This is a genomic window from Gemmobacter sp. 24YEA27, from assembly GCF_030052995.1.
GTDB lineage: Bacteria > Pseudomonadota > Alphaproteobacteria > Rhodobacterales > Rhodobacteraceae > Pseudogemmobacter.
In genome coordinates, this window is record NZ_JASJPW010000001.1 from 1,225,286 (window position 1) to 1,279,172 (window position 53,887).

The 53,887-nt window shown below is 63.8% G+C and carries 59 protein-coding genes and 4 pseudogenes (2 of these 63 cut by a window edge); 25 read left to right on the plus strand and 38 right to left on the minus strand.

Going from position 1 to position 53,887, the window contains the following annotated elements:
• From QNO18_RS06065 to QNO18_RS06080, 4 genes are all read left to right on the plus strand, one after another.
• Positions 1-806, plus strand: partial view of a F0F1 ATP synthase subunit gamma gene (locus QNO18_RS06065; RefSeq protein ID WP_283176965.1) — the 3' portion only. Its footprint begins 67 nt before the window's first position; the window shows 806 of its 873 coding nt (coding positions 68-873); its start codon lies beyond the left edge, outside the window; its stop codon occupies positions 804-806.
• Positions 807-827: 21 nt separating this feature from the next.
• Positions 828-2,267 carry a F0F1 ATP synthase subunit beta gene (gene atpD / locus QNO18_RS06070; RefSeq protein ID WP_283176966.1) on the plus strand — a complete coding sequence of 480 codons (1,440 nt, stop codon included), beginning with the start codon at positions 828-830 and terminating at the stop codon, positions 2,265-2,267.
• A 9-nt stretch (positions 2,268-2,276) separates the two neighbouring features.
• Entirely contained in the window at positions 2,277-2,678 is a 402-nt protein-coding gene (locus tag QNO18_RS06075; RefSeq protein WP_283176967.1) for a F0F1 ATP synthase subunit epsilon, read from the plus strand.
• Positions 2,679-2,800: 122 nt separating this feature from the next.
• Positions 2,801-3,148 (plus strand): H-type lectin domain-containing protein, encoded by a 348-nt coding sequence (locus QNO18_RS06080; RefSeq protein ID WP_283176968.1) that lies wholly within the window; start codon positions 2,801-2,803, stop codon positions 3,146-3,148.
• Positions 3,149-3,153: 5 nt separating this feature from the next.
• On the opposite strand, the gene QNO18_RS06085 is transcribed toward QNO18_RS06080, so the two are convergent.
• Positions 3,154-4,230, minus strand: a complete 1,077-nt coding sequence (locus QNO18_RS06085; protein ID WP_283176969.1) for a phosphatase PAP2 family protein — start codon at positions 4,228-4,230, stop codon at positions 3,154-3,156.
• Positions 4,231-4,350: 120 nt separating this feature from the next.
• Positions 4,351-5,370, minus strand: coding sequence for a ribose-phosphate pyrophosphokinase (locus QNO18_RS06090; protein ID WP_092895332.1), 1,020 nt, complete (start codon positions 5,368-5,370; stop codon positions 4,351-4,353).
• A 179-nt stretch (positions 5,371-5,549) separates the two neighbouring features.
• Here QNO18_RS06090 and QNO18_RS06095 point away from each other — a divergent pair, with 179 nt between their 5' ends.
• Positions 5,550-6,380 carry an alpha/beta hydrolase gene (locus QNO18_RS06095; RefSeq protein ID WP_283176970.1) on the plus strand — a complete coding sequence of 277 codons (831 nt, stop codon included), beginning with the start codon at positions 5,550-5,552 and terminating at the stop codon, positions 6,378-6,380.
• Positions 6,381-6,395: 15 nt separating this feature from the next.
• Here QNO18_RS06095 and QNO18_RS06100 read toward each other — a convergent pair whose 3' ends face one another.
• From QNO18_RS06100 to QNO18_RS06120, 5 genes are all read right to left on the minus strand, one after another.
• Complete coding sequence (locus tag QNO18_RS06100) at positions 6,396-7,418, minus strand: low specificity L-threonine aldolase (protein WP_283176971.1); 1,023 nt, start codon at positions 7,416-7,418, stop codon at positions 6,396-6,398.
• Complete coding sequence (locus QNO18_RS06105; protein ID WP_283176972.1) at positions 7,418-7,870, minus strand: YcgN family cysteine cluster protein; 453 nt, start codon at positions 7,868-7,870, stop codon at positions 7,418-7,420. Before QNO18_RS06105 ends, QNO18_RS06100 begins: the two co-directional genes overlap by 1 nt.
• A 93-nt stretch (positions 7,871-7,963) precedes the next feature.
• Positions 7,964-8,887 (minus strand): bifunctional riboflavin kinase/FAD synthetase, encoded by a 924-nt coding sequence (locus tag QNO18_RS06110; RefSeq protein WP_283176973.1) that lies wholly within the window; start codon positions 8,885-8,887, stop codon positions 7,964-7,966.
• A 68-nt stretch (positions 8,888-8,955) separates the two neighbouring features.
• The gene (locus tag QNO18_RS06115; RefSeq protein ID WP_092895342.1) at positions 8,956-9,411 is read right to left on the minus strand and encodes a MaoC family dehydratase; all 456 of its coding nucleotides are present in this window, start codon (positions 9,409-9,411) and stop codon (positions 8,956-8,958) included.
• Between the two features lie 142 nt (positions 9,412-9,553).
• Positions 9,554-10,459 carry a TIGR01459 family HAD-type hydrolase gene (locus QNO18_RS06120; protein WP_283176974.1) on the minus strand — a complete coding sequence of 302 codons (906 nt, stop codon included), beginning with the start codon at positions 10,457-10,459 and terminating at the stop codon, positions 9,554-9,556.
• A 254-nt stretch (positions 10,460-10,713) separates the two neighbouring features.
• Between QNO18_RS06120 and purE the strand changes: the two are divergent.
• Both purE and QNO18_RS06130 read left to right on the plus strand, forming a co-directional pair.
• Positions 10,714-11,145: pseudogene (purE, locus tag QNO18_RS06125) on the plus strand (5-(carboxyamino)imidazole ribonucleotide mutase); the annotation flags it as partial.
• Between the two features lie 21 nt (positions 11,146-11,166).
• Complete coding sequence (locus QNO18_RS06130; RefSeq protein WP_283178753.1) at positions 11,167-12,243, plus strand: 5-(carboxyamino)imidazole ribonucleotide synthase; 1,077 nt, start codon at positions 11,167-11,169, stop codon at positions 12,241-12,243.
• A gap of 27 nt (positions 12,244-12,270) precedes the next feature.
• On the opposite strand, the gene QNO18_RS25615 is transcribed toward QNO18_RS06130, so the two are convergent.
• The 3 genes from QNO18_RS25615 to QNO18_RS06140 are packed head-to-tail and all read right to left on the minus strand — an operon-like array spanning position 12,271 to position 13,408.
• Positions 12,271-12,681, minus strand: coding sequence for a hypothetical protein (locus QNO18_RS25615; protein ID WP_349293837.1), 411 nt, complete (start codon positions 12,679-12,681; stop codon positions 12,271-12,273).
• The gene (locus tag QNO18_RS25620) at positions 12,681-13,016 is read right to left on the minus strand and encodes a hypothetical protein (RefSeq protein WP_349293838.1); all 336 of its coding nucleotides are present in this window, start codon (positions 13,014-13,016) and stop codon (positions 12,681-12,683) included. The genes QNO18_RS25615 and QNO18_RS25620 overlap by 1 nt, the downstream gene beginning before the upstream one ends.
• Positions 13,010-13,408, minus strand: coding sequence for a low affinity iron permease family protein (locus QNO18_RS06140; RefSeq protein ID WP_283176975.1), 399 nt, complete (start codon positions 13,406-13,408; stop codon positions 13,010-13,012). The genes QNO18_RS25620 and QNO18_RS06140 overlap by 7 nt, the downstream gene beginning before the upstream one ends.
• 108 nt (positions 13,409-13,516) lie before the next feature.
• Between QNO18_RS06140 and QNO18_RS06145 the strand changes: the two genes are divergently transcribed.
• Positions 13,517-14,020, plus strand: coding sequence for a GreA/GreB family elongation factor (locus QNO18_RS06145; protein WP_283176976.1), 504 nt, complete (start codon positions 13,517-13,519; stop codon positions 14,018-14,020).
• A gap of 110 nt (positions 14,021-14,130) precedes the next feature.
• On the opposite strand, the gene groL is transcribed toward QNO18_RS06145, so the two are convergent.
• Together groL and QNO18_RS06155 are read right to left on the minus strand one after the other, a co-directional pair.
• The gene (gene groL / locus QNO18_RS06150) at positions 14,131-15,768 is read right to left on the minus strand and encodes a chaperonin GroEL (protein ID WP_198835957.1); all 1,638 of its coding nucleotides are present in this window, start codon (positions 15,766-15,768) and stop codon (positions 14,131-14,133) included.
• A 75-nt stretch (positions 15,769-15,843) separates the two neighbouring features.
• Positions 15,844-16,131 (minus strand): co-chaperone GroES, encoded by a 288-nt coding sequence (locus QNO18_RS06155; protein WP_198835956.1) that lies wholly within the window; start codon positions 16,129-16,131, stop codon positions 15,844-15,846.
• Positions 16,132-16,447: 316 nt separating this feature from the next.
• On the opposite strand from QNO18_RS06155, the gene QNO18_RS06160 reads away from it, so the two are divergent.
• The 4 genes from QNO18_RS06160 to QNO18_RS06175 all read left to right on the plus strand — a co-directional run bounded on the left by QNO18_RS06160 (position 16,448) and on the right by QNO18_RS06175 (position 20,613).
• Positions 16,448-17,458, plus strand: coding sequence for a TraB/GumN family protein (locus tag QNO18_RS06160; RefSeq protein WP_283176977.1), 1,011 nt, complete (start codon positions 16,448-16,450; stop codon positions 17,456-17,458).
• 205 nt (positions 17,459-17,663) lie between these two features.
• A complete protein-coding gene (locus tag QNO18_RS06165) occupies positions 17,664-19,100 on the plus strand; it encodes an NAD-dependent succinate-semialdehyde dehydrogenase (protein WP_283176978.1) in 1,437 nt (478 codons plus the stop codon).
• 124 nt (positions 19,101-19,224) lie between these two features.
• The gene (locus QNO18_RS06170; protein ID WP_092895364.1) at positions 19,225-19,473 is read left to right on the plus strand and encodes a hypothetical protein; all 249 of its coding nucleotides are present in this window, start codon (positions 19,225-19,227) and stop codon (positions 19,471-19,473) included.
• 219 nt (positions 19,474-19,692) lie between these two features.
• Positions 19,693-20,613: a manganese-dependent inorganic pyrophosphatase gene (locus QNO18_RS06175; protein ID WP_283176979.1), complete on the plus strand. Its 921-nt coding sequence runs from the start codon at positions 19,693-19,695 to the stop codon at positions 20,611-20,613.
• A gap of 54 nt (positions 20,614-20,667) precedes the next feature.
• Here QNO18_RS06175 and QNO18_RS06180 read toward each other — a convergent pair whose 3' ends face one another.
• Both QNO18_RS06180 and QNO18_RS06185 read right to left on the minus strand, forming a co-directional pair.
• Positions 20,668-21,909, minus strand: a complete 1,242-nt coding sequence (locus tag QNO18_RS06180; protein ID WP_283176980.1) for an Hsp70 family protein — start codon at positions 21,907-21,909, stop codon at positions 20,668-20,670.
• Positions 21,910-22,001: 92 nt separating this feature from the next.
• A complete protein-coding gene (locus QNO18_RS06185; RefSeq protein WP_092901202.1) occupies positions 22,002-22,220 on the minus strand; it encodes a DUF465 domain-containing protein in 219 nt (72 codons plus the stop codon).
• A gap of 224 nt (positions 22,221-22,444) precedes the next feature.
• Between QNO18_RS06185 and QNO18_RS06190 the strand changes: the two genes are divergently transcribed.
• Positions 22,445-22,867: an Hsp20 family protein gene (locus QNO18_RS06190; protein ID WP_092895369.1), complete on the plus strand. Its 423-nt coding sequence runs from the start codon at positions 22,445-22,447 to the stop codon at positions 22,865-22,867.
• A gap of 4 nt (positions 22,868-22,871) precedes the next feature.
• Entirely contained in the window at positions 22,872-23,099 is a 228-nt protein-coding gene (locus tag QNO18_RS06195) for a DUF1150 family protein (protein WP_092895371.1), read from the plus strand.
• Between the two features lie 259 nt (positions 23,100-23,358).
• On the opposite strand, the pseudogene QNO18_RS06200 reads toward QNO18_RS06195, so the two are convergent.
• The 3 genes and pseudogenes from QNO18_RS06200 to trxB form a co-directional block, all read right to left on the minus strand.
• A pseudogene (locus tag QNO18_RS06200) lies at positions 23,359-24,081 on the minus strand (adenylyl-sulfate kinase); the annotation flags it as partial.
• A 14-nt stretch (positions 24,082-24,095) separates the two neighbouring features.
• The gene (locus tag QNO18_RS06205; RefSeq protein WP_283176981.1) at positions 24,096-25,202 is read right to left on the minus strand and encodes a 2OG-Fe(II) oxygenase; all 1,107 of its coding nucleotides are present in this window, start codon (positions 25,200-25,202) and stop codon (positions 24,096-24,098) included.
• A gap of 181 nt (positions 25,203-25,383) precedes the next feature.
• Positions 25,384-26,325, minus strand: coding sequence for a thioredoxin-disulfide reductase (trxB, locus tag QNO18_RS06210; RefSeq protein WP_283176982.1), 942 nt, complete (start codon positions 26,323-26,325; stop codon positions 25,384-25,386).
• Between the two features lie 254 nt (positions 26,326-26,579).
• Between trxB and QNO18_RS06215 the strand changes: the two genes are divergently transcribed.
• Entirely contained in the window at positions 26,580-27,080 is a 501-nt protein-coding gene (locus QNO18_RS06215; protein WP_092895375.1) for an Lrp/AsnC family transcriptional regulator, read from the plus strand.
• A gap of 1,129 nt (positions 27,081-28,209) precedes the next feature.
• Here the strand turns inward: QNO18_RS06215 and pgeF are convergent.
• Genes pgeF through lgt form a run of 3 tightly spaced genes read right to left on the minus strand, consistent with a single transcriptional unit; the run spans position 28,210 to position 30,969 of the window.
• Complete coding sequence (gene pgeF / locus QNO18_RS06220; protein ID WP_283176983.1) at positions 28,210-28,968, minus strand: peptidoglycan editing factor PgeF; 759 nt, start codon at positions 28,966-28,968, stop codon at positions 28,210-28,212.
• Complete coding sequence (locus QNO18_RS06225) at positions 28,961-30,067, minus strand: SAM-dependent methyltransferase (protein ID WP_283176984.1); 1,107 nt, start codon at positions 30,065-30,067, stop codon at positions 28,961-28,963. Before QNO18_RS06225 ends, pgeF begins: the two co-directional genes overlap by 8 nt.
• The gene (lgt, locus tag QNO18_RS06230) at positions 30,064-30,969 is read right to left on the minus strand and encodes a prolipoprotein diacylglyceryl transferase (RefSeq protein WP_283176985.1); all 906 of its coding nucleotides are present in this window, start codon (positions 30,967-30,969) and stop codon (positions 30,064-30,066) included. The genes QNO18_RS06225 and lgt overlap by 4 nt, the downstream gene beginning before the upstream one ends.
• 220 nt (positions 30,970-31,189) lie before the next feature.
• Between lgt and QNO18_RS06235 the strand changes: the two genes are divergently transcribed.
• Positions 31,190-31,450, plus strand: a complete 261-nt coding sequence (locus QNO18_RS06235) for an accessory factor UbiK family protein (RefSeq protein WP_283176986.1) — start codon at positions 31,190-31,192, stop codon at positions 31,448-31,450.
• Positions 31,451-31,548: 98 nt separating this feature from the next.
• On the opposite strand, the gene QNO18_RS06240 is transcribed toward QNO18_RS06235, so the two are convergent.
• Entirely contained in the window at positions 31,549-32,010 is a 462-nt protein-coding gene (locus QNO18_RS06240) for a hypothetical protein (RefSeq protein ID WP_283176987.1), read from the minus strand.
• Positions 32,011-32,223: 213 nt separating this feature from the next.
• Here QNO18_RS06240 and QNO18_RS06245 point away from each other — a divergent pair, with 213 nt between their 5' ends.
• Positions 32,224-32,709, plus strand: a complete 486-nt coding sequence (locus QNO18_RS06245) for a VOC family protein (RefSeq protein ID WP_283176988.1) — start codon at positions 32,224-32,226, stop codon at positions 32,707-32,709.
• A 3-nt stretch (positions 32,710-32,712) separates the two neighbouring features.
• Here the strand turns inward: QNO18_RS06245 and QNO18_RS06250 are convergent, their stop codons facing one another.
• The 11 genes and pseudogenes from QNO18_RS06250 to QNO18_RS06300 all read right to left on the minus strand — a co-directional run bounded on the left by QNO18_RS06250 (position 32,713) and on the right by QNO18_RS06300 (position 40,913).
• Positions 32,713-33,564, minus strand: coding sequence for a TIGR02186 family protein (locus QNO18_RS06250; protein WP_283176989.1), 852 nt, complete (start codon positions 33,562-33,564; stop codon positions 32,713-32,715).
• Complete coding sequence (locus tag QNO18_RS06255) at positions 33,561-34,481, minus strand: sulfite exporter TauE/SafE family protein (RefSeq protein ID WP_092895389.1); 921 nt, start codon at positions 34,479-34,481, stop codon at positions 33,561-33,563. The genes QNO18_RS06250 and QNO18_RS06255 overlap by 4 nt, the downstream gene beginning before the upstream one ends.
• Positions 34,482-34,567: 86 nt before the next feature.
• A pseudogene (locus tag QNO18_RS06260) lies at positions 34,568-35,042 on the minus strand (purine-nucleoside phosphorylase); the annotation flags it as partial.
• Positions 35,043-35,322: 280 nt separating this feature from the next.
• On the minus strand, positions 35,323-35,763 hold the full coding sequence (locus QNO18_RS25625) for a hypothetical protein (protein WP_349293839.1): 441 nt from the start codon (positions 35,761-35,763) through the stop codon (positions 35,323-35,325).
• A gap of 843 nt (positions 35,764-36,606) precedes the next feature.
• Positions 36,607-36,945 carry a hypothetical protein gene (locus tag QNO18_RS06270; RefSeq protein ID WP_283176990.1) on the minus strand — a complete coding sequence of 113 codons (339 nt, stop codon included), beginning with the start codon at positions 36,943-36,945 and terminating at the stop codon, positions 36,607-36,609.
• Between the two features lie 139 nt (positions 36,946-37,084).
• Positions 37,085-38,102 (minus strand): annotated as a pseudogene (locus tag QNO18_RS06275) (BMP family ABC transporter substrate-binding protein).
• 157 nt (positions 38,103-38,259) lie between these two features.
• A complete protein-coding gene (gene rimI, locus QNO18_RS06280; RefSeq protein ID WP_283176991.1) occupies positions 38,260-38,694 on the minus strand; it encodes a ribosomal protein S18-alanine N-acetyltransferase in 435 nt (144 codons plus the stop codon).
• Positions 38,695-38,710: 16 nt separating this feature from the next.
• Complete coding sequence (tsaB, locus tag QNO18_RS06285; RefSeq protein ID WP_283176992.1) at positions 38,711-39,445, minus strand: tRNA (adenosine(37)-N6)-threonylcarbamoyltransferase complex dimerization subunit type 1 TsaB; 735 nt, start codon at positions 39,443-39,445, stop codon at positions 38,711-38,713.
• A gap of 21 nt (positions 39,446-39,466) precedes the next feature.
• Entirely contained in the window at positions 39,467-40,030 is a 564-nt protein-coding gene (locus QNO18_RS06290; RefSeq protein ID WP_198836880.1) for a NifU family protein, read from the minus strand.
• Between the two features lie 145 nt (positions 40,031-40,175).
• Positions 40,176-40,340, minus strand: coding sequence for a hypothetical protein (locus QNO18_RS06295; RefSeq protein ID WP_283176993.1), 165 nt, complete (start codon positions 40,338-40,340; stop codon positions 40,176-40,178).
• Positions 40,341-40,490: 150 nt separating this feature from the next.
• On the minus strand, positions 40,491-40,913 hold the full coding sequence (locus QNO18_RS06300) for a diacylglycerol kinase (RefSeq protein ID WP_283176994.1): 423 nt from the start codon (positions 40,911-40,913) through the stop codon (positions 40,491-40,493).
• 453 nt (positions 40,914-41,366) lie between these two features.
• Between QNO18_RS06300 and QNO18_RS06305 the strand changes: the two genes are divergently transcribed.
• On the plus strand, positions 41,367-41,825 hold the full coding sequence (locus tag QNO18_RS06305) for a manganese efflux pump MntP family protein (protein ID WP_283176995.1): 459 nt from the start codon (positions 41,367-41,369) through the stop codon (positions 41,823-41,825).
• A gap of 91 nt (positions 41,826-41,916) precedes the next feature.
• On the opposite strand, the gene QNO18_RS06310 is transcribed toward QNO18_RS06305, so the two are convergent.
• From QNO18_RS06310 to QNO18_RS06325, 4 genes are all read right to left on the minus strand, one after another.
• Entirely contained in the window at positions 41,917-43,788 is a 1,872-nt protein-coding gene (locus QNO18_RS06310; RefSeq protein ID WP_283176996.1) for a trypsin-like peptidase domain-containing protein, read from the minus strand.
• Positions 43,789-43,965: 177 nt separating this feature from the next.
• Positions 43,966-44,421 (minus strand): universal stress protein, encoded by a 456-nt coding sequence (locus tag QNO18_RS06315; protein WP_092895413.1) that lies wholly within the window; start codon positions 44,419-44,421, stop codon positions 43,966-43,968.
• Positions 44,422-44,529: 108 nt separating this feature from the next.
• The gene (locus tag QNO18_RS06320; RefSeq protein ID WP_283176997.1) at positions 44,530-44,979 is read right to left on the minus strand and encodes a PaaI family thioesterase; all 450 of its coding nucleotides are present in this window, start codon (positions 44,977-44,979) and stop codon (positions 44,530-44,532) included.
• Positions 44,976-45,413: a PaaI family thioesterase gene (locus QNO18_RS06325; protein ID WP_283178754.1), complete on the minus strand. Its 438-nt coding sequence runs from the start codon at positions 45,411-45,413 to the stop codon at positions 44,976-44,978. Before QNO18_RS06325 ends, QNO18_RS06320 begins: the two co-directional genes overlap by 4 nt.
• Positions 45,414-45,621: 208 nt before the next feature.
• On the opposite strand from QNO18_RS06325, the gene QNO18_RS06330 reads away from it, so the two are divergent.
• Positions 45,622-46,020: a MerR family DNA-binding transcriptional regulator gene (locus tag QNO18_RS06330; protein ID WP_283176998.1), complete on the plus strand. Its 399-nt coding sequence runs from the start codon at positions 45,622-45,624 to the stop codon at positions 46,018-46,020.
• 37 nt (positions 46,021-46,057) lie between these two features.
• Here QNO18_RS06330 and QNO18_RS06335 read toward each other — a convergent pair whose 3' ends face one another.
• Positions 46,058-46,912, minus strand: coding sequence for an alpha/beta hydrolase fold domain-containing protein (locus QNO18_RS06335; RefSeq protein WP_283176999.1), 855 nt, complete (start codon positions 46,910-46,912; stop codon positions 46,058-46,060).
• A gap of 411 nt (positions 46,913-47,323) precedes the next feature.
• Here QNO18_RS06335 and QNO18_RS06340 point away from each other — a divergent pair, with 411 nt between their 5' ends.
• The 6 genes from QNO18_RS06340 to QNO18_RS06365 all read left to right on the plus strand — a co-directional run bounded on the left by QNO18_RS06340 (position 47,324) and on the right by QNO18_RS06365 (position 53,772).
• Positions 47,324-48,829, plus strand: a complete 1,506-nt coding sequence (locus QNO18_RS06340; protein WP_283177000.1) for a di-heme oxidoredictase family protein — start codon at positions 47,324-47,326, stop codon at positions 48,827-48,829.
• Positions 48,829-49,839 (plus strand): imelysin family protein, encoded by a 1,011-nt coding sequence (locus tag QNO18_RS06345; RefSeq protein ID WP_283177001.1) that lies wholly within the window; start codon positions 48,829-48,831, stop codon positions 49,837-49,839. Before QNO18_RS06340 ends, QNO18_RS06345 begins: the two co-directional genes overlap by 1 nt.
• Positions 49,840-49,844: 5 nt before the next feature.
• Positions 49,845-50,903, plus strand: a complete 1,059-nt coding sequence (locus QNO18_RS06350; RefSeq protein ID WP_283177002.1) for a DUF1513 domain-containing protein — start codon at positions 49,845-49,847, stop codon at positions 50,901-50,903.
• A gap of 488 nt (positions 50,904-51,391) precedes the next feature.
• Entirely contained in the window at positions 51,392-52,450 is a 1,059-nt protein-coding gene (gene exbB / locus QNO18_RS06355; protein ID WP_283177003.1) for a tonB-system energizer ExbB, read from the plus strand.
• A gap of 3 nt (positions 52,451-52,453) precedes the next feature.
• Positions 52,454-52,909: a TonB system transport protein ExbD gene (gene exbD, locus QNO18_RS06360; protein WP_283177004.1), complete on the plus strand. Its 456-nt coding sequence runs from the start codon at positions 52,454-52,456 to the stop codon at positions 52,907-52,909.
• Positions 52,906-53,772 (plus strand): TonB family protein, encoded by an 867-nt coding sequence (locus tag QNO18_RS06365; RefSeq protein ID WP_283177005.1) that lies wholly within the window; start codon positions 52,906-52,908, stop codon positions 53,770-53,772. Before exbD ends, QNO18_RS06365 begins: the two co-directional genes overlap by 4 nt.
• Before the next feature lie 65 nt (positions 53,773-53,837).
• On the opposite strand, the gene QNO18_RS06370 is transcribed toward QNO18_RS06365, so the two are convergent.
• Positions 53,838-53,887, minus strand: partial view of a PaaI family thioesterase gene (locus QNO18_RS06370; RefSeq protein ID WP_283177006.1) — the 3' portion only. The gene runs 367 nt beyond the window's last position; only the last 50 of its 417 coding nucleotides appear in the window; its start codon lies off the right edge, out of view; the stop codon is at positions 53,838-53,840.

Genomic DNA, 53,887 nt, shown 5'->3' on the forward strand with positions numbered 1-53,887 from the left:
CGATGCAAATGGTCGCCGCTGCCAAACTGCGCCGTGCGCAGGAGGCAGCGGAAGCCGGTCGCCCCTATGCCGAACGGATGAACGCGGTCATGACCTCGCTCGCCGGCGGCGTGGCCGGATCGGAAGGCGCACCGCGCCTTCTGGCCGGCTCTGGCAAAGACCAGACCCACCTTCTGGTGGTGATGACGGCAGAGCGCGGGCTGTGCGGCGGGTTTAACTCGTCCATCGCCAAACTGGCGCGGACCCATGCCCAGGAGCTGACCGCTCAGGGCAAGACGGTGAAGATCCTCACTGTCGGCAAAAAGGGCCGCGAACAGCTCAAGCGCGACTGGGCGCATGCCTTTGTCGGCCATATCGACCTGTCGGATGTCAAACGCGTGGGCTATGCCAATGCGGCGGATATCGCGCGTCAGGCGACGGCTTATTTCGACAATGGCGAAGCCGATGTGGTCACGGTGTTCTTCTCGCGCTTCCAGTCGGTGATCAGCCAGATCCCGACCGCGCAGCAGATCATCCCGGCGAAGTTCGAAAGCGCGGAAGGGGCGGCATCGTCGCTCTATGATTACGAGCCTTCGGAAGAGACCATTCTCGCCGACCTGCTGCCGCGCAACATCGCGACCCAGATCTTCACCGCTCTCCTTGAAAACGGCGCCTCCGAGCAGGGCGCGCGGATGTCCGCAATGGACAACGCGACCCGCAACGCCGGCGACATGATCAACAAGCTGACCATCCAGTTCAACCGGAGCCGTCAGGCAGCGATCACCAAGGAACTCATCGAAATCATCTCGGGCGCTGAGGCGCTCTGACGAACCCGGAGTATTTGAACAATGGCTAAAGCACCGAAAGCTGCCGCCACGGGTAAGGTTACCCAGGTCATCGGCGCAGTTGTGGACGTTCAGTTCGAGGGCGCTCTGCCCGCCATTCTGAACGCGATCGAAACCGAGAATAACGGCAAGCCCCTGGTTCTCGAAGTGGCTCAGCACCTTGGCGAGAACACCGTTCGCGCCGTGGCTATGGACGCGACCGAAGGTCTGGTTCGTGGCGCCCCGGTGAAAGACCTCGGCGCGCCGATCTCGGTGCCCGTTGGCACCGCGACGCTCGGCCGCATCCTGAACGTCATCGGCGAGCCGGTCGACGAAAAGGGTCCGGTCAATACCGAGACCCGCCGCGCGATCCACGCCCCGGCCCCGGATTTTGCACAGCAATCGACCGCGACCGAGATCCTCGTGACCGGCATCAAGGTCATCGACCTGCTGGCGCCTTACACCAAAGGCGGCAAGATCGGCCTCTTCGGCGGTGCCGGCGTGGGCAAGACCGTTCTGATCATGGAACTGATCAACAACATCGCGAAAGTGCACTCGGGTGTGTCCGTGTTCGCAGGCGTTGGCGAACGGACCCGTGAAGGCAACGACCTTTACCACGAGATGATCGAATCGGGCGTTATCGTTCCGGACGATTTGGAAAAGTCGAAAATCGCCCTTGTTTACGGCCAGATGAACGAGCCCCCGGGCGCGCGTATGCGGATCGCTCTGTCGGGTCTGACCATTGCGGAACAGTTCCGCGACGAGACCGGCGCAGACGTTCTGTTCTTCGTCGACAACATCTTCCGCTTTACCCAGGCCGGTTCGGAAGTGTCCGCACTTCTGGGTCGTATCCCGTCCGCTGTGGGCTACCAGCCGACGCTGGCGACCGATATGGGCGCGATGCAGGAACGCATCACCTCGACCAAGAACGGCTCGATCACCTCGGTTCAGGCCGTTTACGTTCCGGCCGATGACCTTACCGACCCGGCCCCTGCAACCTCGTTCGCCCACCTTGACGCGACCACGGTTCTTGACCGTTCGATCTCGGAAAAAGGCATCTACCCGGCTGTGGACCCGCTGGGTTCCACCTCGCGTCTGCTCGACCCGCTGGTCATCGGCGAAGAGCATTACAACGTCGCAACGAGCGTCCAGCGCGTTCTGCAGAAGTACAAGTCGCTGCAGGACATCATCGCCATCCTCGGCATGGACGAACTCAGCGAAGACGACAAGCTGACGGTGGCCCGCGCCCGTAAGATCGAGCGTTTCCTGTCGCAGCCCTTCGACGTGGCAAAGGTCTTCACCGGCGCAGACGGCAAGCAGGTTCCGCTGGAAGACACCATCGCCTCGTTCAAGGCAGTTGTGGCCGGTGAATATGACCACCTGCCGGAAGCGGCCTTCTACATGGTCGGCGGCATCGAAGAAGTGAAAGCCAAGGCTGCCAAACTCGCTGCGGCAGCGGCATAAGGGGGCGACATGGCAGGCAATCTGCAATTCGACCTTGTAAGCCCCGAACGGCGTCTCGCTTCGGTCTCTGCTACCGAAGTGCAGATCCCCGGCGCTGACGGCGATATGACGGCGATGGAGGGGCACAGCCCCACCATCACCACGCTCCGCCCCGGCATCCTGCGCGCGGTGACCTCGGAGGGCGTGAAGTCCTACATCGTCACCGGCGGCTTCGCGGATATCTCGCCCACCGGCGTGACCGTGCTGGCCGAGCGGGCGATCCCGGCGGAAGAAGCCAGCAGCACGATCCTCGACGAGATCCTCGCCGAGGCGCGTTCGCTGGCCGATGCCGCGCTGCCCGAAGACAAGGCCCAGGCCGAGAAGAACGTCTCGGATGTGGCAGCCTTGCGCGACGCGGTGCAAAAGCACTGAGACCCCTGCTGTCCCGGGGCAGTGGAAAAAACAGCAAAAGGCTCCTTCTGCGGAAGGAGCCTTTTCTTTTTCACCGGGGTTTCGCTTATAGTCCGGGCAGCTAATTCTACTTTCGGCAGATCATGAAACGCTTCAACACACCTATAGGGGTTCAGCAGGGATCAAAGATCCTGTTCTCGGATTTTGCCGATGGCGGACAGATGTGGGTCGGCGAGGGCGAGCGGGAGACCCGCCAACAGATCACCTTTGCCCATCCCTATCTGGCGGTGCCGGTGGTGATGGTCGGGCTGTCGATGTGGGATATGGACAACCGCACCAACCTGCGCTGCGATCTCTCGACCGCGAACATTACCGGAAACGGTTTTCTGATCGTGTTCCGGACATGGGGAGACAGCCGCATTGCCCGCGTCAGGGCGGACTGGACCGCGATGGGCCAGATCCGCGATGACGAGCAATGGGACGTGGAATAGCGCGTTCAGCGCTGCTCCTGCGGCACCCAGCGGGGGAAGCGGCGCATCAGCGCGCCCGCCGCCCACCAGGAGGCGATTGCGATGACGGCCCCCGCATAGCCGTCCACGGCATAATGCCAGGCCAGAAGCACCGATCCGATCATGATCACCACCGAGAATCCGGTCATGATGCGCCCCAGCAGGCGGCTGTACTGATAGGCGTAAAGCGTCATCAGCACGGTCGAGGCCACATGCATCGAAGGGAAGGCCGAGATCCCGTTCAGACCAACTGGCCCGCTATAGAGCCACCACAGCGTGTCCTGCGGCTCCAGAGCCGAGATCGGTTGTGTTTTAGCATGCTCCGCCAAAAGCTGCATCAGCGGCACGAAATCATCGCCAAAACCGAACCGCTCGTAATAGACGGGGCCGACCGAGGAGAAGAGCGTGGCGATCAGATTGCCGCCAAATCCCCAGCAAAACACGAAGGCAATGAAATAACGGATCCGTGCGCGGGGCCGGGCGAGGCTGAAACAGGTGAAAACCAGGCTGAAATACAGCAGGAACATCCAGTAATTATAGGCGCCGGTGAACAGCGTCACGACCCAGGGATGCCCGAAAACCGTATGCAGCGCGACGCCGGGATCCATGCCGAAATGCAGGAAACGGTCAAGATCGGCCAGAGACGGATCCCAGGAGAAGGGATTGAGGATCGGGATGATCTTCTTCAGCTGCGCGAAGGACGCCATGATGGCGATGGCGATCACAAGACCGATCCCCGCAGTCACGATACGCTGAGGATCTGAAATTGCCTGCCGGATGTCGGCTTTGAACCAGGCCATCTGGTCGGCGGGCCGGACAACATAGCGCATATGCAGAAAGCGCCACATCAGCACAAGATAGACCATCCCCGGCACATGGTCGATAAACTTCCAGAACAGGGTCAAGCCTACCTGTGTATCCAAAGCTGGTGCATAGATTTCGGACAGACCGAGCGCGATCAAGACATAGACTGACACAAGGGCGATCAACAGCCCATGTTCGCGCAGGGTGGGTAAAACCAGCGGAGCGAATTTTCCTTCAGAATAAATTCTTGTATGTTGCATAATCGGCCTGCTGTGAGGTGAACAATCAAGTACCTCACATGCCTTTGTGTCGTGAAAAGGGCGAAAACGGGGTAAGCCGTTTCCGCCCTTCTGCTTCGGTCCCCGGGGGGCGTTCGCCTCTCAGCTGCGCGGATAAAGACCCTCATAGATCGGAACCAGGGTCTCGGTCTCGAACAGGGACGAGACCGACATGCCGCCCCAGATGTTCAGCACGGCCTGGGCAAACATCGGCGCGGTCGGCACGATGCGGATGTTCGGGCAGTTCAGCACTGCATCGGTCGGCGCGATGGAATCGGTGATCACCAGCGATTTCATCACCGACTTCGTCACCCGTTCGACCGCCGGGCCCGAGAGGACGCCATGGGTGATATAGGCATGAACCTCGGTCGCCCCGGCATTAATCAGCGTCTCGGCCGCTTTGCACAGGGTGCCGGCGGTGTCGCAGATGTCATCAACGATGATACATTTCTTGCCGCTGACATTGCCGATCACCGTCATCTCAGCGACTTCACCGGCCTTTTCCCGGCGCTTATCGACAATGGCGAGCGGTGCATTGATGCGCTTTGCGATCTCACGCGCGCGGGCCACGCCGCCGACATCGGGCGAGATGATCATCACATCATCCAGCTGTCCCTTGAAGTGATGCTCGATGTCGAGCGAGAAAATCGGGCTGGCATAGAGATTGTCGACGGGGATGTCGAAAAAGCCCTGGATCTGGGCGGCATGCAGATCAAGCGTCAGCACGCGGTCGACGCCGGCGGTCTGGATCAGGTTCGAGACCAGCTTGGCCGAGATCGGCGTGCGCGCTTTGGTACGGCGGTCCTGGCGGGCATAGCCGAAATAGGGGATCACGGCGGTGATCCGCGCCGCCGAGGACCGGCGCAGCGCATCAACCATGATCAGAAGTTCCATCAGGTTGTCATTCGCCGGGTTCGAGGTCGGCTGGATAACATACATATCCTCGCCGCGCACATTGTCGAACACCTCGACAAAGATCTCCTGGTCATTGAAGCGCTCGACCCTGGCGTCTACCAGGCTGATCGACATGCCGCGATGCATAGACATGCGGCGCGCGATGGATTTCGCGAGCGGAAGGTTGGCATTACCGGAAATAAGTTTCGGCTCGTTGATGGCGGCCATGATCTGGGGCTCCGTGTGGGCAGCGGAATCGGATGCGGGCGGGATAGCACCGAGGGAGGGCCGGGCAAAGGGGCGCGGCGTGCAATCCGGGGCTGCATATGGCCATGCCGTCACGAAAATGCCAAATGACGCATGTTCGCAACTGCGAATGTCCCTTTTGAGACCGCAATGAGGATCCCATGACCCCGTCTGACCAGCGCGCTGACCCCATCCTGCACAGAATCGCTGGCCATGAAACAGCGGTGCGGAGGTTCGGATCTGGCGCACGCCCCCTCCTGGCGCTGCATTGCAGCCTCGCGCATGGCGGGGCCTGGGCGGGTCTGGCACAGCTGTTGCCTGAGGTGACGGTTACGGCGCCCGACCTGCCGGGGCATGGGCAAAGCGCGCCGCCCGATGCGGATCTGCACGGGCTCGCAACCGCGATCGCGGCAGAGCTTGCGGCAGAGATCGGGGGCGGGGCGCCGGTCGATCTGATCGGCCATAGTTTCGGGGGCACTGTGGCGCTGCGTCTCACGCTGGAGCGCCCGGACCTCGTGCGCAGTCTGACCCTCGCCGAGCCGGTGCTCTTTGCCGCGGCAGAGGGGACGCAGGCTTTCGCTGAGAATTTTACGGCGCATGGGCGGGTGACTGATCTCGGCGCGCAGGACATTGACGCGGCGGCTGCATTGTTTCACAGGGCCTGGGGCGGTGGCATCCCCTTTGCCGCGCTGCCCGAGCGCCAGCGCCGCTATATGGCTGATCGCATGTATCTGGTGTTCAATCTGAACCCGATCCTGATGGAGGATGCGGCGGGGATGCTCGCGCCGGGCCGGCTCGAAGCCTTGCACATCCCGGTCCTCCTCGCCGAGGGCAGCGAAAGCCCGGCCATTGTGCCGGCAATCCTGGATACGCTGGCGGCGCGTATCCCGGGCGCGCGGCGGATCCGGGTCGCGGGGGCCGGCCATATGCTGCCGCTGACCCATCCCGAGCCGATCGCGCGCGCAATGCGAGAGCTGCTGGCCGGCGGCTGAGGGCCGGCCGGCGCTTCAGATCAGGGCGAGAAACCGGTCCACATCGTCAGGCGTAGTGGACCAGCCTGTGACGAGCCGCGCGCCCTCGTAACCGGCGCCATCCTCAGAGTAATAGCTCGCCCCGGCAGTGCGGAGCCGGTCGTGCAGACCGCTCTCCCAGGTCGTGAACATCAGATTGGCCTCGACGGGGCCCCGCAGCGAGACGCCGGGCTTTGCAGTAAGCCCTGCGGCAAGCCGCGCTGCCATGCGATTGGCATGCGCTGCAAGGTCGAGCCAGAGCCCATTCTCAAGCCAGGCCGACATCTGGGCCGCCAGAAAGCGGTGTTTCGACACCAGATGCCCGCTGCGCTTGCGTCTGAGCTGGAATTCCCAGGCGCGCGACGGATCGAACAGCACCACCGCCTCGACCCCCATACAGCCGTTCTTGGTGCCGCCGAGAGAAAGGATATCAACGCCCGCGCGCCAGCTCAGATCGGCCGGTGAGGCACCTGTCGCCACCACCGCATTGGCAAAGCGCGCGCCATCGAGATGCACCGGCAACCCGAACTCACGCGCCACGGCACAAAGCGCCGCGGTCTCGGCAGCGGTATAAACCGTACCGGCCTCGGTGACGTTGGTCAGCGAGACCGCGCCGCGCTGAACGCTGTGCACGCCACCCGTGCCATGGGCCGCGATCACGGCCCGCAGCGCGTCGGGTGACATGCGGCCATGCGCGCCGGGCACCGGCACCAGCTTGGCGCCATGGGTGAAAAACTCGGGCGCGCCGCATTCGTCCCGGGTGATATGGGCCAGCTCATGCGCGAAAATCGCGCTCCAGGGCGCGGTAAGCACCGCCAGGGACAGCGCATTGGCGGCGGTGCCGGTCGGGACCAGGGCGATTTCGGCCTCGGGCGCGTCGAACACCTCGCGGATCTGCGCGGTCAGCCGCGATGTCAGCGGGTCATTGCCGTATCCGGGCGCCTGGCCCTCATTGGCGCGCATCAGCGCGGTCATGATCTGCGGCGCCACGCCGGAGCAATTGTCAGAGGCGAAATGCATCACTCTTCCTCATCGAGAAGATAATCTTCCCAGTCTTCTTCGGGGACGGTCAGCTCGGATACGGTGTGGCCACGGATCGTCGGGCCGAGCGTATGGGTGCTGTCCGGGTCGCCGGTGAGCAGCGGGTGCCAGTCGGGAAGCGGCTCGTTGTAGTAAAGGCGCTTATAGGCGCAGGTTTCGGGCATCCAATACGCGGATTTCGCGAGCGTCTTCGGCGTCAGGAAAACGCATTCCGGCACATGTTTCTTGCGGTTGGGGTAATCCGAGCACAGGCAGCTCGCATTGTCGAACAGGCGGCAGGCGACGCGGGTGAAGACCAGCTCGCCCGTATCCTCGAATTCCAGCTTGTTCAGGCAGCATTTGCCGCAGCCGTCACAAAGCGCCTCCCATTCGGCAGGCGTCATCTTGGTGAGCGGGACGGTTTCCCAGAAACGGGGGCGCAGGCTGGACATAGGCGCTATTTGATCCCGCGCACCGCGAATGGAAAGGGGGGCCCAAAAATCTTTGCAGATTTTTGGACCGGTTTCTGTACAGAAACCGCGGCGTCAGCCTGCAGCGAGCACCGCCCGCGCCTGATCGCAGTCCTCGTTCATCTGAGTGATCAGGGCCGGCAAGCCGTCGAATTTCAGCTCTGGCCTCAGGAATTCCACGAGCGCCACCGAAAGGTGGCGGCCATAGAGATCCCCCTTGAAATCCAGCAGATAGGTTTCAAGATTCGGCGCCACGCCGTTGAACATCGGCCGTACACCAAGGCTCGCGGCCCCCATATAGCTGCCTTCCTGTGGGCCCGAAAGCACATCGACCCTGACCGCATAGACCCCGAAACGTGGCAGATGCAGACCGGTCAGATCCATATTCGCGGTCGGGAAGCCCAGCTCTCGGCCGCGTTTCTCGCCATGGATCACCGCGCCCTCGATCCGGTGCAGGTGCCCCAGCATCGCCGCTGCATCGCCAGGTCGCCCCTCGCTCAGCGCATCGCGGATCGCGGTCGAAGAAATGCCGATCCCGCCTTGTTTCAGCAAAGGCGCGATGGTGGTGGTAAAGCCATATTTCTCGCCCAGCCGCTTCATGTCTTCGGCGCGGCCGGCGCGGCCCTTCCCGAAACAGAAATCCTCGCCGATCACCACATGGCTGATGCCAAGGCCCTCGGCCAGCACCTTATGCGCGAATTCCTCGGGCGTCAGTGCCGCAAGGCCTGCATTGAAGGGCAGCTGGAACAGATGTTCGACCCCGAGCTTTGCCAGCCGGTTCGCCCGCGCCTCGGCATTCATCAGCCGGAACGGGCCCGCATCGCGCTGGAAGAACTGGCGGGGATGCGGCTCGAAGGTCACGATCCCCAGCGGCGCCGGCCCCCGGGCCAGGTCGATCACCGCCTGATGCCCAAGATGCACGCCATCGAAATTGCCAAGGGCGCAGGAGGTTCCACGGCCCGCAGCGTCAAGCCAGTGCCAGTCCTGATGAATCTGCATTCTTCCCCGCAGGCGTTTCGGCCACGGCGCAGATCATCTGGCCTCAGATTGTCCTGCGTCAGGCCCGGTCAGTCGAATTTACGGCTTGGCGCCAGAACGACGGCCTCACCCTTCAGGACCGTTGTTTTACCGACAGATGCGGTGGTTTCAAGGGTAACCCGCCGTTTCGCGTGATCAATCGCCAGGACCGTTACTTCCGCGGTCACCATATCGCCCGGGCGGACGGGGGCCATGAACTTCAGGCTCTGGCCCAGATAGACGGTGCCATGGCCAGGAAGCTGTTCGCCGATCACCGCCGAGATGAGACCCGCCGTCAGCATGCCATGCGCGATGCGACCCTGGAAAATCGTGTCCCGGGCATACGAATCATCCAGATGCACCGGGTTGCGGTCGGTCGAGACCTCGGCAAACAGTTCGATATCGCGGTCGGTGATCTGTTTCGTCAGGCTGCGGCGCATCCCGATTTCGAGATCCTCGATACAGATCGTGCCGCGCGGCTGATTATGGCTGTGGTCGAACATCATGGCTGATCCTGTGGGGACGAATCCTTTCCGTCAGCCACAGGAGTAGCAGCTGCTGCGACGCAGAGCAATCTGCGGCGCAAGTAATTTACGATTGGTGGCTGTAAAACGGAATTAAATTACTGCCTCGATTCCTTGCGCGGGCTCAGGCCAATGCGGGAATCGAAAAAAGCGGCGCCTGTTGCTGCTCTGCGAGCCAGGCGTTCAGCCGCGCAGGGTCGGGATGCTGCGCATCGGTGCCGAATTCTTCGGCATGGATTCCGCCGGTGATGAACAGCGCGTCCAGATCCTCGGCCCCGGCGCCCCGGATATCGGTCGGCAGCCCGTCGCCGATGCAGAGGATGCGCATGTCATCGCGCCCGGTCAGCGCGGCCAGCCGGCGGCGCGCCAGATCATAGATCGGCGGATGCGGCTTACCGAAATACAGCGTCTCGCCGCCCATTTCCTCATAGGCCTGGGCCAGTGCACCGGCGCAATAGATCCGCCGGTCTCCCCAGTCGACAATGATATCGGGATTGGCACAGAGCATTTTGAGCCCGTTGGTCTTCGCCAGCAGCAGCTCGGCCCGATAATTGGCGGGTGTCTCGGTCAGGTCATCCCTGAGACCGGTGCAGACGATGCCCTCGGCCTCGGCCAGCGGCACGAGGGTAATCGGGGCCTCAACCGCCGCCAGTCCGGCAAGATCGGCGGCAAAGGTGGTGAAGAAGGACATGTCCTTTTCCGCGCCAATATGAAACACGCGCCGCCCGACCGCGCCGGTCAGGAGCCCGAACTGCGCCGAATCGCCCGAGGTGGCAATCTCGTCCCAGGCATCGCGCGGCACGCCGATCCGGTCGAGCTGCGCGATCACCGCTTCTTTGGGGCGCGGCGAATTGGTCAGAAGCAGCACCGTCACCCCGCTGGCCCGCGCGGCCTGCAGGGCTGCGACTGCGGCCGGGAAGGCCACTTCGCCATTATGCACACAGCCCCAGAGATCGCAAAACAGCGCGTCGTAACTGCCGCTCACTTCGGCAAGAGACGGGATCAGGGTGGTCCGGGGCGGCAGAGACATGGAGCGCATCCTTTCAAAAGGCAGGTCAAGGCATAGGCGAGCCAGGCCGGAATGGCAAAGGCCACAATGCTGCCCGCAGCATCGTTGAGGTCGGGAGCGGCGGCTTACGCTTGCTCCTGTCGGAACATGCGCTATAGGACCGAAAGACACCGGCAGAGGGCCGGCTACCACGGGGCCGGCACCCACAGGGTCGGATCCCACAGGGCTGAAACGGGGGCGTCATGCCGGAAGACACCGTAACTGTCGGCATCATTATGGGGTCTCAGTCCGACTGGGCCACGATGAAAGAGGCCGCGCTGATCCTTGATGAGCTGGGGATCCCCTATGAGGCGAAGATCGTCTCGGCCCATCGCACGCCGGACCGGCTCTGGGAGTATGGCAAGTCGGCCGTGTCGCGCGGGCTGAAGGTGATCATCGCGGGGGCGGGTGGTGCGGCGCATCTGCCGGGGATGATGGCGTCCAAGACCCGGGTGCCGGTGATCGGTGTGCCGGTACAGACGAAAGCGCTTTCGGGGGTCGACAGCCTTTATTCGATCCTCCAGATGCCGAAGGGCTTTCCGGTCGCGACCATGGCAATAGGTGCAGCAGGCGCGGCCAATGCCGGGCTGATGGCGGCGGGGATCCTTGCCGTGTCAGATGCGGGCATTGCGGCGCGGCTTGACGCCTGGCGGGCGGAGCTTTCCGCCTCTATCCCGAGGAGCCGAAAGATGACTGACGCGTTGAAGCCGCTGGAGCCCGGCGCGGTGATCGGCATTCTGGGCGGTGGCCAGTTGGGGCGGATGCTTTCGGTTGCGGCGAGCCGGCTGGGCTATGTCACCCATATCTTTGAGCCGGGCGCGGCACCTGCGGGGCATGTGGCGGCCCGCGTCACCACGGCGCCCTATGAGGATCTCGATGCGCTGCGGGCTTTCGCCGAAAGCGTCGATGTCGTCACCTATGAATTCGAGAATGTGCCGACCGCCGCGCTGGATGCGATCGAAGAGGTGCGCCCGATCCGCCCCAATCGCCGGACGCTGGCGATCAGTCAGGACCGGATCACCGAAAAGCAGTTTCTGACCGGCCTTGGCCTGAAAACCGCGCCTTTTGCGCAGGTCGACAGCCATGCGGATCTGGTTGCGGCCGTCGCGCGCCTTGGTGTGCCTTCGATCCTCAAGACCACACGCTTCGGTTATGACGGCAAGGGTCAGCTGCGGCTGGCCCCGGAGACCGACCTCGCCGCCGCCTGGGCGGGCATGGCGGGGGCGCCTTCGGTGCTGGAAGGTTTTGTGTCCTTCGAGCGCGAGATTTCGGTGATCGCGGCCAGGGGCGCGGATGGTCAGGTTGCGGCCTTTGACCCGGGCGAGAATGTGCACAGTGAAGGCATCCTGCGGACCACGACGGTTCCGGCCCGGATCTCTCCGGCCCTGCGCAGCGATGCGGTGCTGATCGCGGCGCGGATCCTCAATGCGCTGGATTATGTCGGCGTAATGGGGGTGGAGCTGTTTGTCACCCGTGAAGGGCTGCTGGTGAACGAGATCGCGCCAAGGGTGCATAATTCCGGCCACTGGACACAGCAGGGCTGTGTGGTGGATCAGTTCGAACAGCATATCCGCGCGGTGGCCGGTCTCCCCCTCGGGGATGGCACCCGCTACAGCGATGTGGTGATGGAGAACCTGATCGGCGCCGATGTCGAACGCTTGCCGGAGCTTTTGCGCGAAAGCGGCGTGGCGGTGCATCTTTACGGCAAGGGCGCCTGGCGCGCGGGGCGCAAGATGGGCCATGTAAACCGGGTCGTGAAGGCCTGACGGTTCCGGCCGGGGCGCATACAGGACTCATGGCGGGCCTACCGCGGGCGCATTCACGTCAGGAGGAAGCGGCTCCGTTTCGCGCGCGAACCGGCCCTGGGCGAGGAAATGCAGGGTCTGGCGGATGACGCCGGGCGCGAACATCATCCAGGTATGGCTGACGGGAAGGGTGATATGATCGCTCATGCCCGCGAGCCTGGTGCTGGCGACGCTGACCTTTCCATCATCTTCGCCCGGGATCAGCGATGAGAACCAGGGGCTGACAGAGCGGCTTCCGGCGATAATCCCCAGCGGGTAATCGGCAGGCGGCAGCCGGTTCGGCCAGCTGTCAGGGGCGGTGCCAAGCGAAAGCCCCGCCGGCCCGTTCACCCAGCGAAACGGTGCGAGCGCGCCGAGCCGGTCGACGATTTCCGATCCGTGATTGGGCGGCGCCAGCATCACGACGCGGCCGGGCGGCGGCAGCGTATTGCGGCTGAGCCAGTCGCGCAGCAGGATCCCCCCATCGAATGCGTCACCGCATGAAGCGGCCGCCCCATCTCCAGCGCCGCGCCCAACTGGCGGTCCAGAAGCGCGGGCAGCGCGGCAACCGCCATCCTGGTCGAGGGATAGGCGATATTCACCACCTCATATCCGGCTGCCTTCAGCCGCAGCGCGATGGGCAGCAGCGAGCGCTGCGATCTGGCAAGGCCATGGATCAGCGCGACGGTCTCATGGCGCGCGCGGCCGGGGGCAGGCCGCAAAGCGGGCCGGGGCAGGCTGCCTTGCCTCAGCATTCAGGCGACCCCGTATCGCCCTCGCCCCGCGCCTGGCCGTCGCGCGCCGCTCGGGCAAGCGCAATAAAGCGGCGGCGGAATTCGGCGATCTCGCGTTCGTCCAGCTCTTCCAGATCCATCAGCGCGTTATGGGCGCCCTGGGTTGCCCGGATCAGCTCGTCCAGCTTCAGCTGGATGGCGGCTGTGTCATGGTCCTGGCTGTTCTGGATCAGGAAGACCATCAGGAAGGTGATGATGCTGGTGGCGGTATTGGCGACCAGTTGCCAGGTGTCTGACCAGCCGAAAAACGGCCCGGTGATGCCCCAGGTCAGCACGAAACCGGCGGCCATCAGCAGCGTTGCGGGGCGACCACAGGTCCGGGCGCAGCTTCGGGCGACGGTGGCATAGCTCATGACGATCATTCCCCGGGCAACTGGTGATCGGGTCAATCTGGGGCAGAGGAAGGCTCTGGACAAGATGCGTATTCCGGACGAGCCTTGCCCGGTTGGTGAGGGGGCAGAATGAGCCGGGCATTTGTAAATGAAGACGCCGGAGCGGACCGGCCCGATCTGCCGGAACTGCCGCTCTCAAAGCATCCGAATTATGTCACCCTGCGCGGGCTGGCGGATCTGGAGGCGCGGCTGACGGCGCGGCTGCGCGACCTTGCGGCCTTGCGGGCGCGGGCAGATCGGCTCGACAAGCTGCCCGAAGCGGCGGCTGAGCGCGATATCCGCTGGCTCGAGGCGCGGCTCGCTTCGGCGATCCCGGTCGATCCCGCCGCCCAAAGCACCGAAGAGATGGCCTTCGGTCTCCAGGCGCTGGTGGCGGATGAAACCGGCACTGAGACACTTTATGAGATCACCGGGGAAGATGAGGCGGATCCGGGCCAGGGCCGTATAGCACCACATTCCCCGCTTGCCCGCGCGCTGATCGGCGCGCGGCCCGGCGATGAGGTGACCTGGAAACGCCCCGCAGGCGATCTGACCCTTGAAATCCTGGCAATCCGCCGCCCGGCCGCGCCCTGACTTCCTCCTGACCTAAATACTCCCCCGCCGGAGGCGCCTGCCGCGACAGCGGCAAAGAAAAAGGGCGGCTCTGATGAGCCGCCCTTTCCAAAAGTCCCATGAGGGATGGATCAGAAATCCATGCCGCCCATGCCGCCGCCCGGCATTGCCGGAGCAGCACCTTTGTCGGCCGGCTTGTCAGCGATCATGGCTTCCGTGGTGATCAGGAGCGATGCGACCGAAGCAGCATTCTCCAGAGCGGTACGGGTCACTTTCGCCGGGTCGATCACGCCGAACGAGAACATGTCGCCATATTCTTCGGTCTGAGCGTTGAAGCCGAACGAGGTCGAGGAGGATTCGCGGATCTTGCCGGCAACAACCGCACCGTCAACGCCCGAGTTTTCCGAGATCTGACGCAGCGGCGCTTCCAGCGCGCGGCGGATGATCTGGATGCCAACGTCCTGGTCGGAATTGCCGCCCTTGAGGCCTTCAAGAACCTTGCCGGCCTGAACCAGAGCCACGCCACCGCCGACGATCACGCCTTCCTGCACCGCAGCGCGGGTTGCGTTCAGAGCGTCATCAACGCGGTCTTTGCGCTCTTTGACTTCGACTTCGGTCATGCCGCCGACGCGGATCACTGCAACGCCGCCAGCCAGTTTGGCCACGCGCTCTTGCAGCTTTTCTTTGTCGTAATCCGAGGTGGTTTCCTCGATCTGGGTACGGATCTGGGCCACGCGGGCTTCGATCTCGGCTTTCTCGCCAGCACCGTCAACGATGGTGGTGTTGTCTTTGTTGATCGAGACTTTCTTGGCGCGGCCGAGCATGTCGATGCCGACATTCTCGAGTTTCATGCCCAGATCGTCCGAGATCACCTGGCCACCGGTCAGGATCGCGATGTCCTGCAGCATCGCCTTGCGGCGATCGCCGAAGCCCGGAGCTTTGACAGCAGCGATTTTCAGGCCGCCGCGCAGTTTGTTGACGACGAGGGTCGCCAGAGCTTCGCCTTCGACGTCTTCTGCGATGATGATCAGCGGCTTTTGCGACTGGATCACAGCCTCCAGCAGCGGGACCATCGGCTGCAGCGACGAGAGTTTTTTCTCGTGCAGCAGGATGTATGCGTCTTCGAGATCCGCAATCATCTTGTCAGCGTTGGTGACGAAGTAGGGCGAGAGGTAGCCGCGGTCGAACTGCATGCCTTCGACAACCTCAACCGAGGTTTCCAGGCCCTTGTTCTCTTCAACGGTGATCACGCCTTCGTTGCCGACTTTCTGCATCGCGTCAGCGATGAAGCGGCCGATGGTGGCCTCGCCGTTGGCCGAGATGGTGCCGACCTGTGCAACTTCGTCCGAGTCTTTGACCGGGCGCGACGCCGCGCGGATTGCTTCGACGACCTTGGTGGTCGCGAGGTCGATGCCGCGCTTCAGGTCCATCGGGTTCAGGCCGGCTGCGACCGAGCGCAGGCCTTCCTTGATGATGGCTTGTGCCAGAACGGTAGCGGTGGTGGTGCCGTCGCCTGCTTCGTCATTGGTGCGCTGAGCGACTTCCTTGACGAGCTGAGCGCCCATGTTTTCGAACTTGTCCGAAAGTTCGATCTCTTTGGCAACCGACACGCCGTCCTTGGTGATGCGCGGAGCACCGAACGACTTTTCGATCACGACGTTACGGCCTTTCGGGCCCAGCGTCACTTTGACCGCGTCAGCGAGAACATTGACGCCGCGCAGCATGCGGTCACGAGCGTCGGTGGTGAATTTAACGTCCTTGGCAGCCATTATGCTGTCTCCTTGGATGTAAGTTTCAGGAAAAAGAAAGCGCGGCTCACGGCAAAAGCCGGAGCCAGCCCGTCATCACGAAATGATGCCGAGGATGTCGCTTTCTTTCATGATGAGCAGTTCTTCACCTTCGACGGTGACTTCGGTGCCCGACCATTTGCCGAACAGCACGCGGTCGCCAGCCTTGACGCTCGGAGCGATCAGCTCGCCCGAATCTTTGCGCGCGCCTTCGCCGGTCGAAACGATTTCGCCCTCAGCGGGCTTTTCTTTCGCGGTATCCGGGATGATCAGCCCGCCCTTGGTTTTTTCCTCGGACTGGACGCGGCGGACCAGCACGCGGTCATGCAGCGGTTTGAATGCCATCTGGTAACACTCCCTTAGGTTCCAGGTTGAATGCGATCAGCACTCACCCTGGGGGAGTGCTAACGGGACAACAGGTAGGTAAAGCCCTCTGGCCTGTCAACCGCTTCTTCCGGCTTTTTGTCTGCATTCTCGCCGCCGGTTCCGGCGTCTGATCCGGAGGCGCTGGAAAGCACGCGCGGAGACGTCAGCCGGGACATTCATGGGCGGCCTGCGTCTTGCCTTGGTCTTGCCGCGCTGAAATGTCAGTCTGGCCAGGGAACAGCGCCGCGCCGCGCGGCCTGTGCCCGTTCTGCCGCCCATTTTGCCGGAGCCCGTCATGAAGCATCTCGCCGTCGCAGCCTTTGCGCTTTTCGGGCTTGTCTCGCAGGCTGCGGCCTATTGTGCCGGGACCAATCTGGTCGACCAGATGCTGCCCGGCGATCTGAAAGAGATTCGCGCCCGCGCCGATGCCGTCCCCTTTGCACGCGGTAATTTCTGGACGGCTGAAAAAGAGGGTCGCGCGATGACCATCGTGGGCACTTATCATATTGATGATCCACGTCATATGTCGGTCATGGCCGCGCTGACCGGGCGTATCGCCGAGGCAACCGGGCTTCTGGTCGAGGCCGGTCCGGATGAGGAAGACGCGCTGATGCAGGCGATGGGTAAAAACCCGTCGCTCATGTTCATCACCGAAGGGCCGAGCCTGCTGGAACGCCTGCCGCGCGATACCTGGCGGCGGCTTTCCGAGGCGCTGGAGGCCCGCGGCATCCCGGGGGTTTTCGCGGCCAAGTTTCAGCCCTGGTATGCCACGGTCGTGCTGGCGATTCCGTCCTGCATGATCGCCGAACCCGATCTGAAAAACGGGCTCGACGCGCAGCTGATCGAGGCGGCCGGCGCGGCCGATGTACCGGTCCGGGCGCTGGAACCCTATGACACCCTGTTCACGATGTTCGGCGCCCTGAGCGAGGAACAGTCGATTGCCATGGTCGAGGCCTCGCTGGCGATGGAGGGGCAGTCTGAGGATATGGCGGTGACGATGGCAGATCTTTATTTCGAAGCAGATTCGCGGATGATCTGGGAGCTGAACCGGCTCTTCGCCTATAAGCAGCCCGGCTATACCAAAGACCAGGTCGATGCCGAGATGGCTGTGATGGAGGATGTGATGATGATCCGCCGCAACCGCGCCTGGATCCCGGTGATCGAGGCGGCGGCGGCAAAAGGGCCGCTGGTCGTGGCCTTTGGCGCGCTGCACCTCTCGGGCGAGGAAGGTGTGCTGAACCTGCTGGCCGAAAATGGCTGGATGATTTCCGAACTCGACCTGGCGGGGGGCGTATCGCCACCCTGATCGGCCGCTACTGTGCCGGCGCAGGCAGCATATAAGGGCAGGTCGTAAAGATATCCTGCTTAATCCGGCATTGTCCGGTCGACGCCGGGCAGTCACGGCGCTATTTCTTGCTCCGGGCCCACTGGCTGCCGCCGGGAGAAAACCGCGCCGCGGTCAGGCCATAGTCCCGGACCGGGCGGGATGATCAGATCCGAAGGATGTCGCCATGACGCGCAATACCGAAACGCTCCTTTTCATCGACGGCCAGTGGCGCGCGGGAACCGGGGGGAGGGCGATTCCCGTGATCAACCCGGCAACCGGCCGCCAGATCGGCACCGTGGCCCATGCCGCGCGCGAAGATCTTGACGCGGCGCTGGCGGCGGCAGAGCGCGGCTTCCGGATATGGAAAAACACCGCCGCCTTTGAACGTGGCAAGCTCATGCGCAAGGCGGCAAACCTTCTGCGCGACCGCGCCGATGATATCGCCGTGCTGATGACGCTGGAAAACGGCAAGCCGCTGGCGCAGTCAAAGGTCGAGATCGCCGGCGCCGCCGATGTGATCGACTGGTTCGCGGGCGAGGGCCAGCGCAGCTATGGCCAGGTGATTCCGTCGCGCGCCCCCGATGTGCTGCAATTCACAGTGAAACAGCCGGTTGGCCCTGTCGCGGCGTTTACCCCCTGGAACTTTCCGATCAACCAGATCGTGCGCAAACTCTCGGCCGCGCTTGCGGCGGGCTGTTCGTTCATCGTGAAGGCGCCCGAGGAGACCCCGGCCTCGCCGGCGGAACTGATCCGGGCCTTCCAGGATGCCGGTGTGCCGGCGGGGGTCGTGAACCTCGTTTTCGGTATTCCGGCCGAAATTTCCGAATATCTGATTCCGCATCCGGTGATCCGGAAAATCAGCTTCACCGGCTCGACCCCGATCGGCAAGCAGCTGGCGGCCCTGGCCGGGCTGCATATGAAGCGCGCGACGATGGAGCTTGGCGGCCATGCGCCGGTGATCGTGGCGGGCGATGCCGATCTCGACCTCGCGGTGTCGCAGATCGCGATGCATAAGTTCCGCAATGCGGGCCAGGTCTGCGTCTCGCCGACCCGCTTCCTCGTGCATGATGACCTCCACGCCGCCTTTACCGAAAAGTTCACCGATTATGCGGCAAAGCTGAAGGTGGGCGACGGCATGGATCCGGCCACCGAAATGGGGCCCTTGTCGAATGAACGCCGCATTCCTGCGCTGGAGGCACTGATCAATGATGCAGTTGAAAAGGGCGCACGCCTGACCACCGGCGGGCGCCGGATCGGCAATGAGGGCTGGTTCTTCGAGCCGACCGTGCTGGCCGATGCCCCCCTGTCGGCGCGGATCATGAGCGAAGAACCCTTCGGCCCAGTGGCGGTGATCAACCGCTTCTCGACCATCGACGAGGCGATTGCCGAGGCGAACCGGCTGCCCTTCGGTCTGGCCTCCTATGCCTATACCTCGGACACGGCGACCGCGACGCGGCTCGGGAATGAGATCGAGGCGGGGATGCTGACGATCAACCATCTCGGCCTCGCGCTGCCGGAAACCCCCTTTGGCGGCATGAAGGACAGCGGCTACGGCACCGAGGGTGGATCAGAGGCGATTGAGGCCTATCTCGAAACCCGTTTCGTGACCCGCAAAGGCTGACGCGGTCGGGGCCGCAGGTGCCGGATTTTGCTTTCCGTCGCTGCGGTCTCTGGAGCCTCTCTCAGTCATATGGCAAAGCTGCCTGCGGCGGCGGATGCCGCAGGAATGAGAGAGGTAATTACAAGTGAAACGGTTTTTGACGATCCTGGTCGTGGCAGTTTTCGCGGCCGTCGCAATGGTTGGCTATAGGTATGTGTCCTGGGTGAAAAACTGGACCGGCGCGGACACGCCTTTCGATGAGGTCGGGATCGATCTGCACAAATATATGCCGGGTTTCGTTCAGGACTGGGGCTGCGCCCGCCTCTTTGACGAATTCGGAGATAAAACCCTGCCGCCACATGGCTGTCGCGGCAAAGGCGGCTGGCCGTCGTAAGAAAGGGCGGGGGCTCTGCCCCCGCACCCCCGGGATATTTAAGGACAGATGAGGAAAGCGCTTTCATCTGTCCTTAAATATCCCCGCCGGAGGCTTTCGCATCCTGTCAGAGACGCGCGGGTTCGATGTCGTCGCAGGAGCAGAGGCCTCAGGTGACAAAAGTCTTCACCTTGCCTATAAGGCGCGGCGAAACTGAGCTCCTCCCGCAAGGAATCTGACATGACGATCAAGGTTTTTGGCCACAAATCTCCCGATACCGATTCCACCGGTTCGCCGATCATCTGGGCCTGGTATCTCTCGGAGATCAAAGGTGCCCCGGCGAAACCGTATCTGCTGGGCGAGCCGAATACCGAAGCCGCTTTCGTGCTGAAGCACTGGGATCTGGCGAAACCCGAGATCATCGCGGATGTGGCGGCGGGTGATGAGGTTGTGATCGTCGACACCAATAACCCGGCCGAGCTGCCGCCTTCGGTCAATGAGGCCTCGATCATCGGCATCATCGACCACCATATGCTGGTCGGCGGGCTGAAGACCAAAGCGCCGATCGACATCACCATCCGCCCGCTCGCCTGCACCGCCACGCTGATGCATGACCTGATCGGCGCAGATCTGGCCCGCGCGCCGAAAGCGATCAGGGGCGCGATGCTGTCCTGCATCCTGTCGGACACGCTGGAATTCCGCTCGCCGACCACCACGCCGCATGACAGGGCTGTGGCTGAGAAACTCGCCGCCGATCTCGGCATCTCGATCCCCGAATATGCCAGCCAGTTGTTCGAGGCGAAATCGGATGTCTCCGAATTCTCGGATGAGGTTTTGCTGCGGATGGACAGCAAGGAATACAATATCGGCGGCAAAGAGTTGCGGGTCTCGGTGCTGGAAACCACCGCGCCCAAAGTGCTGCTGGACCGTAAAGCCAGCCTGATGGCCTCGATGCCGGCGGTGGCAGAGGCCGATGGCGCCGATCAGGTTCTGTTGTTCATCATCGACATTCTGAAAGAGGAAGCCACGCTTCTGGTGCCGAATGATCTGGTGAAGACCATTGCCGAAGCCTCGTTCGGTGCGAAAGTCGAGGGCGACACGGTCGTACTGCCCGGGATCATGAGCCGCAAAAAGCAGATCCTGCCGTCGCTGAAGGTCTGAGCCGGGGCGTCCTGGCAAAGGAAAGGGCGGCCCTTCGGGTCGCCCTTTTCGCATTCACGCGGCGGCGGCCAGCGCAAGGCCATCGACCACCGCGGTAAAGGCCTCGGATCGGTGGATACGGGCCTCGGGCAGGATCTCTGTCGCGAGGTCGCTCACCAGCCGCATCAGGCTTGAGCCGCCGACAAGGATCACCGCGCCGATCTGATCCGCCCCGAGCCCGGACAGGCGCAGCGTCTCGCGGATCGCCTGGTCCAGCGCCATACGGTAATCGCGCAGCGCCAGATCCAGCGAGCCAAAGGAGATCGGTGCCGAAAGGCCCGGCTCGACAAACTCCATCGCGATGCGGGTCTTTGCCTCGCCACTATTGGCCGCGATCTTGCCACGCTCGACCGCGAAGGCCAGTTCATGGCCGAGTTCTTCGCTCAGCACGGTGGCGAGCCGTTCAAGCCGTTTGCGATCCACCGCAAGGCGCAGCATCGAGGCGACTTCGCGTCTGGTTTCCGGCGTGTAGAGGAAGGGGATCCGCGCCCATGTGGCAAGGTCGGAATAGATCGCATTCGGCACCGGCAAAAGCCCCGGCCCCATTTCGCGCTTCAGCTCGCCCCCCTGGCCAAGGCGCGGCATGACATGGGCGAGCGCGACGGAGTGGTCGAAATCGGTGCCGCCCAGCCGGATACCATGGCTGGCGAGGATATCGACCTTGCCGCCTGCCGCGCGGAAGACGGTGAAATCCGAGGTGCCGCCGCCGATATCAATGATCAGACCGGTCTGATCGCCGATCTCTTGCTGGCAGGCCCAGGCGGCGGCTTCGGGTTCGGCCAGGAAGTCAACATCGGTGAAGCCGGCGGCGAGGTAACAGGCGCGCAGATCGGCAAGGGCCTGGGCGTCGCGACCAGGGTCATTGCTGTGGAAATGCACCGGGCGACCAGACAGAACACGGTCGGGGCAGGCGCCGAGGCTTTGCGTCACCCGGGCGCGCAGTTCGACCAGAAAAGCGGTGATGATGGCCGCGAGGCTTTGCCTTTTGCCGCCGATCATCCTGGTCTCATGCAGCAAGGGGGTTCCGAGCACCGATTTCAGCGCCCGCATATAGCGGCCCTCATCCCCCGCAATCAGCGCCTCGCCTGCCGCACGACCGATGCGCATCGCGCCGCCTCCGGGTGGGAAGAAGACGGCGGTGGGAAGGGTGTCGCTGCCCTCTTCGATGGCGATGCGCTGCACCTGGCCATCGGGTCCGGTTACAGCAACCGCCGTATTCGAGGTGCCGAAATCAACTGCGAGAACCTCTGCCTGCATCATCGCCGCCCGTCATGAAAGGGATTGGGGCGCGCGACCTAGCCTAAACCCCGGACCGCCGCAAGCGTGGGGAGAGCAAACGGCTGGGTGGCTCAGGCGATGATATCCGGGATCAGCCGATCTTCGATCGTGGCGATCTGGTCCTTCAGCGACAGCTTTTGCTTTTTCAGCCGACGGATCGTCAGGATATCCGGACGCCCGTTCTGTTCCAGCGCATAGATCGCCTCGTCGAGATCACGATGTTCCCGGCGCAGAACCCCGAGTTTCACGCGCAGCATCTCATCAAAGCTCATTTCAGAGGGGGCATTCATGGCTGGACGCGGGTCTTTGCTGAAGGTTCTGATCAAATCATAGAGCCGATTGATGATTCGGAGAAGCACCGCCCTGCGGAATGCAGAAATTTTCCCGTATTGGCGGTGATTTGCCGGCCTTGCAGCCGGACAGGCTGCGCCCCATATTCCACAATACCGGGGCAGGTCGCCGATGATGGGGCCCGCCGCCGCGAATTGTCGCTTTGTAAAAGGACAGTCCGGGAATGACGAAACTCAGCTTCGGGGCACACCCGTTCCTTCTTGGGTTTGAACAGCTTGAACGGCTGGTCGAACGCACTGCCAAAAGCGGTGAAGGATATCCCCCCTATAATATCGAGGCCGTGACCGAGAACGCTTACCGTATCACGCTGGCGGTGGCCGGATTTCGGGAGGAAGACCTCGCGATCACGGTCGAGGACCGGCAGCTGGTGATCCGCGGCCGGGTCTCGGATGGCGAGAACGGGCAGGAACGTGTTTTCCTGCATCGCGGCATCGCATCGCGCGCCTTCCAGCGCAGTTTCGTGCTGGCGGATGGGGTGGAAGTGGCGGGGGCGCATATGGAGCATGGGCTCTTGCATGTCGATCTCAGGCGCCAGGTGCCGGAGACCGTCGTGCAGACGATCAGGATCGGGCAGAGAAAGGGGTAAGAAGATGAATACGCCGTTTGAAGGATTTCCCGAGGGCAAGAGCCGCATCGTCTATGTCAGGCCGGTGGCGGTGGAAGATCTGCCCGAGGAAGTGCGCGAACAAGTCGGCGATGCCGGCGTGATCTATTCCGTCCATGCGGTGGACGGCCAGCGCCTTGCACTGGTGGCGGATCGCGCTTTGGCGTTCAACCTGGCGCGCGCGCATGATTTCGCACCGATGTCGGTGCATTGAGGCGTTGATTGCCTCACTGACCGGGCAGGCGCTGTCGCACCAAAGGGAGCGTAGTGTCAGCCCTGAAAGATCATCCCGACCGGGCGTGCAGGCTGAAATGCCGATTGGGGGAGCAGGACCGGATATCGGTCGCGCAATGGAACTGGCCGGAAAAGGGGCGCCCTTTCCGGCCGTTTCTGTTTCTGGGGGCGGTACCTCAGGCCTCGATCATCTCGCGCAGCGCGCGGCGGGTCGAGGTATCGGGCGCGATGGGCGCTCAGATCGCGATGCCGCCATTCCTGGTGATTTCCCGAGCGACATAGCCGATGCGCCTGATATTGATGTCGCGATGCTCTTTCGAGAAGCGGAGCCCGGTCGAGAGATGCTTGCGCACCGCATCGCCGTCCAGCGGCGTCAGCGGGCGCCCGCCCATCTCCATCAGCTTGACCATCAGCGCATTGGCGATGGCCGATTTGCCCGCGCCGGAACAGTGGGTGAAGAACAGCGTGAAGCCCTGTTTCGAGCGTGACGGCCAGCTGCGGCGCAGTTCCTTGACCACTTCGGGGAAGGAGAACCAGATCAGGGATCTCCAGCCCTTCGCGCAACCGGCGGGCAGCTCGGTGCCGGAGATATCGAGGACAATCACACCTTCCTGGTCGCGCAGCACGATGTCCTGGCCCGGCCTGACCCCTTCGGCTAACTTTTCGGACACATCCGGCGTGATCGGCATCGGGAAAAGCGTGCCATCGGCGGTGCGCGTCGTCTCGACCACGCCGTCATAATCGGCCTGGCACATATGGCCTTTCAGCGGGTAGAATCCGCCATTCATCAGAAGCTTGAGGTCACGGGTCTGGCGCGGGCTCAGATCTCAGAAGATCAGCGCCGTCGCCGCATGCTTCAGCTTTTGCGCAGAATAGTAAGAGACGCAAAGCTCGGGGATCGGGGTAAGGTTGGGGGCGACATCGGGACCCGTCTTTCCCTGACGATCTGCGGGCGCGGACAGCCTGTCGCGCCGTTTTACCCCTGCGCCTGGGATGGGGCGATGCTCGCCATATTGGCTTCGCGGATTTTGGCGGCCTCGTCATCATAGACGAAGGGCAGGAACGCGTAGCGCCGCCCGCGTGTGACCGGCGAGACCTGGTGCAAAAGCGAGCAGGAAAACACCACCGCGCCCCCGGGCGGCGCCTTCAGCCCGTCCGGACCATATTCGGGAAAGCTGACCTCGCCGCCGTCGAAATCGGAATTGAGATTGATCGAGACCGCAAACCGCCGATGTGCCGTGCCCAGAGTGGTGTTGTCGCGATGCGGGCTGAAATGCCCGCCCTCGGCTGCATCATAGCAAGAGACGATATAGCGCTCCATCCGGGTGGCGATGAATTGATGCGCCTTGCGGATCTCGGGAAGAACGCGGCGGCGGATCGCCGTCTGAATGCGCCCGATCATCGCCTGATCGGTAATGTCGCAATCGCGGCGGCTTTTGAATTTCAGGTCATTGACGCCAACGGTTCTGTCGCCGACCTGGCGCATGGTGCCCGAAAGCTCGCCGCCCCTTGCCTCATAAGTGGCGATCAGGCTCTCGCAGAGATCGGGTTCAAACACCCTGGGCAGGCACAGGACGGGGGCCTGGAGCCGCATACCGGCAAATCGGTCGGGGGCGGGCTGGCTTTCCAGGATGCCAAGGATGCGCGCGATATCAGATCCGTCCTGTTCAAAAGGCACGGTCGCAATCATCCGCATCGTGGGATCCATCAGCGCCCAGAGCGGGCGCAGCCCGGTGCCGGGCGGGACCGTCTCACGCGGGGCAGCACCGTAAAGCCTGGCGGCGGTCAGATCGGTGTCCCACAGAAAGCGGCAGCCGGGCAGGCGGTTTTGCAAACGCCCGTCCTGGTCACGCGGATCGGCGCTGATCCCGAAAAACGCCGCGAATTTGTCATCAAAGAGGTCCGTGCGTGCCAGCGCGGCTTTGAGGCGGGAGGCGCAATGCGGGCTCGAAGTGCTGGCGAAGAAGCAAAAAAGCAGATAACGGCCGGCGACGGTATCAATGGCATAGCGCGGTGACGCGGCAGAAGGCAGGGTGAACCAGGGCGCGGGTTCCCCGGCAGTGATCTGAATATAGGAAAGCAAAAGCGGCCTTTGGTCAGGAAACGGAGCGTGCACAATCTGCGGGTGAACCCCGGCAGTCTGGCCCGAAGCCCTGGGGTGACCAAATCACAAAAAATTGAAATGGCCTGGCCTGAGCCCCGCCTGTCACATCGGGGACGCGACAGGCGGGGCTCAGGACGGGCGGTGCACAGGGCGCGTGTGGTCAGGGCTGTTCGGCCAGCCAACGCTCGGCATCAAGCGCCGCCATACAGCCCATACCGGCCGAGGTCACAGCCTGACGGTAGACATGGTCGGTCAGATCTCCGGCCGCGAAAACGCCGGGGATCGAGGTGCGGGTGGTGCCCGGCTCGACCTTCACATAGCCGCCGTGATGCAGTTCCAGCTGATCGGCCACCAGCTCGGACGAGGGCGCATGGCCGATTGCGACAAAAAAGCCCGCGACCGGCAGATCATGGGTTGCGCCGGTTTTCAGGTTCGAGACCCGCACGGCCTCGACGCCCAGCGGGCTTTCGCCCCCCAGCACCTCGGTCACTTCGCTGTCCCAGATCACCTCGACCTTCGGATGTCTGAACAGCCGGTCCTGCAGGATCTTTTCGGCGCGCAAACTGTCGCGGCGATGGATCAGTGTGACTTTCGAGGCGAAATTCGTCAGGAAGAGCGCTTCTTCGACAGCCGTATTGCCGCCGCCGATCACCGCGACCTCTTTGCCGCGATAGAAAAAGCCATCACAGGTCGCACAGGCCGAGACGCCAAAGCCCTTGAACTTCTCCTCAGACGGCAGGCCCAGCCATTTCGCCTGCGCACCCGTCGCCAGGATAACGGCGTCAGCGGTATAGGTGGTGCCGCTGTCCGCAACAGCGGTGAAAGGGCGGTTTTTCAGATCAAGCGAGGTGATGTAATCGGCGATGATCTCGGCGCCCATCTCGCGGGCATGTTCTTCCATCTCGATCATCAGATTGGGCCCCTGGACTGTTTTCAGACCGGGCCAGTTCTCGACATCGGTGGTGATGGTCAGCTGTCCGCCGGGTTGCAGGCCCTGGATCAGCAAAGGCTGCAACATAGCGCGCGCGGCATAAACCGCTGCCGTATAGCCGGCCGGGCCGGAGCCGATGATCAGAACTTTGGTATGCCGCGTCTCAGCCATGTTGGTCCTTCCCCGCCACCCGGTCGGGGCGGCCTGATGTCGCTTTCGGCGCGCGCCGTTCCGGACGCGCCTGTTCAGGAAGGATATAGACAAGGCGGGACCGGGCCGGAAGCCCCCCGGAAAACGCGGCTGCGAAATGCCGGTATGCAGGGCACGCCTCGCAATCCTGAGCGTGTTGGTGGCGTTATCATTGAAACATTGTTGCGCAAAAACGGGCAAAAGCCTATTGAGGCGACGGAACTAAGGAGTAACCCATGGCGAGCCACAAGCTTGACGAAACCGACCGGCAGATCCTGGCGGAGCTGCAGTCAGATGGTCGGATGACCAATGTCGAGCTGGCGAGCCGGGTGGGCATCTCTGCGCCGCCCTGTCTGCGGCGTGTGCGCACCCTTGAAGAACAGGGCTATATCAGCGGCTATCACGCCGATATCGACGCAAGGGCGCTTGGATTCGAGGTCGCGGTCTTTGCCATGGTGCGGCTGTCCTCGCAGGCCGAAAGCGATCTCTCTGCCTTTGAGGAACGCTGCCGCGCCTGGCCGCTGGTGCGCGAGTGCCATATGCTGAACGGCGAGATTGATTTCATCCTGAAATGCGTCTCGCCCGATCTCTCGACCTTCCAGACTTTCCTGACGACGGAACTGCTGACGGCACCGAATGTGGCCAATGTCAAAACCAGCCTGGTGATCCGCAATGCCAAGGATGAGCCTGGCGTGCCCTTTGGGGTTCTTGAGGCGCGTCTGGCGCGCAATGCCTGATACGGCCCCGGACGGACGCAGCGGGCAGTATAATTTTCGCTGTCTCTGAGGGAACCGGATGACGGGTATTCGGGTTGGATCAGTATCGCCAGGGGCGATACGGTCTGGTCATGAGTGCGCCATTACGGATGTGATATCAGCGAGTATGCCTGCAGGGGCCGGTCATCTGAACCGGCCCTGGCAGGAAGTGTTTCGAAACAGGAAACGGGCGCGGCGTTTTTGCTGCGCGACGTTTAGCGTCAGGGTGACGTGATCGCTGGGATCTCTTTGTAGTAAGAGTGGACCGGGTGCCGGGTTAAACGGGCGTCAGGGTTAACTGGCCCGCTGAAATGAAAAACGGCCCCGCATTCTGTGCCAGAGGAGCACCGGGGCCGTTCTTACTCACCACGTCTCCCGTATCGTGAGCGGCGACCGGGAGAGATCTGGAACAGAAAAGCGGTCTGGACCGTTTCGCGCTCCGGATCATAGTCAGGGACTTTGACCTGACGCCATTCGTGCGTCGGTTGCGCCCCATTGTCAAACATTTGCCGTTGTTGCCGGGCTGAGATCGAAGAAATCCGCCTGAATCCCTGGCATTGTTTCGAATTCGCTGCTGTTGAGCCGCTACAACTGCCGCAAATCAGGCTTTCAGGTGGCATTCTGACCGGAGGGGGACCGAATCCCTGTCGTTCCGATTCGTGCTTAACGTGCGGTCAGCGTGCCGCGATGCCACCCGCAGGCCCATTGCGGCGGAAAAGGGGGTAGTCGGGCGATGCGAGCCGCCGGTGATCACCTGAACCGGCTGCCTGGTCGCGACGGCTGATTTTCCGGCGCGCATCCAGGGAAAGGCCGGAAGCGGTTGCCCCGAGGCCGCGATCACGCTTTGCAGCCAGCGGCGTTGCGTCTTGGCTTTTGTGGTTTCGGACTTCGGCGGGAACATCTTGCCTGCCATGCTGCGTCTCCTCGATACTGCGCTCGGTTTATCGATGGCCGGGTCTGATGCCCTGGGTTTCATCGCGTCTTGCAGGCAGAATCGCCGAACAATGCGGCGTTGTTTTGGCCGATGGATCTGAAATTGTGGTCATTTCCAGGCGGGACGAAATGCGCCAAAATCGGACGCATTGTTTCCAGGCGGCCATCGCCTGCCCGGTCAAAGCCGGATAGAGGCGATCAGCCGGCCGTAATCGGCCTCGCCGGCATGGGTCGTGCGGCGATAGGAAAAGAAGCGATCCGGGTCGGCATAGGTGCAGTGCCCAATCCATTCGGCATGGCCGATCCCGGCGCCGCGCAGCCGGTGAAGGCCATAGGATGGCAGGTCGAACTGGTAGCGCCCGTTCTGGCCATTGGCGAAGAAACGGCTGTTGTCCTGATCCTCGGCGAGGAAAGTCTGCAGGAAGTCTTCCGTGACCTCATAGGCCGCCTGACTGATGGTCGGGCCGATTGCGGCGCGAATCCGCGCGCGGCTGGCTCCGATTGCCTCCATCGCGTCAACCGTCGCCTCAAGCACGCCGGTCATGGCGCCGCGCCAGCCGGCATGTGCCGCGCCGATCACGCCGGATTCCGGGTCGGAAAACAGCACCGGCTGGCAATCGGCGGTCAGCACCGACAGCGCGACGCCCGGCAGGCGCGTTACCATCGCATCGGCTTTCGGGCGCTCGGCCTGGTCGCCGGGGGGCGCGGTCACGGTCACCACATCGGGCGAATGGACCTGATGCACCGAGAGCAGCCCATCGGCGCCGACCCCCATCGCCTCGGCCACGCGGGCGCGGTTGATCGCCACGATCTCGGCCTGGTCGGTGGAGCCAAAGCCGCAATTCAGCCCGGCGAAGATCCCCGAAGAGGCGCCGCCCTTGCGGGTGAAGAAACCGTGGCGCTGCGGGATCGCCCCGGAGGTTATGATTTCAAGCATCGTCTCTGCCTCCCCTGGCAGTGCTTTCGACCGTGATACTCCCGACCGGAAATCCCGCAGGAGGCGGCGTTCCGGCCGGATGGATGGCGAGGGCTTTGAACAAGGTCCCCATTTCTGCGGGATCGGTCAAGCGGCGTGCGGCGGCAAGCGGGTCGTTTCGTGCAGCAGCCGGATGGGCGGCAAGTTGCTGAGCCCGGGGCCCTATGCCAAGCGCGGTCAAAAGCGCACCCTGGGTCGTATAAGAGGCTGCAGCGGGCAAAGCCGCCCGGGCGAGCGCCCCGAAATCGACATGGGCGGTCAGATCGGCCTCGCCGGGTGTGGCAAAGGGGTCGACCCAGGCATGGGCGTGCATGGCCTGGAATGTGTCGCCCAGGCTCTGCCAGTCCCCGTAATCGACGATCAGCGCCATCCCGCCATGGCGACGGATACGGCCCGAGATTTCGGCCATGATCGGAGCGGCGGCGGGACAGATCTCGACGATGCGGCCTTCGGCGACATCCTGACGGTGATCAAGCGCGCCCAGCGGGCCGGGAGGCGCGCGGCCGGGGGTCAGCGCTTCACCCGAAAGGCCGATCATGGTTTCCGCCCAGCCACCGCTCTGGCGGGTGAACTGACGGATCGGCAATGCGTCAAAAAACTCATTGGCCAGAAGGAACAGCGGCGCCTGAGGCAGATCCTGCACCAGAGGCAGCCAGCGCGGCTGATGCCCGGCAAGGGTCTTCGCCTGTATGCCGCGAAGTGTCGCGGAGGCCTCGATCAGCACCAGATCGGCGGCGGCGTGGAACCCCGGCACGCGGGCGGTGGCGCGCAGGACATCGGCCATCAGCGTGCCACGCCCCGGCCCGCATTCGGCCAGGGTGAAGCGCGCAGGCGCGCCCTGATCCTGCCAGGACTGCGCGAGGCACAGGCCCAGCAATTCCCCAAACATCTGGCTGATTTCGGGGGCGGTGGTGAAATCTCCGGCCTGGCCGAAAGGGTCACGGGTGGCGTAATAGCCAAAGCGCGGATGCAGGAGGCAGTCGGCCATATATTCGGCAAGGCTGACCGGCCCGCTGGCGCGGATGCGGGCGGCGATCAGCGCGGCCAGCGGGGTCGTCACGGCTTGACCGTCTGCACTCCGGGCCGGCGGAAGACGAACCACAGCCCGATCAGGATCATCGGCAGCGACAGGGCCTGGCCCATGGTCAGCCCCCAGCCGTTGATATGGAAGGCAAGGCCCAGCAGGTTATCCGGCCCGACGAATTGCGCATCGGGCTGGCGGACGAATTCGACGAGGAACCGCGCGAGCCCATAGCCGGCGATGAACACGCCCATGATCCGGCCCGGAAAGCGCAGCCAGCCGCGTTTCCAGACCAGCCAGAAGATCAGTGCGCCCAGCAGCAGTCCCTCAAGCGCCGCCTCGTAAAGCTGGCTTGGGTGGCGGGCGCAAAGCGTGACCAGGCCGGGGCAGGTCTGTGCCGCCTCGCCAGGGAAGATCACGCCCCAGGGCAGATCGGTCTGCCGGCCCCAGAGCTCGGCATTGATGAAATTCGCAAGCCGCCCGAACAAAAGGCCCGGCGTCACAGCATAGGCGAAAAGGTCCCCGACCGAGAGGGGTGCCAGGCCCTCGCGCCGGGCAAAGATCAGCCCTGCCACCGCCACGCCAAGGAAACCGCCATGGAAAGACATGCCGCCATCCCAGAGCCTGAGCGCCGCCATCGGATCGGCCATGAAATTCTCAGGCGAGAGGTAGCGCCCGGGCTGGTAGAACAGCACATAGCCCAGCCGCCCGCCGATGATCACACCAAGGATCACCCAGGTCAGCAGGCGTTCTACCTGTTCCGACGTCATGGGTGCTGCACCCGGTGCCCAGAGCCGCGCGGTCCTGACCGCCCGCGTCACCAGAAACCAGCCCAGCAGCAGCCCGGCAATATAGGCGACCGCATACCAGCGCAGGGCGAAACTCATGCCGAACAGCTCGACCGAGAAAATGTCAGGGGAGAGATTCGGGAAAGGGATCATCCTGCGCTCCTGCTGGCGGCCGGGGCGCAACTGCCTGGCCCGAGATGCTTGTCATGTGACGCTTTTGCGTGAGACGCTTGTCTTGCGGGCAGGGGATGAAGTCAACTGCAAGGGCCGCGCCGCAACCGGGGCCTCAACACTTGTGAACGGGCGTGCGGGCGCGCATATAGGGTCAAAGCGACCCGGATCCCCCCGGGGCTGACGACAAGGGATGGCCGAGATGCAGAGCCGCAACAAATTCCTCGACGATATGAGCCAGCTCATGACCAATGCCATGGGCGTGGCCCAGGGCGCGCGGACCGAAGCCGAAACCGCGATGAAAAGCATGGTCGACCGCTGGATGGCCGGGCGCGACTTCGTCACCCGCGAGGAATTCGACGCCGTGCGGCTGATGGCGCAAAAGGCGCGCGAAGAGAATGAGGCGCTCTCGGCCCGGATCGCGGCGCTTGAGGCGGCAGCGGGCGGCGCAAAGGCAAAGTAGCCCGGATTTCTCCCCGGAACCTGTGCCCTCCGTCACCTGAGGGAAATGAAAATGGCACCGGATCACTCCGGTGCCTTTGTTATTTCGGGCAGGCCGCGTCAGGGGCGGATCTGATCCATCAGCGCGCGCCAGTCCAGATAGGCTTTTTCCTGATCGGGCAGCGGTGTCAAATCGCCACCAGCCTCAATGAGCGTCGCAATCGTGCGCGCTTTCAGCTCTGGCTCTTCGCTGCAGGCGAGGGTGCTGTTGTCCAGGAGATCGAACGCCGGCGTCTCGTATTTCGCGATGATCCCGTCGGTATCAAGCTTCAGCTCGCCATAGGCCAAAAGGTCAAAGCCGTCGGTCAGCAGGGAATGTTCCTCATCCGAAAGGCTCGCCTCCGGGCAGTTCTGGCTGAGGACGAGGGTGTTTTGCATATCCGAAAGCAGCCGGTCAGCCGCGACCGGATCCTGCGCGATCCCCGACATATCGGGCAGCGTGATATAGACTTTGCCATCGGCGAGCGCCGCCGTTGCGCCAAGGCCGAGCGTGACAGCGACGGCCAGGAAGATGCGTTTCATCTGGGTAACCTCACAGAGTTGCCAGCCGACTATTGCGCCGCGCGGGGGGATGCGAACAGGGCGGGTTTCCTGACCTGACGGCTTTGCCCGCCGGTCAGTCTTCACAACTCTGCGATCTCTGCACAGATCCGGTGCGGGAATCGCTGTTTTCGCAAGGCCGGGGCGTCTCTATCTGTGAGGGGAAACAATTTCGTGAGAAGGGAGAGCGATCTCATGACGACCCCGATCCATCCCGCGACCCGCGTGGGCCATGTGCATCTCAAGGTCTCGGATCTTGACCGTGCGATTGGCTTTTACTCCGGCGTGCTGGGCTTTGAAGTCACCCAACGGTACGGCGCCCAGGCGGCATTTTTGTCGGCGGGCGGCTATCACCACCATATCGGGCTGAACACCTGGGAATCGCTTGGCGGCACGCGCCCGGCCCCGGGGACGGTGGGGCTGTACCATTCGGCCTTTCTCTATCCCGACCGCAAGGCGTTGGCCAATGCGCTTAAACGCCTGGTGGAGGCGGGGTATCCGCTGACCGGCGCCTCGGATCATGGGGTGAGCGAAGCGCTTTACCTTGATGACCCCGATGGCAATGGCGTGGAGCTTTACTGGGACCGCCCCGAGGCCGACTGGCCGCGCGACGAGAAGGGCGGGCTGAAGATGACCACCCGCCGCCTTGATCTTGAGAAACTGTTGGTGGAAGCTGACTGAACCCTAGCGCCGGATCAGCCGGGTCGCGGCCGAGGCGGCCCAGCCGGCAAAGGCGGCAATCGCCAGCGACAACAGGCCGTAAAACAAGGGCTGCTCGCGCGAGAGGTTGAAGACCATGCGCTCCAGCCCTTCTTTGCGCACCCGGATCCAGCGCTCGTGGTTCGCGATGACCTTGCCGTCGCGCAAGAGGAACATCCGCACCCGGTAGACGCCTTCGGTCAGGTTCGAGGGCAAAGTGAGATCGGCGCGAAACAGCGTCTGTTCTGACAGCTGGACACGGTTTTCCAGCATCCGGTAGCGCCCCTCATTGGTGCGCACCCGGATCATCGAGCGGATGAACTCGCCCTCGGCCAGCAGGATCGGGAAAAGCGGCATCGTATCCGGGTCGCCGCCCCGGGCGACCCAGGCCTCGGTCGCGGCATCCGCAGCTTCAAGATGCACCAGCTGGTCGATGGAGATCGCATGTTTGCGGTTCTCCTCGGCGCTCAGGATCTCGTCGAGCTTGCCGGTTGTGGCCACGGCGTAGAAGCTGGGCGCGCTGGAAATATTGACAGAGTCGCGGTTGATCCAGATGCCGGCGGTGCGTTCCTTGCGCCTGACGGTGACCGGGCCGGAGGGGCCCTCGGCGGTCACGATCACATCGAGCCGCCCCTGTGGCGCCGGTGCGTCGCGCCGGACGGCGCCATAGACGAGGATCTCGTCGCCATCGAAATTCGCGGTGATCGAGACGCGGTTCTGGCTCAGGCCCGAGACGATTGTCTCGACCGGGGTGTCTGGGACGCCATCCTGTGCGGCGTCCTGCGCCATAGCGGGGCCCGCAAGGATCAGCGTGGCGATCAGGGTAAGCCGCCTCATGGCAGCACCCCGGGCATCACCGAATATAGCTCGACCGGGCGCAGCAGCAGATCAACCGCAATCCTGAGCGCCACCGCGACGACGAGCAGCGACAAAAGGACGCGCAGCTGTTCGGCCTTGAGATAGACGCCGACACGGCTGCCGATCTGCGCCCCGATCACGCCACCAAGGATCAGCACCAGTGCCAGCATCATATCGACGGTCTGCGAGGTGACCGAATGCATGATGGTGGTAAAGGCCGAGACGAAGATGATCTGGAAAAGCGAGGTGCCGATCACGACCTTGGTGGGCATGCCCAGCAGGTAGATCATCGCAGGCACCAGGATGAAGCCGCCGCCCACCCCCATGATCGCGGCCAGAAAGCCGGTGAAGGCGCCGATCGCCATCGGCGGGATCACCGAGATATAAAGCCCCGAGGCGCGGAATTTCATCTTGAAGGGCAGGCCATGCGCCCAGGAATGGGTATGGGCGCGGCGGATCTGTACCTTGCCGCCCCGCGTCCGCAAAAGCGCGCGCAGGCTTTCCTGCAACATCGTCGCGCCGATAAAGCCCAGGAAAACGACATAAGAGATCTGCACGAACAGATCGACCTGGCCCAGTGACTGCATCAGCGCAAAGACCCAGATCCCGATGGCAGAGCCGATGAAACCGCCCGCAAGCAGCACGGTTCCCATGCGGAAATCGACTGCCTTGCGCTTCATCTGCGCCAGCACCCCCGAGACCGAAGAGGCCACGACCTGGTTCGCGCCGGTCGCCACCGCGACAGCGGGCGGCACGCCGATGAAGAACAACAGGGGGGTGATCAGAAAGCCGCCGCCAACCCCGAACATTCCCGAAAGAAAGCCCACGATTCCGCCGATCCCGAACAACAGGAAAATATTGACCGAGACCTCGGCGATAGGGAGGTAGAGTTGCATCGGGGAAGGGGCCAGGCCAGTAACAAGCGGGGATGTGTCAGCTCAGGTTTGCCCGCCTGCGCCCGGAAGTCAAACCGGCTTTCACCTCACGCGAGATCGTGCAGGTAACGGCGCAGGATTCGTTCCAGTTTTGCCGCACCAACGGGGGCGCCATGGGTTAGGTATGATCGCGGCTGATCGCCTCGTCTGAGAGACCTGCAGCCATATTGCTGATGGTTGAGATTGCCGTGACCGCAAGGCAGAGAAGCCGCGTGAGGATCACTTCGGGCAGGGTGGACATGCCGACCGTATCGCCTTCGAGGAGTTTAGGCATACGAATCTCGGCAGGGGTTTCGAAAGAGCGGCCGGAATACCAGCAACAGATCCCTTCCCCAGGCGGGATCGATTCGGCATCGGTCGCCTGGGTGAGCGCCTGGCGCAGCCGGGGGAATGGGCGTTTGTCATGGAGACGAAACGGGCATCAGTAGGCTCGCTGATCAGCGTATTGCGGTCATTATAGTTGATGTGATCGGAAAGGAGCATCAGATCCCCGGGCGGAATGTCTGAGCGCAGCGCCAGGGCCTGGAAGACGGCAAAGAGCAGGCAGGCCCAGAGCGCGGCAACCGGACGCCATTTAGCTAAGATCATCGCGGCGGTCAGAATTTTGCCATCGGGCCCGATGTCGAAAATCCCGGTGCGATCGGACCAAAGCCCGCGAAGGCAGGTTAGCAGCAAGAGCGTTGAAAGCTGCACCGTCGAAGCGAGAAGCCGGAGGACCGAGGCGTGATCCATCAGGCGGCCTTTGCTTTGGACGCCTGGGTGGGCAGGCGGGCGAAGACACGTTCAGGCCCGATGCCGACCATCATATCAGGGCTCCGGTGAAGAGGCTCACGAGGCCCTGGATCACGATCCGCGTCCCGATGGGAATGGCGGTCATGAATCCAGGCTCGGATCCGCCCTGGAAGATGAAGCCAAAGAGAAACGCCGCCAGCACCACGCCAGGCGGATGGTTCCGCCCCATCAGCGCCACGGCGATGCCGATGAACCCGGCACAGGCGGCGGAATTCTCGAGGAGGCGGCCGGCATCTCCCATCACATTGCTGACCGACATAAGGCCTGCAAGCGCGCCCGGGATCAGGAGCGCGGTCATCGTGGTCTTTACCGGGCCGGTCCCGGCGTAACGCGGGGCGCCTTCGGATTTGCCCAAAGCGCAGCAGCGGAACCCGGTGCGGCTGTGCCAGGGGAGGAGCCAGATCACCAGCGCCGCCACAAGCGCGAGGAACAGCGTGATAACGGCTGGCACGGTGCGCTGGAAAAGAAGATCGTGTCCCCGGGCATCTGGATGAAACGCGGCAGCGCCATCGCGGCAAGGAAACGGGCACAGGACGGGTCCAGGGAGTCGATGGGGCGCGCACATCGACCAGCAGGAACACCAGAAGGTTTGCCGCGATAGAGTTGAACATGATCGTGGTGATCACGATATGGCTGCCGCGCCTGGCGTGGAGCCAGGCCGGGATCGCGGTCCAGGCGGCGCCTAAGGCCGCCGCTGTGAGCGAGGCGCCGGGCAGTGCCAGCGCACCCTGGACCATGGTGGTCAGCGCAAACCAGGGGCTCTCACCAGTCGGGATGATCACCAGCGTAGTCAGAATGCCGCAAGTGTCAGCGAAATCAGCGGCACGACGACCAGATCGGCCCATTTCGGCAAGGGCTGCATCAGGGGGCCTCTGCCGTTTGTTCGGGCGGAGTCCGGTCTGGGATTCGGGCGGGGGCAATGCCGACCTTCAGTCAGCCGATATCGCTCTCGGATGTGGCTCCCGGGTCGTGCAGCGCCATGATGCCACCGTCGAATGTAATGGCGATACGGTCGGAAAGGCTCATAATTTCATCAAGTTCGACCGAGACCAGCAGGATCGCATGACCATCTGAGCGGCGCGCCGGGCGGGGCCGGTTTCTGCGGTGCCGAGCGCGGCGACAAGGCGGTCGCGCCCCCCCTTTGAGGATGCGATAGAGGTGGCTGGGCTTTGCCGAGGGTAAGGATGTCGGTGGGTTCATCGAGGATCAGGATATCGGCGTTGCGTCAGAGGGCTTTCAGTATCTCAACCCGCTGCTGATGGCCGAGCGAGAGGCCTTCGACCAGTGCGTTGGCCTAGACCTCGAGCCCGTATTCGCGTGCGAGTGCGGTGAGGCTGTCGCGGGCGGGCCGGAGCGAGCGGCCAGGCAGCGGGCCATCTTTGGCGCCGGGGATGACATTTTTCAGGACGGTGAAATTCTTCACCAGCTTGAAATGCTGGAAGACCATGCCAATGCCGGCGCGGATCGCGCTCAGACCGTCGGGGAGAGCAGTCGGGTGGCCATGGATCAGACACTCGCCCTGATCGGCACAGTAAAACCCTAAAGGATCGACATCAGCGACGATTTGCCGGCGCAGTTTGCGCCGATGATGCCTGGGAGCATGCCTTTCGGGACGGAAAATCTGATCCGGCATCGGCGCGGACCGGGCCGATGCTTTTCGAGACGCACCGCAATCTCATGGCCGGGGGATATGTGGCGGAGGCCGGGGGGTTAAGACCCCCCGGACCCCCCGCGTGGCGCCCGATTGCGTCGCCGGGCATCCCCCGGCCCATTCAGAACGGCGCCGTGTCGCAGGTATTGCCCGAGCGGGAGGCGTGGACTTTCAGCTCGCCCGCGATGATTGCCGCCGCTGCGGCATCGACGCTTGCCTTCATTTCAGGCGTGATCAGCGCGGCGGTATTGTTGTCCGGCGCATTACCTACACCATCTTCCTTCAGCTCCAGAAGCTGCGGCGTCAGGTCCTGCGCCTCGCTCTGTCTGAACCAATCACAGACTGCCAGTTTGACGCGCTTGAGGATCGAGGTCAGCACCTGGCTGGGATGGAGGTGGTCCTGGTTCGAAGCGACGCTGACCGAAAGAATGCCCTCATCCGCTGCGGCCTGTAAAACGCCGAGCCAGGTCTGGCTGGCGGCGGCGAAGATAACATCAGTGCCTTAGGCTTTCAGGGTGCGGGCCTGTTCCGGGTCTTTGACCGGGTCATTCCAGGCGTCCGGAGGATCGCCGGTCATCGGGGAGGCGAATTTGATATCCGGGTTCACCGCCTTCGCCCCTTGCGCAAAGCCGCAGCCGAAGGCCCGGATCCGCGGGACATTCATGCCGCCCGACAAAGCCCAGCCTGCCGGTTTTCGAGGCCCGGGCCGCGAGCATTCCGGTCAGATAAGAGCCCTCTTCCTCGTGGAGGCTGATCGAGAGCACATTCGGCTGCGCTGCCGGATCGACCCGGCCGTCGGTGGTGACGATTTTCGTATCGGAGGAAATCGGGTGCGATGCGGGCAATCGGATCTGCATGCCAAATCCGGTTGCCACCACCGGATTGGTGCCATTCTCGGCCATGCGGCGCAGCGATTGTTCGCGCTGGGTCTCTTCGCGCATCTCGCGTTCCTGGCAGGTGCCTCCGGTCTCGGCCTTCAGGCGCACGGCGCCATTGCAGGCGGCCTCGGTGAGGCTTTTGTCGACGCCGCCGCCGTGGTCGAAGATCAGTGCGTGGTCTGCCAGGGAGGCGCTGGCGGCGATTCCGGTGAAAAGTGCGGGGACAGCGGTTGCCTGGGCAGGACGGGTTGCAAGGATCATGATTTTTTCCCTGCTGGAACAACGCTTTCTGCCAGGAGCTTTCCCCGGTCCGGCCGGAGCCCCGCCTGATCGCCGCCATCCCGGCTACGGAGCCTGGCCCTGGGTCGAGGTGTTTTCTGGGCCTGGCGCTTACCCGGCCCTTGCATGGTGGCGCGCGTCAGCCCTCGCGGGCGAGAACCAGCGCATCGATGTGATTTCCCCCGGGGGCCTGGTAATAGTTCCGGCGGCGGCCTGCCTCGTGGAAGCCGGCGCGGGTGTAAAGGGCGATGGCCGGGGCATTGTCGGCTGCGACCTCGAGAAACAGCGAGGTTGCGTTGCGGGTGCTGGCCTCGGCCAGAAACCCCGCGACGAAGCATTCGCCCAGCCCCTGACGGCGGTGCCGGGGATGGACGGCCAGCGTCAGAAGTTCGGCCTCGCCTGCAATGGCAGAGCCGATCAGAAAGCCCGCGGGCTCCTGATCCCGCGCTTCGGTCAGAAGGAAGACATGGGGCCGGGAGAGAAGCGCCGCGATCTCCGCCGCGCTCCAGGGGCGCGGTATGGTGAAAGAGGCGGCATGGATCCGCGCGAGGCTTTCGGCCAGGACGGCTGGCATGTCTGGGGCGACGTGTTCAGCCATCCGCATCAAGCGGGGCGCGATCCGTGGTCTCCGGGCCGTTGGCATCAAGTATCACCGGCGGCGGATCAGAGGGCGGCGCGGCATCGGGCGGTCGGACATAAAGCGGGGCCGGGCGCGCGTTCTGGGCCAGGCCACAGGCGAATTTCCACACTGCAACCTGTGCCAGCCGGCCGGGAATATTCTCCAGCTCGCAGCACAGGGCGCGGCCCGCGAAAGGCGCTGCGATCTCGTCAGCGCGGTGGCCGGTGACCTGCATCCGCCCCGGCATCGCAAGGTCGGCGGGCGGGCAGGCGGGGTCGATCAGCCGGGGCGCGGCCTGGGCTGCGCCATAGCGGAAAGGCTGGACATAGGCCTCGCCGCGCGGGGCGGGGAGGCTCACAAGCTCGGCCGGATGGGAATGGGGATGGGCGGGGTCGCGCATCATCTCGAAACTGGTGACACCGGTCTGCGGCAGGTCAAGCCCAAGCGCCAGCCCGCGCGCGGCGGCGACCGCAATGCGTATTCCGGTGAAATTTCCCGGGCCAACCCCCACCGCCAGCGCCGCCAGATGCGCCCAGGGCAGGCCGGCCTCGGCCAGAAGCTCTTCGAGCATCGGCATCAGCCGCTCGGCCTGGCCCTTTTGCATCGGTTCAAAGCGGGTGAAGAGCCCCTGCGGCGTAACCAGAGCGGCCGCGCAATGCGCGGCCGATGTGTCGAAAGCCAACAGAGGAAAACGCGCCTCAGCCATCAGGGGAATGCCGGACGCGGATCAGGCCGCGACCGGGCGGACCTCGGTGACTTCCGGAATGTAATGGCGCAGCAGGTTCTCGATCCCCATTTTCAGCGTGAGGGTCGAGGAAGGGCAGCCGGCGCAGGCGCCCTGCATATGCAGATAAACAATGCCGCGATCAAAGCCGTGGAACGTGATGTCGCCGCCGTCCTGGGCCACTGCCGGGCGCACGCGCGTGTCCAGCAATTCCTTGATCTGGCTTACGATACCTTCATCGGCACTGTCGAAATTGGCAGCATGACCATCGCCCGGACCTTCGCCGTCGATCACGGCCTGGCCGGACTGGAAATGCTCCATGATCGCGCCAAGGATCTGCGGCTTGATATGGGGCCATTCGATCTGATCGGCCTTGGTGACGGTCACAAAATCAGACCCGAGGAAAACCCCGGTCACGCCGCCCGCCGCAAAAATGCGCCGCGCCAGCGGCGATTTTGCCGCCGCTTCGGCATTGGGGAAATCCGCGGTGCCAAGTTCCAGCACGGTCAGGCCGGGCAGAAATTTCAGCGTCGCCGGATTCGGAGTGGATTCGGTCTGGATGAACATGGTGCTTCTCCGACTGTATCAGCCGGATATGGGGCCGGCGGGATCACAAGTCAACTGCGCGCCCGCGTGTAAACCCCCTGCGGAGCGCGGAATGCGGCAAAGGGAGGCGTGCCCGGAGCCAGATGGCCCGCATGGCAACACTGTTTCAGGCGCGGTCCGAGCCGAAATAGGCATACATCTCGTCCAGCGCATTGAGGCGCGAAAGCTGCACCGGGGCCGGTTTCTGGCTGGGCGGGGTATAATAGGTCAGGGCCGGATCCTGCGGCACGAGGACCGCTTTCAGAATATCGACGGGGCGTTGCACAGACATGTCGTGCATCCTTTGGTAATTGTCGCCTCCCGCCGGAAATATAGGTCAATGCTGCGATGCAGAAAACCCGCCGCTTCCGCAGGGCGGGGTTGCATCTGCGGCATGTCTTCCCTCACGGCAGCCGCCAGATACGGCTCAGATAAGCCCGGCTCAGATAAGACCGGTCTGGCCGAGCACCACCCAGACGAGATAAAGCGCGGTCGCAATCAGCGTCGCCCCGACCGCAAGCGAGCCGAGATCCTTGGCATCGCGGGCAAATTCAGACCAGTCCGGCGAAAGATGGTCGACCAGCACCTCAAGCGCGGTGTTCAGCGCCTCGACGGCAGTCAGCACCAGCAGGAAAATCGCGAAGCCGAGCAGTTTGGCGAGGCCCACCCCCCAGAGCGCGAGGCCGGCAAGCACGATCAGCCCGATGGTCAGCTCCTGGCGAAAGGCGCTTTCGTGCAAAAGCCGGCGGAACCCGGCGGCGGAATAGGTCGCCGCCGCCAGAAGATGGGCTAAGCCCGATTTGCGCGGCGGCTTCTGGTGCGGCGGCTTTATGGCGCCGCCCTGCGGTATCTGCTGGCTGGTCATACGCAGTCGCCTTTCGATGTGAATTAACGCCCCGGGGCTTTCGCCGGATGCTGGCTTTTATGCCCGCGATTGTCCACCCGCTGCGACGGGTGTCGTGGCGCAGATGCAAATGAGTTTCATTGTAACATAATGATTTTACTTTACTTTTTATCATGACCTGCCTATCTGGCCCGCATCGGGGAGTAGCGACTGCCAGGTGATGGCAGGGGCGTATCAACACTCTCGCCCGCGGGGAGATCCCGGGCATGGTGCGTCCGGCCCGGGTCACCTGGGTCATGCAAGACCGTGCTCTGGGCCTCAGGCCCGTTCACAATCCCGGCGTCTCGCTGCCGGATCCAAAGGACAGGAGACCCGCATGTCCCCCTTCACCATCGGCATTCTTGCCGTTTCGATGTCTGTTGATGCTTTTATTGCCTCGCTCGGGCGCGGCGCGGAGAACAGCGGCCGGGGCTGATGCGCGCCGTAAAGACGGGCGCGATTTTCGGCGCGGTCGAGATGGTCACGCCGCTGATCGGCTGGGGGCTGGGGATGGCGGCGAGCGCCTGGGTTCAGGCGGTGGATCACTGGATCGCCTTCGCGCTTCTGGGGGCGGTGGGGGCGCATATGCTGTTCCAGGCGCTGTCGCGCGGGACAGATGAGGCACCACCCGCCCCTGGGCTGCGCGCGACCGTGCTGACGGCCATTGGCACCTCGATTGACGCGATGGCGGTGGGTGTGTCGCTGGCGCTGCTGGAGGCGAATATCTTTGTCATTGCCGCCGCCATCGGCTTCACCACGATGGTGATGAGCGCGTCGGGGATCCTCGCCGGTCGCTGGCTCGGCCGCAGCTTTGGCCGGCTGATAGAGACGCTTGGCGGCCTTGCCCTGATCGCGATGGGCGGGCTGATCCTTTTCGAGCACCTGACAGGCTGAGCCCCGCCCTGCGCGCTGAGTTGTGACGCTTGCCAAAATGAAAAACAGGCCCCGGGGGCCCGTTTTGCGCCTGGGAGCTGAGCCTTGCGGCTCAGCGGTAGCATTGCACCGGTACAACGGCGGCGGCAAAGGCCTCGGGCAGTTCGCCTGAAAGATCACCGCGTATGCCTTCGCCCTGGGGCCGCGAGATGCGTTCCCTGGCGAGGAAGGTCAGGAGCGGCCCCGAAGGCACCGCGAAATTCATATTCTGCGGCAGGGTGCCGGTTTCCTCGAGCATGGCGATGTCATCAACGCGGCTCACCACCACACCGATCACTGCGCCCTTTTTGTTCAGAAGCGGGCCGCCCGAATTCCCGGGTTGCACCGGTGCCGTGATCATCACCCGGTTTGACGACCCGTCTGCGCCGCGCAGCGCCGAGACATTGCCCGAAGTGACAGTCAGCCCCTGATCGAGACTGGTCGAATAGGGGTAGCCGAGCGTGGTGACCGTCTCGCCCAGTTTCGGAACCTCCAGCGCCGAGAGCTTCAGCCAGGCGCCGGTGTCGATCGCGCCGCCCAGCACCGCCACATCCAGCGTGGTATCTGCGGCCAGAACTTCCAGCGCGCTGCCGTCGGCCATGCCGATGGCAGAACAGCCCTCGATCACATGGGCGGCGGTGACCAGTGTGGTCGGCGCGATATAGAATCCGGTGCCGGAGCTTTTTAGCGTGCCATTGACTTTGGGGCGCGGGGTTTCGGCCACGGCTGCGACCTTTGGCGCACCAACCGGCGCGGCGGGCTGTCCTTCGGGGGCGCGGATCGGGGCCGGGCCGCCGGGCGCAGTGCCAAGTTCCGCCGGGCCGGCGGCAATGGCGGTTCCGGGATCGGGTGCATCGGGCAGACCCGGGGCCGGGGTTCCAAGCCCGCCGGGGGCGGGCGCTGCATCTGCGGTAGCGGTTCCGGGCGTTGCGGTTCCGGGTGCGGGGGTGCCAAGGATCCCATTGGCCGGCGCATCGCTTGCGGGCGGCAGATCTTCGACCAGATCGCCCGGAATGTCTTTCGGCGGGGTTGGGTGCGATGCTTCGGGCGGCAATGTGGGGATTGTCTCCGGTGCGGTTGGCGAGGTCACGGCGGATTTTCCGGGGCGCTCCACCTGATCCTCGGCGCGCGGCGCGGCCGCAGCGGCTGCGGTGGGCGGCGCAGCCCCTGCGGTGCCATTGATCACCTGGTCGATCACGCCGCCCGGGGTCCAGATCAGAGAAGCCGCGCTGGCATTGCCCGTCACCGTGGTCCCGGCCAGCAGATTGACACGGAAATACCCCTCTTCCGTGGTCACGAAGTTCATTGTGCTCCACAGCCCGTCATGCAGGTCAGAGCGGATATAGGCGGTCATCTTATTGTCGAGATCGACCCAGCTGATCATCGTCTGGTCATTGGAGAACTGATAGGGCTTGGTATCTGCCCGGGCCTTGCCGAGAAACCAGTCATGATCGGATTGCGCATCGGCCAGTTTGCCTTCGCGGATGATCAGCGAGATGCTTTTGTCCTTTGAGAGATATTCCATCTCTTTGGCATCTTTGACTTCTTCGATCAGGCCGAACGGGAAGAGGTAAGAGGTATTGGCGATGGGCGAGTAATTCAGCTGCCAGTCGTTCCTGACCCGTTCATCTTCGAGAAACATCACGAGGTCTTTGATATCGCTGAACTTGGGCACCGTCTCGCGCCCCGCAGTGCGGGTCGCGTATTTCGCAAAGGCCTGCTGGGATTGATCGGTCCAGATCCCGTCCACCACGCCGAAGAAATCGCCGGTCCAGGCCAGAGATGCCTGAAGGGTCGCGGTGTCCTCGCGGCTCAACTTCGTGGCATCGAAGGGGTGTTCCAGCCAGGACTGCGCGCGCGCCATCCCCGACAGGTGAACCAACATAAGGATCGGCAGAAGGGCTGCGATCAGCAGAAACCGGAGTGACATCAGGGACAAGCGCATCGCAAAGCACTCCGGCAACGGGATGAGGGGATTTTTCGCGCCATGCTGCCCTGAAACCGGCGCAAAGCAAAGGCGTTTCAGCGCCTATTGCGGTCATGATCTCCTGATGTGATCACGCAGAGCGGGGCGTTTCCAGGCGCAATCCTGCGCCTCAGGCCCATCCGGATCGCGAATCGCTCAGGTGATCTTCTCAAGCGTTTCTTTCGACATATCTCCGGGCACGATGGTGATCGGGGTCGGCAGGCTGCCCGAATTGCGGCTCATTGCAGTGACCAGCGGGCCCGGGCCGGATTTGTCGGTTCCCGCGCCCAGCACCAGGACGCCGGTTTCCGGATCTTCGCGCATCTGGGCAAGGATCTCGGTCACCGCATCGCCTTCGCGGATCACCAGTTCGGGGGTTACGCCCTGTTTGTCGCGCATCCATTTGGCAAAGACCTCGAAATGCGCCTCGATCCGCTCGCGCGCTTCGGCCCGCATCAGATCGGCGACGCCCATCCAGTGCTGGAACTCCTCGGGCGGGATGATCGAAAGGATCGTCACGCCGCCACCGGTATGGGCGGCCCGGAGCGCCGCATAACGCATGGCATTAAGGCATTCGCGGCTGTCATCCAGCACAACCAGGAATTTCCGCATCCGATATTCTCCTGCTTGGATAGGGCAATTCTGGAACGGCGGCGGGGGAAATGGCAAGCGTCTCTGTCGTGATTGTCGGGTAAAGCCGTGATAAAGCGGGAGGGCGCCTCAGCCCTCGCGCATCAGGAAATGCCCGGTGCCCTGGGCAAAAAGCCGTTGCGGGTCCTCTTGCCAGGCTTCGACATGGACCGAGGCATAGCGGCGGCCTGAGCGGTTGATGCGGGCGCGGGCAAAGGCATCGCGCGGCTGGCCCGGGCGCAGGTAATCCACCGTGATATCAATGGTTTTCGGCAAGGCGGGCAGGGCGTCTGCTGTAAGGGAAGCCGGCAGGATACGGCCCTGGTGCAGCGCAGCGAGGCCGGTGATCGCGGTCACCTCAAGAAAGGCCGCCGTGACCCCGCCATGCAGCGCCGGGATCAGCGGATTGCCGAGATCATCGCGGTAAGGCAGCACAGCGGTCAGTTCCGCCCCGGCAGTGTCGAACCGGATGCCGAGAAAGCCCAGATAGGGGATCCGGGCCACGACTGTCTCAAGGAGCGGCGCATATTCACTGGTCATCGCGGATCATCCGGCAGGGTGCGGGCCACGTCATCGCCCCGTTCGAAGGTAAAGGCGCCGGTGGCCATGGCGACCGGGCGTGTGCTGTCCTCATCGCAGGCGGTGACGCGCACGAAGGCGACCGAACGGGTGACATGGTGGCATTCGGCACGGGCGCTGATCGTCTGGCCCGGCGTTGCGGGGCGCATATAGTCGATCCGCAGATCCAGCGTCGCGGTCGAGCGCGGCCCGGCCGGATGCGCCATTACGGCCGCCCCCGAAGCCGTATCCATCAGCGCCGAAACCGCGCCGCCATGGATCACCCCGGTTGCCGGATCGCCGATCAGCCGTTTGTCCCAGGGCATGGAAATCACCGCTATTCCGCCGCCGATCTCCTCCAGGCGGAGCCTCAGCGCCTTTGCATGAGGCAGCGCCTCGATAAAACGGTGCGCGATGGCGAGTGTGTCGGAAGCGGTGGGGGGGCGGTCTCTTGCATGGGCCGTATCAAACCGCTCTGGCCGGGGCGTTGCAAGGGCCGGGGGGAGCGTTCGGTCCCGGGATGACGCAGCGTCAGTGATTTTCGCGGTGCCGTCGTGTCCCTTCCCCCGGAAGGCTTGCCATTTCGGCCCGGCGCGCCCTACGATCTGCCGGGCGGAGGGCCTTATGCCGGATCAGATTCGGATCAGTTTCAAAGAGATGTGCGCGAAATTCGATGTCACGCCGCGCACGCTCCGCTATTACGAATATATCGAACTACTGGCCCCGGAACGCGAGGGCCGCGCCCGGTTTTACACAGCGCGCGAGGTGGCGCGGATGAAGCTGATCCTGCGCGGGCGGCGGTTCGGCTTTTCGCTGGAAGAGATCCGGCAATGGCTGCTGATCTATGGTCACAAGGGCGAGCGGTCGCAGCTGGAGGCCTGGCTCGGCATGGCCGACCGTCAGTTGCTGGAGCTGGCGCGGCAGCGCGAGGCGCTTGAGCGCACCATCTCTGATCTGCACGCGTTGCGTGAAACGGCGGTCGCGGAAATGGCGCGGGATGAGGGCGCAGACGCGGAAGACTGAGAGGGGCAGGGGGCGGGTGATATGGTCCCCCGGCTCATCACACCCGTCCCCTCTCCGTAAGGCCAAGCGCCTTGCGCAACCAGCCGCGCGCGGGGTCTGCGGGCAGCCCGCCCAGAAAACCGTGATCGAGCCCGTCAGCCAGCACCAGCCTGCCCTGTAATGCGCGTGCCAGGGCTTCGCCGTCGCGCAAAACCGGGTCGATGCCTGCGCCCAGGATGGTCAGGCCCGGAGGGCGGGGGAAGCCCGGTGCCAGAGGGTCATGGCGCGGATCCCCGGCAATCAGCGCCTGGGGATCCAGGTGGCGGTGATAGGAGGCCAGCGATTTCGGCCCCAGCCCATCGGCCTCATGTGCTGCATTTTGCGGGGCAGGCGGCATGCCCGGTCCGGCTCCCGGATAAAAGAGCGTGACATCGGCAATGCGGGCGCGTTCCGTCTCTGTCAGCCCGGCAAAGGCCCAGAGCGCCACCAGGCCGCCCGCGCTGTCGCCCATAAGCCGCAGCTGCCGCACGCCTGTCAGCTGCCGCCGCAGGCTTGCGACCGCGTCCTGGGCCTGGGCGGGAAACGGATGTTCGGGCGCGAGGCGCCAGGCGACCGAGATCACCCTCGCGCCGGTCTCCTGCGCGATCCAGGCGGTCACGATACGATGGGTCCAGGGCGAGCCGGTGATAAAGCCGCCGCCATGGAAATAGACAATCGGCGCGGCCTCGTCCCCGGCGCCAGATGCCAGGGGCGTGAAGACCAGCCCGCCCGGGCAGCCCCCTTCCGGGGCGAGGACATGCTGCGTCACGGCATCGGGCAGGGCCGGGGCCAGCACCTCTGGCCGCCTGTCCCGCCAGGCCCGCAGCGCCGCAACCGGGCCGTTGATCCAGTCAGGATCAGAATGTGTCGCCATGATCTGCCTTTCCTGTTCCCCGGCCCCAGGCACGGCTGTGCCGGCGGCATTTGCGGAGCGTAGCACGCGCACGGGGTTCCGACAGCCCGACTTTGCCGCTTGGCCGCAAGTCCGGTCAGCGCGCCGCTCTGCGCCGGGGAGGCGCGACTGGCGGCTCGTCCGGGGCCCCGCCTGGGAGGGTGACCGGTGGAGCAAGGCAGGCGGGCGGGACTTGCATCCGAAACCGGGGCGGGGCGCGACAGAGGGTCACGCAGCCGCTGCTTGCCTGCGTTTTCCGATTGAAAGACTCGGGGAAAAAGATCAGGCAAGACGGGTTCAGGGAAGTTCATCATGTTACGCCTCCGGTTCGCGCCTGCTTTTCTCCTCCTCCTGATGGCCGCCGTCCTGCCCGCCCGCGCGCAGGAAGCGGTCATGCCAGATCCGGACAGTCACATTCCGGAAGACAGAGATCCGGGCGCCGGAAGTCTGGACGACCGGCATCTGCCGGTGATTGCCCGCACCAAGGCCGAAACCGCCCGGATTGCCCGGGTCATCGCACCCACCACCGATTTCACCAGACCCGAAGGGTTCGAACTGATGCAGGGCGGCGCCGCGACCGTGCGCGTCAGGCCCAATGCGGATGCATTTTCCATTCTGTCGGGCAATATGCCCTTTGAGCGCGAGATGGATTTCAAGCTTGGCAATGCGCTGTTTCGCAAGACCTGGGTCTCGGCGCCGTCTTCGACAAAGGCATCGGACGGGCTGGGGCCGCTTTACAATGCGCGGGGCTGTCAGGATTGCCATCTGAAAGACGGGCGCGGTCATCCGCCTGCCACGCCCGATGAGGCGCGGGTTTCGATGTTTCTGCGCCTGTCTGTCCCGGGGGGCGAGGCGCCGCCGGGGATTTCCGAATGGATCGCGACACTGCCGGACCCGGTCTATGGCGGGCAGCTGCAGGATTTCGCGGTGCCCGGGCTGCCGGCCGAGGGCCGGATGGATATTGCCTGGACCGAGACCCCGGTGACGCTGGCCGATGGCCTGACCGTGTCGCTGCGCAAGCCCGGTTACACCATCTCGAACCCCGGCTTTGGCGCCTTCCACAAGGACCTGATGATCTCGCCCCGTATCGCGCCGCAGATGATCGGCCTCGGGCTGTTAGAGGCGATTCCGGCCGCCGATATCATCGCGCTGGCCGATCCTGACGATGCCGATGGCGACGGGATCTCGGGGCGCATCTCGATCGTGCCCTCGCAGGAATTTGCCGTGCCGATGCTGGGGCGCTTTGGCCTCAAGGCCGGTACACCAACCATCCGCCAGCAATCTGCCGATGCGTTTTCCGGTGATATGGGACTGTCGACGGTGCTGGTCCCCGACCCCTGGGGGGATTGCACCCCGGCGCAGACCGCCTGCCGCGAGTCGCCGCATGGCCAGGAGCCGGGCGTGCGGGACGGGCTGGAGGTCGATGGGCAAAGCCTTGATCTTGTGACCTTCTATGCGCGCAACCTCGCCGTGCCCGAGCGTCGGAATATCGACAGCCCCCGGGTCCTGCGTGGCAAAGAGGTGTTTTACGGGCTGAACTGCGTCGGCTGCCACAACCCGAAATTCGTGACCCACCGCCTGAAGGATCAGCCCGAGCAAAGCTTCCAGCTGATCTGGCCCTATACCGATCTCTTGCTGCATGACATGGGCGAGGGGCTGGCCGATGACCGCCCCGAGGGCCGCGCGACCGGGCGCGAATGGCGCACGCCGCCGCTTTGGGGGATCGGGCTGACCGAACAGGTTTCCGGCCATACGAATTTCCTCCATGATGGCCGGGCGCGCTCGCTGCTCGAAGCCGTGCTCTGGCATGGCGGCGAGGCCGGGGCGCAGCGAGATGCCGTGATTGCCCTGCCGACCGAAGACCGTGAAGCCCTGATCGCCTTTCTGGAGAGCCTGTGATGTCGCGTTTTCGCCCCTTCGGTTTTGCCCTGGCCCTGATCTGTGGCGCCGGCCCTGCACTGGCCGATCTGAAACAGGCGGTCGACACCGTCATGCTGCCGGGGTTTGCCACTTTCGCCAAAGCGACCGCCGCGCTTGAGGCACAGACCGAGAGCCATTTCGCCGAGACCGGCGGCCAATGTGATCCGACCACCTTGCGCCCTGCGTTCAACAAGGCGTTTGACGCCTGGATGGCGGTGTCCTGGCTGCATTTCGGCCCTTCGGAAGAGGGCGGCACAGCGCTGGCGATCCGGTTCTGGCCCGATCCGAAAGGGCTTGGCGCCAAGGCGCAGCGCGGGCTTTTGCTGGGTGACCCGGCGAGCCTCGAGCCTGAGCTATTCGCGAAGCAATCGGTGGCGGCACGCGGGCTTACGGGGCTGGAACGCCTGTTATACCCAGGCGAGCCGCCCGGCGCCGATTCCTGTCCGCTGCTCCGGGCCACGGTGAAAGACCTTGCGCGGCTGGCGTCGGTTCTGGATGCAGGCTGGACCGGGGATCAGGGCTTTGCGCAGCTGCTGCTGAGCGCGGGCAGCGACGGCAACACCCGGTTTCTCAACCGGACCGAGGCGATGCAGGCGGTCTTTACCCAGCTGATGGGGGGGCTTGAATTCATTGCCGATCAACGCCTTGGCCGCCCGCTTGGCGAAGAAGACAAGCCGCGCCCGGAACGCGCCGAGGCCCGCGCCTCGGGACGGGGAACCCGCAATATCCTTCTGGAATTGCAGGCCATCCGCCGTCTGACGGCTGCGCTTGAACCCGATGCGGCCGGCACAATCGCCGCGATGGATCGTGCGATCGTCGCGACCGGCAAGCTGGACGAGCCGCAGCTGGCGGGGGTCTCCGATCCAGAACGGCGCGAGAAGATCCTTGAGGTGCAGCGCCTCGTGCGCTCTGCCCGCGCCATCGCACTTTCCGAAATGGCGCCGGTGCTGGGCGTCGGGCTTGGCTTCAATTCGCAGGACGGAGACTGACAGAAATGGCCACAAGGCGCGGATTTCTGGCGGGGCTGGCCTCGCTGTCGCTTCCCGGGCTTGGCTGGGCGGATGTCGGCAGCCCCGCCTGGCTCGCTGCCGGGAAAGAGGGCGAGGACTATGTCCTTCACGGGCTGCGATCCGATGGCGAAAGCCTGTTTTCCATCCCTTTGCCGGCGCGCGGCCATGCGGCGGCGGCGCATCCGTTGCGGCCCGAAGCGGTGGCTTTTGCCCGCCGTCCCGGTGTCTTTGCCATCGTGCTTGACTGTTTCACCGGCGCCATCCGGCATCGGCTGACCCCGCCTGAGGGGCGGCAATTCAACGGCCATGGGGCTTTTTCCGCCGATGGGGCGCTCCTGATGACCTCGGAAGTCGTGGCCGAAGGGTCGGAAGGGCGGATCGGGATCTGGGAGACGGAGACTTACCGCCGGATCGGCGAATGGCGGACCGGCGGCATCGGCCCGCATGATATGAAGCGTCTCGCGGACGGGCGGCTGATCGTCGCGAATGGCGGTATTCAGACCGACCCTTCCGACCGCACCACGCTGAACCTCGACACGATGCGCTCTAACCTCGCGCTGCTCTCACCTTCGGGAGAGATCCTTGAGGTTGCCGAGCTGGAGCCCGATCTGCATCAGAATTCCCTGCGCCATCTTGCACTTGTGGGCGAGGGCGTCGCGGTCGCGCTGCAATGGCAGGGCGACCTGTCTGATCCGGTACCGCTTTTGGCCCGCTGGGAGCCGGGCCGCGCGATCACCCTGTTTGAGGCCGCGCCGGAAGAGATCTACACTATGAAGGGCTATGCGGGATCGATCGCGGCCAATCAGGGGATGATCGCAATTTCCTCGCCCCGGGGGGGCGCGGTGATGGTGTTTGGCGAAGATGGCACACCGCTTGCCACGCATCGGCGGGCCGATATCTGTGGTCTTGCGGCGCTGGAACAGGGATTCGTCGCATCGGATGGCGGGGGCGGGATCTGGGCGCTTGGCGGGGCGCTGGACCCCCTGCGCGCGCTGCGGCACGGCGCCGCCTCCTGGGACAATCACATGGTGGCAATTGGCTGATTTGCCGGGGGTTTCGCCTTTCGCGCAGGTTTCGCTGCACAGCAGCAGCCCAGGGTTTGTGCGAGGGGTGGTTATACTTGACAATTCCACCTGGTATTCCTAAAGCCATTCCTGACCGATCAGGTCGGAATCTGCTGCCTCGCAAGTGCCCCTCATTCGGAGTGCCAGCCAAACGGTAGCGGGCTGAACAGGTGGAATTCAGGTGGCGGCCCGGTGGGGCAAGGCAACCGACTGGTTCGGATCTCCCTTTCGGAATTCGGGTCTGAGGCTGCAGAACTTGCACTTCATGGGCCCATCAGGGCGATTGTGGAACGGATTTCTCGGATGATCTTCCCAGGGCGAGACCAGATTGACCGGGTTCTGAAATCCACGGCCAGGGTGGCTGAAAAACCGATGGTGGCAAAGGCTGTGCGGGTTTCGCTTTGTGCTTTGGCAGTCTCGGGCAGGCCGTCTTCACCCGTCCCCCTTTGCACGAAATGAGACTTCAAGTGGTTGAACCGATGCGCGCGGCACTTCTTTCCCTTCTGATCCTCTCCGGTGGCATGGCAGCCGCTCAGGATAATACGGCGCCGGTCGTGCCCAATGCGGCGCCGGAGCAATCCGCCGCGCCGGTGACCGAAGGCAGTGAGGCCCCGCCCGTGGTGCCAGATGCCGCGCCCGATGCCCCGGTTGCGCCCGCGACCGAAGAGACCGGTGCCATCGCAACGCCGGACACCGGTGCTACGACCCCGGCTGTCACGCCGGCAACCGGCGCTGAAACGAGCACGAATCCGGCCGCTGACCCCGCCACCCCTGCTGCCACCGGCGAGGCGGCTCAGCCCGCCGCAGGCCCGGCGGAAGCCGCTCCGGCCCCGGCTCCGGCGGCGCTGCCGGTGCATTCGGTCGAGCTCGAATCGCTGTTCTGGGATGCACATGTCATCGTGCAGGCGGTGATGATCGGGCTTGCGACTGCGGCTTTCGTGGCACTGGTGATCCTGATCCACAAACTGTTTGAATTCGGCTTTGCCTTTGCCTCAATGCGCAAAACCGCGCGCCTGCTGGCCAGCGCCTCTAGCCTCCACGCGGTTGCCGAAGCGGTGGCCGGTCGCAAAGGCCCCTCGGTCGATATGATCCGCGCCGCGGATGAGGAATTGCGCCTCGCCGAGGTCGAGCCCGCGCTGATCCCCGGCACCCGTGACCGCACCGATACCGCGATGTCCCGCATCGAGGCCGGCGCCGCCGCGCGGCTGCGGTCGGGCACCGGGATCCTGGCCTCCATCGGCTCGCTCTCGCCCTTTGTCGGGCTGTTCGGCACTGTGTTCGGGATCATGAACAGCTTTCTCGCCATCGCGCAGTCGAACACCACGAACCTCGCCGTCGTCGCGCCCGGCATCGCCGAAGCGCTGCTGGCGACCGCCATCGGCCTTGCTGCCGCAATCCCGGCGGTGCTGATCTATAATGTGCTGTCGCGGAAGCTCGCAAAATACCGTCTGCAGCTGAATGATGTGGCCGCCGCTGCGGCCCGGCTGCAAAGCCGGTCGCTTGACCGCCTGAGCGCGAGGGTCTGATCCATGGGAACCTCTGTTGGTGGCGGATCGGAAGACGAAGATGCCGAAGTTTCGGAAATCAACGTCACGCCTTTTATCGACGTTATGCTGGTTCTGCTGATCGTCTTCATGGTGGCCGCGCCGCTGTCGACCGTTGATGTGCCGATCAATCTGCCGGGCAGCACCTCGACCCCGACGGAACGCCCGGACGAGCCGCTCTGGCTGTCTCTGGGGCTGGACCGGGTGTTGTCTTTGGGCAATGATCCGGTGCCGGGGGGCGGTCTGGGGGCTGTGCTGGATGCCGCAACGGGCGGCAATCGCGAAACCACGATCTTTTTCCGCGCCGACAAGGATCTGCCTTACGGTGCGACGATGGAAATTCTCGATGAACTCCGGAATGCCGGTTATCTGAAAGTGGCGCTGGTGGGGCTGGAAGGCGCCCCCGCCGCCGCCGCTCCTGCGGAAGGATCTCAGCCATGACCCAGGAATTGCCCTCTTTCACCCGGGCCCGCTGCCCCGTTCTGCCCTCACATGTTGGTGCGGGCAAGAGCCGGGCGATGGGCTGGCTGGCCTCGACCTCGATCGCGGCCCTGCTGGTTTCGGCCATTGGGGCACTGGCGATGACCTGGGAAAGCGCCGGCATGTCGGCCGGGGCGGAAGAGCAGGCGGTTCTCGTCATGTTGCCCCCGGCCCAGGCCATCGAGGCGATCTCTGAGCCGACCCCGGATGTGACCGACCAGGTGGCTTCGGAAGAGATGCAGACGCCCGATCAGGAAGACGCGCCCGACACGCCGGAACTGACCGAAGCCCCCGACGTTCCGGACGAGACCCCCGAGATCGAAGAGATCGTCGAGGATATGGCCCCTGAGGTTGACCAGGAACCGCCGCCGAAGCCGGTGGTCGAAGTGCCGAAGCCGAAAGAAAGGCCGAAGAAAGAAGAAAAGCCGAAAGAGGTCAAAAAGGCCGAAAAGCCGAAAGAGCCCGCCAAGGAAAAGCCGAAGAAGAAAGCGAGCGAAGAGCGTGCGGAGACCAAAGCGTCAAAGCAGCAGACCTCGGGCGCGTCCTCTGTCGGCAGCGGTCAGGCCTCGGCAAAAAATTACGGCGCCTCGGTGATGAGGAAAGTGAACCGTACCCGTAAGAAGTCGGGGGGGGATCGCGGCACGGCGGTTGTTTCCTTTACCATTGCGGATAATGGCAGCCTCGCCAAAGCGAGCATTTCCAGAAGCTCGGGCTCTGCGAAACTGGATGATGTGGCGCTGGATCACATCCGCCGGTCGGCGCCGTTTGATCCGCCCCCCGCCGGTGCCGGGCGCACCTATTCCTTCAAATTCGAGGGCCGGTAGCACCCGGTCATCTTTGCCGCACAAGGCAGAGCACCCGGCGCCGCAACGCTCCGGGTGTTTTTCTGTCAGGGCTCCAGCACCATCTGGGTCTGGGTGATCTGTGCCGCCAGTTTTC

Coding starts and splice junctions, on each gene's coding strand:
- atpD (WP_283176966.1), top strand. CDS start 828: ATGGCTAAAGCACCGAAAGCTGCCGCCACGGGTAAGGTTACCCAGGTC.
- QNO18_RS06075 (WP_283176967.1), top strand. CDS start 2,277: ATGGCAGGCAATCTGCAATTCGACCTTGTAAGCCCCGAACGGCGTCTC.
- QNO18_RS06080 (WP_283176968.1), top strand. CDS start 2,801: ATGAAACGCTTCAACACACCTATAGGGGTTCAGCAGGGATCAAAGATC.
- QNO18_RS06085 (WP_283176969.1), bottom strand. CDS start 4,230: ATGCAACATACAAGAATTTATTCTGAAGGAAAATTCGCTCCGCTGGTT.
- QNO18_RS06090 (WP_092895332.1), bottom strand. CDS start 5,370: ATGGCCGCCATCAACGAGCCGAAACTTATTTCCGGTAATGCCAACCTT.
- QNO18_RS06095 (WP_283176970.1), top strand. CDS start 5,550: ATGACCCCGTCTGACCAGCGCGCTGACCCCATCCTGCACAGAATCGCT.
- QNO18_RS06100 (WP_283176971.1), bottom strand. CDS start 7,418: ATGCATTTCGCCTCTGACAATTGCTCCGGCGTGGCGCCGCAGATCATG.
- QNO18_RS06105 (WP_283176972.1), bottom strand. CDS start 7,870: ATGTCCAGCCTGCGCCCCCGTTTCTGGGAAACCGTCCCGCTCACCAAG.
- QNO18_RS06110 (WP_283176973.1), bottom strand. CDS start 8,887: ATGCAGATTCATCAGGACTGGCACTGGCTTGACGCTGCGGGCCGTGGA.
- QNO18_RS06115 (WP_092895342.1), bottom strand. CDS start 9,411: ATGATGTTCGACCACAGCCATAATCAGCCGCGCGGCACGATCTGTATC.
- QNO18_RS06120 (WP_283176974.1), bottom strand. CDS start 10,459: ATGTCTCTGCCGCCCCGGACCACCCTGATCCCGTCTCTTGCCGAAGTG.
- QNO18_RS06130 (WP_283178753.1), top strand. CDS start 11,167: ATGACTGACGCGTTGAAGCCGCTGGAGCCCGGCGCGGTGATCGGCATT.
- QNO18_RS25615 (WP_349293837.1), bottom strand. CDS start 12,681: ATGCTGGCGCCGCCCAATCACGGATCGGAAATCGTCGACCGGCTCGGC.
- QNO18_RS25620 (WP_349293838.1), bottom strand. CDS start 13,016: ATGCTGAGGCAAGGCAGCCTGCCCCGGCCCGCTTTGCGGCCTGCCCCC.
- QNO18_RS06140 (WP_283176975.1), bottom strand. CDS start 13,408: ATGAGCTATGCCACCGTCGCCCGAAGCTGCGCCCGGACCTGTGGTCGC.
- QNO18_RS06145 (WP_283176976.1), top strand. CDS start 13,517: ATGAGCCGGGCATTTGTAAATGAAGACGCCGGAGCGGACCGGCCCGAT.
- groL (WP_198835957.1), bottom strand. CDS start 15,768: ATGGCTGCCAAGGACGTTAAATTCACCACCGACGCTCGTGACCGCATG.
- QNO18_RS06155 (WP_198835956.1), bottom strand. CDS start 16,131: ATGGCATTCAAACCGCTGCATGACCGCGTGCTGGTCCGCCGCGTCCAG.
- QNO18_RS06160 (WP_283176977.1), top strand. CDS start 16,448: ATGAAGCATCTCGCCGTCGCAGCCTTTGCGCTTTTCGGGCTTGTCTCG.
- QNO18_RS06165 (WP_283176978.1), top strand. CDS start 17,664: ATGACGCGCAATACCGAAACGCTCCTTTTCATCGACGGCCAGTGGCGC.
- QNO18_RS06175 (WP_283176979.1), top strand. CDS start 19,693: ATGACGATCAAGGTTTTTGGCCACAAATCTCCCGATACCGATTCCACC.
- QNO18_RS06180 (WP_283176980.1), bottom strand. CDS start 21,909: ATGCAGGCAGAGGTTCTCGCAGTTGATTTCGGCACCTCGAATACGGCG.
- QNO18_RS06185 (WP_092901202.1), bottom strand. CDS start 22,220: ATGAATGCCCCCTCTGAAATGAGCTTTGATGAGATGCTGCGCGTGAAA.
- QNO18_RS06190 (WP_092895369.1), top strand. CDS start 22,445: ATGACGAAACTCAGCTTCGGGGCACACCCGTTCCTTCTTGGGTTTGAA.
- QNO18_RS06195 (WP_092895371.1), top strand. CDS start 22,872: ATGAATACGCCGTTTGAAGGATTTCCCGAGGGCAAGAGCCGCATCGTC.
- trxB (WP_283176982.1), bottom strand. CDS start 26,325: ATGGCTGAGACGCGGCATACCAAAGTTCTGATCATCGGCTCCGGCCCG.
- QNO18_RS06215 (WP_092895375.1), top strand. CDS start 26,580: ATGGCGAGCCACAAGCTTGACGAAACCGACCGGCAGATCCTGGCGGAG.
- pgeF (WP_283176983.1), bottom strand. CDS start 28,968: ATGCTTGAAATCATAACCTCCGGGGCGATCCCGCAGCGCCACGGTTTC.
- lgt (WP_283176985.1), bottom strand. CDS start 30,969: ATGATCCCTTTCCCGAATCTCTCCCCTGACATTTTCTCGGTCGAGCTG.
- QNO18_RS06235 (WP_283176986.1), top strand. CDS start 31,190: ATGCAGAGCCGCAACAAATTCCTCGACGATATGAGCCAGCTCATGACC.
- QNO18_RS06240 (WP_283176987.1), bottom strand. CDS start 32,010: ATGAAACGCATCTTCCTGGCCGTCGCTGTCACGCTCGGCCTTGGCGCA.
- QNO18_RS06245 (WP_283176988.1), top strand. CDS start 32,224: ATGACGACCCCGATCCATCCCGCGACCCGCGTGGGCCATGTGCATCTC.
- QNO18_RS06250 (WP_283176989.1), bottom strand. CDS start 33,564: ATGAGGCGGCTTACCCTGATCGCCACGCTGATCCTTGCGGGCCCCGCT.
- QNO18_RS06255 (WP_092895389.1), bottom strand. CDS start 34,481: ATGCAACTCTACCTCCCTATCGCCGAGGTCTCGGTCAATATTTTCCTG.
- QNO18_RS06270 (WP_283176990.1), bottom strand. CDS start 36,945: ATGCCGGATCAGATTTTCCGTCCCGAAAGGCATGCTCCCAGGCATCAT.
- rimI (WP_283176991.1), bottom strand. CDS start 38,694: ATGCCAGCCGTCCTGGCCGAAAGCCTCGCGCGGATCCATGCCGCCTCT.
- tsaB (WP_283176992.1), bottom strand. CDS start 39,445: ATGGCTGAGGCGCGTTTTCCTCTGTTGGCTTTCGACACATCGGCCGCG.
- QNO18_RS06290 (WP_198836880.1), bottom strand. CDS start 40,030: ATGTTCATCCAGACCGAATCCACTCCGAATCCGGCGACGCTGAAATTT.
- QNO18_RS06295 (WP_283176993.1), bottom strand. CDS start 40,340: ATGTCTGTGCAACGCCCCGTCGATATTCTGAAAGCGGTCCTCGTGCCG.
- QNO18_RS06300 (WP_283176994.1), bottom strand. CDS start 40,913: ATGACCAGCCAGCAGATACCGCAGGGCGGCGCCATAAAGCCGCCGCAC.
- QNO18_RS06305 (WP_283176995.1), top strand. CDS start 41,367: ATGCGCGCCGTAAAGACGGGCGCGATTTTCGGCGCGGTCGAGATGGTC.
- QNO18_RS06310 (WP_283176996.1), bottom strand. CDS start 43,788: ATGCGCTTGTCCCTGATGTCACTCCGGTTTCTGCTGATCGCAGCCCTT.
- QNO18_RS06315 (WP_092895413.1), bottom strand. CDS start 44,421: ATGCGGAAATTCCTGGTTGTGCTGGATGACAGCCGCGAATGCCTTAAT.
- QNO18_RS06320 (WP_283176997.1), bottom strand. CDS start 44,979: ATGACCAGTGAATATGCGCCGCTCCTTGAGACAGTCGTGGCCCGGATC.
- QNO18_RS06330 (WP_283176998.1), top strand. CDS start 45,622: ATGCCGGATCAGATTCGGATCAGTTTCAAAGAGATGTGCGCGAAATTC.
- QNO18_RS06335 (WP_283176999.1), bottom strand. CDS start 46,912: ATGGCGACACATTCTGATCCTGACTGGATCAACGGCCCGGTTGCGGCG.
- QNO18_RS06340 (WP_283177000.1), top strand. CDS start 47,324: ATGCCAGATCCGGACAGTCACATTCCGGAAGACAGAGATCCGGGCGCC.
- QNO18_RS06345 (WP_283177001.1), top strand. CDS start 48,829: ATGTCGCGTTTTCGCCCCTTCGGTTTTGCCCTGGCCCTGATCTGTGGC.
- QNO18_RS06350 (WP_283177002.1), top strand. CDS start 49,845: ATGGCCACAAGGCGCGGATTTCTGGCGGGGCTGGCCTCGCTGTCGCTT.
- exbD (WP_283177004.1), top strand. CDS start 52,454: ATGGGAACCTCTGTTGGTGGCGGATCGGAAGACGAAGATGCCGAAGTT.
- QNO18_RS06365 (WP_283177005.1), top strand. CDS start 52,906: ATGACCCAGGAATTGCCCTCTTTCACCCGGGCCCGCTGCCCCGTTCTG.